This window comes from Paenibacillus sp. 01T431, assembly GCF_056398625.1.
This window is the reverse complement of the sequence record NZ_JBFTPT010000030.1, coordinates 1-57,671: the sequence shown is the minus strand read 5'-3', so window position 1 is coordinate 57,671 and position 57,671 is coordinate 1. Positions and strand designations below refer to the sequence as shown.

Here is a 57,671-nt window from a genome sequence, read left to right as displayed (position 1 = left end):
CCATACTTTCGATCACGCTGGAGGTAAATATCTTTAATCCACTTCTTGATTTCGCAGTTAGGATCATCCATTTTACGCTTAAGGTAGCGATAGTAAGCACTTCGCCATACATCAAGTAATTCACAAAGAAGAGTCACCGAATACATTCCGGACATCTCTTCGATAATGGCATACTTGCCCTTTACACCTCCCGTTTCCAGATTTCTAAGCACTTTTTTAACACCGCATTCTCCCGTTTAAGCTGCTGGATGTATAGGTCCTGATCGACATATTCTCCCCTTCGACCTCTATTATCCAATAATCCATATTCACCTTGTTTTCTAAACTTATAGACCCATTTACGAACTCTATCTTTATCTTGTATCCCATATTTCTCAGTAATTTGCCTATACGTCCACTTCTCATCCACATGTAACCGAACGGCTTCCTGCCTTATTTCCTTTGTATACGATTTATTTGGTTGTTCGTTCTTCCTCATAAAAAATACCCCCTAAAGTATCATCGGTTTCCCATATGGGTTTTTCCAATGTCTACTATAAGGGGTGCACTTCAGTTGGTCGGCGGGCTTTATCCGTTTATCTCATGCTGTAAACAATAAATTTCACCTTGCCTCAATGCTCATGAGAAAGAATGTTGATAAGCTTACCAAATGGGTCGCGTACATAGAAACGCCGAACACCCCAGGGCTCCACAGCGATTCCATATTCGATTGGAAACCCAGCTTTTTTCATACCATCAAAAGCAGCTTGGAGATCATCAACTTCGATTGACATATCAGGCACAGGCGTGTCAGATCCCCCTTGTGTGGCAAAACTAATTTGTATGCTCATCTCTTCGCTCGAACCGTAAGTTCTAATCCAACCATGATCCATCCATAACTCAAGACCGAGTACATCCTCGTAAAAGCGTTTTGCAGCGGTAATATCCTGCGCTTCAATATTCGTGACGATCCGTTTGACCCGCATCATAATCCTCCCATCATTATTCGATAATTACTAATGCTTCTTCCCGTTTATAATTCGGTTAAATGCTAGTGACAACCTTTTCAATGACAGGGATAATAAAGACAGAAAGCAAAATTTCATTTTTCTAGAGGTGAGCTAATGACGGAACGTCTGCCCTGCCAAACAGAAGGCTGCGTAGCAACTATTTTACCAGCTACCGCAGCCAAGACAGGCGGAATATGTATGCCCTGCCAACAAAAAAAGCTTCGATTGGAAAAGGAAGACTATATTGCCCGCAATCGTAGATTTGTCGATCCTTATAAAGATGTTACTGAACCCGTTGAAATACTTAAAATCATGCATACACCTAAAAAACATGATCCGCTAGAGGTCCTTCTCTCCTACCCAAAAAGCGAACAGGAACTTTATCATAACCTCACTCCAAAGGAAGTCGCTCAAATGGAGGCGTATGCTGTTCAACTCATTGAAGATGGGGAGCTTGATCAGGCCGAAGAAATTTTGTTATCGCTCGTTTGCTTTGCTCAGGCAAACATCCATCTTGGCTTAGATGCGTTAGTACAAAAAGAATGTTTTTATCCAGGGATTCTTTTCAAAGATGCTCTGCCTTCCATTAGAAACGTAATCATTGAACGGATTCATCACGATAAGGAGAATCGCAACCATCTACTGTCAGTCCTTGCTTGGATCGGAGATGAAGAGATCGTGCGTCAGTTTGATAGCTGGGCAAAATCAACTCCACACTGGGCTAGCGAACTTTATGTATCCCCTGAAAGCTATACTCATGAAGCCGGTTGGGAGCTGGATGATGAGGGAAACAAGATAACATTATTCCATTCGGTTCGCTATGCATTTAAGGCTGAAGATCAATTTACTGAAAATAAAGCAGTGCTTGCGCTTAAGGACAGTAATCATACCTGCCCATGGTGCGACGGCCCAATAGAAGTACTATTTGATTGCAATCTCCTCGACCCGGTTCTGCAATTTCTGAATCTTGAAGGTGAACGTTTGCGATTGGCTGCATGTATGCGGTGCGCTGCTTATTATGGTGTGCAGTTCATGGAAATTGATTATCAGGGTCATTTGAGCTGGAGTTCCTATAATCAGCTGCCGAAGCATTTTTCTCGAGAGATTTATGAGGATACAGAGCCTGTCCATTTGCTACACATGGTAGACCAGCCTAGAGGCAGTTATGAAGCTTCGTACTGGACCCTTGAAGTACTTGCCACACAAATTGGAGGGCATCCGACTTGGATTCAGGATGCTGAATACCCGTCTTGCCCTAGTTGTGAGCAAACAATGGTATTCATTGCCCAGCTGGACATGGAGCAAGTCGGAAATAGTGAAGGTATTTACTACACCTTCCTTTGCCGTGGTTGCCAGTTGTCAGCCACAAGCTTCCAGCAGACATGATTTAAAATCGGAGAAGAGACCCACTCCGAGTGGGTCTGATTATTTCAAAGAGGAGGTTTGCTCTCCGCGCTTACGATTTGACGAATGTTTTCTTAATCGCCTCTAAATACCCGTACCCGTACAAATCGTCCGGCAACAAATAACTCGTCTCCGTCCACTCATTCCAGCTGTTCACCGTGATGAGCGGAGGTTGCTCTGGATGTGTATCCGCATATTGCTTCGCTTGTTCAAACGCCTTCTGAACGTTGTCTGGCGTATTGTTCTGAACAACAAGCGGAACACGTTCCTTAAACCTCGGATTATTATCCCAGCCAACCGAGATGTGCGAATAATACGGAATGTCGTATGTTGCGTCAATGCGGGACCACTCTTGAACGACATCCACCATGATTTCGTTGTAATCACGGTCTACGTTCACGAAATGAACGTACTGATAGTGGGTCAAGCTGTCGAAGCCAAGCAGCTTCACGATCTCTTTCGCCGTTACCTTTTCCCCGCCGTCAACGCCGCTGAGATTGAAGTTCTGCTCTCCCCACAAAGTGAGCTGCAGGTGTAAGCCAGGCAAGCCTGCTTCGACGCATTTGGCTCTGAACCAAGCGAATGCATCCTTCGTTTCCTCGGCACCGCCCAAACCTCTCATCAGATTGGCAAGATCGTAAATATTGAAAATTGGTTTGCCATCAATCGTGTAGTAAGACGGATGCTTAAAATATTGATTGATCACGCGATCGGCGATGATCTCGAATTCTTTGCGGTCGACCGCGCCATCCCAGATCATGGCGCCTTCCATATCATGCGACAAGCGGATATCCCACGTATTATTCACGCTATGGTTAGCCCACATCAAATAAAATTTTACTCTATCGTTGTTTCTCGCCTTCAGATAGCCGTCGTTGAGGCAATTTTCCAAAAAAGGGCGTTTGTCGTACCAGTACCAATCGTAAATGAATACATTGACGCCGTGGTCCGCCGCCGCGTTGATCTGCATCTCCATCACATAGGGGTCCGCTTCGTTGCAGTAGCCCCACAGCGGCTTGCGCGGCCAATTATGTTCGGAAAACTTCTTGACGGCGTTCTTGACAGATTGCCACTCCCCCATCCCCTCAGGCCAGAACATCCTAGTTCTTGGTTCGTCCCCTGTATAAGCCGGCCATATGTATGCCGCGACGTCATACTGTTTGCTCAAGTGCATTCCTCTTTTCAACATTTTTTTAGAATTGGAAGCCCTTACACAATACTCATTATAACCAATAGCCCACACACGAACAGGGGTAAAAAAGACATTAGATCCGGGTAAATACGACATAAGACTCCCTAACCGCCATCATATTACAACAAATAGAAGTTGCCAATCAGAAATCTCTAGTTAACTAATAGAGTCACAACATCCCTCTTTTTACAAAATATGAAAAGGAATCTCTTTCCCCTTATATCATTGAACATAAAAAAAACGGGAAACACCTAATTTATCTAATAGGTATTTTCAGGCTTCTAATCGATAAAGAGGCTGCGGAATCCGCAGCCTCTTTATGTAATGCTTAAATGAATTTAGCTTTTTGAAGCAGCCTTTGGATAATGGCGGATGTTTCAGCCCTAGTAATATTTTTCTGAGGCTGCAGCTCCCCATTATAACCGCCGATAACACCGAATTGAATCGTTAATGCCGCGGCTTGGCGAGCCCAAGCTGCTATTTTTGTATTATCTTTAAAGCCATGAAGCAGATTTTGCTGCTGTACATTGCCAAGCTCATTATACAAATCTGCCAGCTTCATTGCCCTCGATAAAATAACCATTGCTTCCTGTCTAGTAATCTTTTCATTAGGCTTGAATGAACCATCGCTGTATCCATCAACCAATCCGTACGAATACGCGATTTGAGCTGCTGAGTGATACCAATCCTTTTCTGATATATCTGTAAAGCTTACAGATTTTGCAGCAGAGCTTAAACCTAATGCCCTTATCATTATAGCTGTGAATTCTGCTCGAGTTATTTCGTTATCCGGTAAAAAACGCTGCTCGTCAGAACCATTAATGATAAGTCGTGATGCCAGATCATTGATGCTTGTTTTGGCCCAATGTGTTGCAACATCGCTAAATGATTTTTGATGATAAATGAGACCGTACATGCTGTTAGTCATGCTGCTCAGGACAGCGTAATAACGTCCGTCTTCTTCTATTACCTTAGTTGGAATATGAATGAGCGATCCGTCCGAGATTAGCTTTACTCCCGTCGTAATACGCTTAGGATCTAATCCTTCAGGCAATGCAATGCGTCTCTCTACAAAAGTATCAAATTGATTCAGCTCTATCTCCTTGCCCCCAAAGTATGCTTTCACTGAAAACCTGACTGGCGGAGCGATAAGTGTAATTTGTCCGTTATCTCTATCCTTATAAACAAATTCTGAGTTAGGAGCATGAATGATTTCCATCTTGAGAGTTATATCCTTCAGTGAAACATTAGATCCGAATTGGTTAAGCCATTCATCAATATGAACTTGATCCATCGGAAAGCTATAAGACGCTTTTTCAGACATTAGTTGAATAACAGCGTTACTGCTTTCAAAGGCTGAAAGAAGCCCAGCATTTATTTCCCAATTCACGATATCAGATTGATTATGGACCGTAATCGTAATAACGGGTTTATCGCCTGCTCCCTTCAAAAGCTCTTTAAGCTGCGCTTCCTCAAAGACCACCGTCGTTACTTTTTTACCTTCTATTGTCCTGACAGTTGCCTTAACCATTTGTACTGGCTTGTTTCCTATGCTAACTGTGATATCAGAATTCGTTTCTGCATTACCACTGCCATTGCTGGAACCGCTGCTTGCTTGGTATTCAATAGATGCTGCATGTGCCACACTACTATTACCTGCTGCATCTCGGTATTGAACGTATAACTGCTTAGATCCATAATCTCCATCCAAAATCCAATTTTTGGTGAGCAATACATTCTCCCAAGCTGACCAGGTCAACTTATCGGTAGAAAACCGTATTTCAGTAACACCACTACCATCACCATCTGAAGAAGTTAGAGATAGTTTCACTTCCTTGCTACTCGTTACAGTAGCTCCGCTATTGATGGTAATCATTCCTGTTGGTATCGTCTGGTCAAGTTTTATTTTATCTTGAATAACGGAATGACTTACATTGCCTGCCTTGTCTTTAAACTGTACGAATACTGATTTCTCCCCGTCGCCTGCTCCAAAGCTCCATGCCTTCGTTGCAGCGGATGGCTCCCAGCTACTCCAATCCGTCCCATTGCCCGAGAAGCGCATCTCGACAACGCCACTTCCTTTACTACTGTCATCGCTAGTAAGAGTTAGAGTTGTATCCGCAACATTCGTCCATTCCGAACCAGCTTGATCAATGGTTAATGTACCGGTTGGAGCAGTAGTATCCACTAGGAAAATAATCGTAGTAGCATTACCCGCTCCATCCGTTACGACAAGTGTATAGCTACCGTCTACAGTAATCTCCGTACCACTTGTAAAAGCTGCTCCATTCAATGTTGCCGTTCCTTCATTGAAGCTAACTGTCACTTTATCCTTGTACATGCCACCATCCGCAACGCCTGTTACGATTGGTGCTACTGTATCAATCACAAAGTTCACCGTTGTTGCATTTCCTGCTGCATCCGTTACAATGAGCTTATACGTTCCGTCTTGATTAACTTCCGTACCACTCGTAAAACCAGTTCCATTCAATGTTGCCGTTCCTTCATTGAAGCTAACTGTCACTTTATCCTTGTACATTCCACCTTCGGTTACTCCAGTTACTACTGGTGCTACCTTATCAATCACAAAGTTTACCGTTGTTATATTCCCAGCTGCATCCGTTACGACAAGCTTATACGTTCCATCCTGATTAACTTCAGTCCCACTTATAAAAGTAGTTCCATTCAATGTTGCCGTTCCTTCATTGAAGCTAACTGTTACTTTATCCTTGTAAATTCCACCTTCGGTTACTCCAGTTACGATTGGTGCTACTGTATCAATCACAAAGTTCACCGTTGTTACTTTTCCTGCTGCGTCCGTTACGATGAGCTTATACGTGCCGTCTTGATTAACTTCAGTCCCACTTGTAAAAGCTGCTCCATTCAATGTTGCCGTTCCTTCATTGAAGGTAATTGTCACTTTATCCTTGTACATTCCACCATCCGCAACACCTGTTACGATTGGTGCTACTCTATCAATCACAAAATTCACCGTTGTTGCATTTCCAGCTGCGTCCGTTACGACGAGCTTATACGTTCCATCCTGAGTAACTTCAGTCCCACTTGTAAAAGCAGTTCCATTCAATGTTGCCGTTCCTTCATTGAAGGTAACTGTCACTTTATCCTTGTACATTCCACCATCCGCAACTCCTGTTACAATTGGTGCTACTCTATCAATCACAAAGTTCACCGTTGTTGCATTTCCTGCTGCATCCGTTACGATGAGCTTATACGTGCCGTCTTGATTAACTTCAGTCCCACTTGTAAAAGCAGTTCCATTCAATGTTGCTGTTCCTTCATTAAAGCTAACTGTCACTTTATCCTTGTACATACCACCATCCGCAACTCCTGTTACGATTGGTGCTACTCTATCAATCACAAAGTTTACCGTTGTTGCATTTCCTGCTGCATCCGTTACGATGAGCTTATACGTGCCGTCCTGAATGACTTCCGTCCCACTCGTAAAAGCAGTTCCATTCAATGTTGCCGTTCCTTCATTGAAGGTAACTGTCACTTTATCCTTGTAGATTTCACCATCCGCAACTCCTGTTACAATTGGTGCTACCTTATCAATCACAAAGTTCACCGTTGTTACATTTCCTGCTGCATCCGTTACGATGAGCTTATACGTGCCGTCTTGATTAACTTCCGTACCACTCGTAAAACCAGTTCCATTCAATGTTGCCGTTCCTTCATTGAAGCTAACTGTCACTTTATCCTTGTACATTCCACCTTCGGTTACTCCAGTTACTACTGGTGCTACTTTATCAATCACAAAGTTCACCGTTGTTACATTTCCAGCTGCATCCGTTACGATGAGCTTATACGTACCGTCCTGAATGACTTCCGTACCACTTGTAAAAGCAGTTCCATTCAATGTTGCCGTTCCTTCGTTAAAACTAACTGTCACTTTATCCTTGTAGATCCCATCTTCGGTTACTCCAGTTACTACTGGTGCTACAGTATCAATCAAAAAGTTCACCGTTGTTGCATTTCCTGCTGCATCCGTTACGACAAGTGTATAGCTACCGTCTGCAGTAACCTCCGTACCACTTGTAAAAGCAGTTCCATTCAATGTTGCCGTTCCTTCATTGAAGGTAACTGTCACTTTATCCTTGTACATTCCACCATCCGCAACACCTGTTACGATTGGTGCTACTCTATCAATAATAAAGTTGACCGTTGTTACATTTCCTGCTGCATCCGTTACGACAAGTGTATAGCTACCGTCTACAGTAATCTCCGTACCACTTGTAAAAGCAGTTCCATTCAATGTTGCTGTTCCTTCATTGAAGGTAACTGTCACTTTATCCTTGTACATTTCACCATCCGCAACACCCGTTACGATTGGTGCTACCTTATCAATCACAAAGTTCACCGTTCTTACATTTCCTGCTGCATCCGTTACGACAAGTGTATAACTACCATCCGCGTCAATCCGCATTCCACTAGCAAATGCCGCTCCATTCAACGTCGCCGTTCCTTCGTTAAAAAACACCGTAACCGGGGCTTTATAACTCCCACCATGTGTTACTCCACTTACAGATGGTGCAGTCTTATCTATCTCAAAGCCCACTGTCGTTACATTCCCTGCTTGATCAGTTACAACAAGCATATAAGTACCGTCTATTGTAACCATTGTTCCACTAGTAAATGCTGCTCCATTTAATGTCGCCGTTCCTTTATTAAAGGTGACTGTCACATTCCCCTTATAGATTCCACCATTAGTTACACCTGTTACAACTGGTGCAGCCGTGTCTATTTTAAAGTTAACCGTTGTTGAATTCCCTGCCGAATCTGTTACGATCAGCGTATAAGTACCATCCATAACAATCTCTGTCCCGCTATTAAAGGGGTTACCATTCAATAGCCCACTACCTTCATTAAATGTGGGGGCCATCGCCTTGTTATATGTTTTATTATTCTCTACATTTGATATAACTGGTGATATGGTATCTACAGTAATCGTGCTGCTTATAGTTCCCATACTCAAACTTCCGACCCTATCTTTATATTGAACATATATCGTTTTAGCGCCTTCTCCTGCTGAGAGTACCCACGACCTCCCATTCAAATCAGAAATATTAAACCAACTCGTTTGCCAACTACCGCTAACATTCGAGAGCCGAGCTTGCTCAACTCCCGAGCCACTCCCGTCGGAATAACTTCCGCTCAAAGTCACGGTGTGGTTTTTAGTAAATGCAGCATTATTATTAATGATAAGAGATCCTGTTGGAGATGTCTGATCTAATAGTATACTCTGTGAAGATGTATTCGAAATTCCATTTTTAAAATCCTTTAATTGCATATAGATCGTCTTAGCCCCGTCACCGCCAGCTAGACTAAATGTTGCTGAATTGCTAAAAGGCAACCAAGATGCTGCCGGCAAACCCGCAGAACTATTCGAAAATCTCATATGCGTAACACTATCGCCTGCGTCAGCGTCAGATCCCGTTACAGATAGATTAGCAATTGACGAGCTTGTAGCTGCGCCTTCATTTATCGTAAAAGAACCTGTCGGAATCGTATTTGCAGGTCCGGTCTCATAAGTAACCACTAGTTTAGGATGATACGCAGCATTTGCAGCTTCCATGGAATAAAATAGAAATCTACCGCTATCAGCATCTGACTCATTACCATTCAGAATTAAGGTTAGTTTACGATCAGAGCTGTCCGTAAATGCATCTACAGCTGATTTTACGTTAAGAGTAATCGTTTGATTCTGAAGATATGTACCCATAGGCACTTCACTAGTACTCTTTGCTGTAAATTTATCCGCATTAAGGGTGTTCGTATCCATTGGAGGAAAGCTTACAAGGTTCAAATCATTCGTTGTAGAACCCCTAACTTCCATATACAAATTATGACCAGGGATTCTAAGGACAGTAGCGACAGTCAAGACCAGCTCTGCTGAAACAATAGTTCCTTCAGGTACACCTAGATTAAACATAGTTGCCATTCTATTTCGGACATTTACGAATCCGTAATTATTACTCATACCAACATAAAGAAAACCATCCCCATCATTATCATATATGCCGTCAAATTCCTGCTGACCTCTCAATTCCATCGTATCCGCAGAGGCAGCGTAAGTTTTTGTAACTGTACCCCCAGCCGCATCCGCTCTATTAGGTACTAGTCCAGGTGAAATAACTGATAATAAAATAGCGATGACCAACAAAAAAGATTGTTTCCTCATCCTTCATTCCTCCACTTTCTTGTATGGAACCATAGTTTATCATTGATAATTCATGAGGTCTTTAGCTGCCTTTTTACCATGGCTTCAACATGATCCTTTTAAAAAAATTCTCATCATTAACTACTATAATTAAAAGGGAGGTTGTCTTATAGTGACCGCTGTCATCAATTCTGTCATATGACAATTTTTTTATGTGGTACAAAGAATGAGGATATTTCTCGGGTCGATACGCTGTATTCATATAAATTGAAGGCGTCAGGCCAAACTTTCCGCGCGTCTTGGTCGGGGTTAATCGCAAGTAATAGTAGTACCGATTTGTCTTAAAGTTTGACGTGTGAGAAGGGAAACAACGGGGATATACTGGAATTTGGGATTAGGAAAGAGCCGAGAAAAGAAGATGAGAATAGCTTTTGAGCCGGATAAAAGAGAAGGTGAAAACCTGAGAAGTGCTTGTGTGATGCGGGATTATAGTGGTTATGTTTGCCGGAGAAAAAGATTAGAAGGGCATGTCAGTCTTCTGGTGGAAGCCTTGGAAAAAGAAAATCCGAGCTATATCAGGGATGAAGGCCTGAATATTGGTCAGCTTGCGTCAAACTTTAAGTGGCGCGTGGTGAATTATGTGAGATAGATGCCGTCTTATTTGTCGGAGACATTCACTTAATGCACCTTGTGAAACTCCAATTTAATTTTAAAAAACTTGGTTATTCATGTATCTACTCGTTTATCTTTCTTATCGGTTTAATTTCCCCATGCAAATATGTCTGCCAATCCCGCTCCCGCCTACTCCCACAAGGCTTCTTGTTAACAACTAACAAACCTTGACTGCGCCACCCATCTCACCAAATCCCGCTCCGCCTTACTCCCACAGGACTTCCCTCACTCACGACACCCTAAAAAAAAATCCGTTTTTAATAAGTTTGACTGAAAACGAGGGGAAATCATCGAGAAAGCCCAACAGCTTTGGTTCCAATGATAAAAAGCCTCCAAATCCACTGGCGGGACTGACCCCTATTTTTGAGACAGGGATCAAAACACCTTTTAAGTTTGAACAGCCAGTTGTCGGAATTTTACCGGCGACTGGTTATTTAGTTTCGTTTGAATACGAATTACGTTATAGTAAGTGATCTAGTCTTGAACGGTCTGCTCAACGATTGCAGTCGTTGTATAAATCAAACCTTCGAAGTAGAACGTATCAGACTTTTGTGTGGAATGAAACGGTTCGATAGGGGCATTATCAGCGGGCGTACCCTTGCGGGACATGCTCATGATGATGCCTTTCTCTTTTATTGCATCCTGATAAGCCTGGGAGGTATAGATGCTGCCTTGATCACTATGGAGCATCGCTCCGGGTAGTGATGGTAGTTGACTCAGCGTATCTAACACACACGCAGTGTCTTGCTTCTCTGATATGGTGCTGGCTACAATCTCTCCATTAAACAAATCCATGATACTCGAAAGATACAACATTTTCCCACCATATGGAAAATAGTTGATGTCCGTCACAAGCTTTTGCATCGGGGCATCCGCATGAAACTGACGCTTTAACAATTGCTCTTCTAGATAAACTGGCTGTCCCGTTGGTTTTCGTTTTTTGACTCTGACCCTGCATTGCAGGCCTTCACATTGGATGATCCGTTGTACCCGCTTGTGATTGATCGTATGCTTCATTCGAAGTAGTGCGGTCACCTTCCGATACCCATAGCGAAATTTATGCAAGATACAGAGCTCTCGAATCGTCTCAACCATGTTGTCCGGCATCTCAGTCTCATATGCTTTCTTCCAAAGATAATAAGTAGCACGAGAAACACCTAGCCATAAACAGGCATGTTTAATACTAACGTGACCTCGAAGGGACTCGATTATTTCTACTACGATTTTAGGCGAAACCTCCTTTCCATCTCCTTGTACTTTTTTAGTACGTTTATTTGTTGTTTTAAAAAACGATTCTCGACTTTTAACTGTTCTAACTCCGAGGAGTATTCAGGACCTTTGCCGTAGGTCTATTGTTTTCCAACAGGTTGCTCCTGTCGTTGCATTTTACCATTACGGTACCAACGCATCCATGTCTTCACTTGTGTCTTATTTTGAATGTGGAGTTGCTCCATCACTTCTTTCACTGAAATACCTGCCATTCTCATTTCAATGGCTTTCATTTTCGTTTCTACTGGGTAACTGACTCTGGTTGCCAACGCAAAAACACCTCCAAGGTTATCTCCATATCTTACGACATGGTTACATTTTCTTGAAGGTGTTTTGATTTGTCTCACGCTAGGGGATCAGTCCCGTCTTGACCATTCTCAGTGAGGGTTCTTTGGTGCATCTATTTTTAGTATACTGCGATCGCCAACTTAATTTAAGAGAAAAATGTTGACAAGATATTAGCTAATTTTAGATAATTACAAAAATATTATTACACTGGAGTAAATAAATCTAATTTCCTTTGTAATAAATATTTTTTATTTCCAACTATTGAGATCGTAAAATATTATGTGTAATAGATAAATAGCAAAAAGGAAGACCTTTTCTTTTAGAATGAAGTCACCACAACACCATTCGCAGAAAAGAGGTCTTCCCTATGAATCATTTTACATCAGATTTAGTCCAAGCTCTAGTCACAAAACAAGATGTGACTGAAGTTTTTCACTCTCACCTGGAAACTGCTATGAATCAATTGCTAGAAACAGAACTAACGGCGTTTCTAGACTATGAAAAATATGATCGTATCGGTGTGAACTCAGGAAATTCTCGTAACGGTGGCTATACACGTATGCTTCACACGGAATATGGAGACTTGTAGCTTAACATCCCACGAGATCGTAACGGTGAGTTCAAACAGCAGACCGTTGCGCCTTATAAGCGTTCCAATGATACGCTAGAATATTTTGTCATCCACATATTTCAGAAGGGTGTGACCATGACAGAGATCGCTGACCTTATTGAAAAAATGTATGGTCATCACTATACGCCTCAAACCGTTTCAAATATGACAAAAGTGATGATTGAACATGTCGATGCGTTCATGAAGCGTAAGCTAGCTGAGCGCTATATCTGCGTGTACATCGATGCAACATACATTGCCGTTAAGCGTGAAACGGTATCGAAAGAAGCTGTGTATGTTGCTGTTGGTATCCGTGAAGACGGTACAAAAGAAGTGCTAGCCTATGCGATAGCGCCGACAGTATCTGCTTACGTGTGGAAAGAGCTGTTACAGGACGTGGAACAGAGGAAGTCCTTCTCTTTATTTCTGATGGTCTCACAGGCATTATAGGTGCCATACAGGAAGTCTATCCGCGTTCGAAATACCAAACGTGTTTGGCGCATTTATCTCGAAATATATCCCATAAAGTACGTGTGTCTGATCGGGTAGAGATTTGTGCAGATTTCAAATCGGTCTACCGAGCTGACCATGAGGAAGCTGGTAAGGCAGCTCTTGAAAACTTCTGTAGTAAATGGCAGAGTTCTTATCCTAAGGTTGTTAAATCGCTACGTGAGAATCCTTATATCTTCACGTTCTACGGCTTTCCCAAGGCGATCTGGAGAAGCATCTATTCGACTAATTTAATTGAATCGTTTAACAAACAGATTAAGAAGTATACCAAACGTAAAGAGCAGTTCCCACATGAAGAAGCACTGGAGAAGTTTCTCGTTTCTCAGTTCGAAAGGTATAACCAACGCTTCGCTACTCGTTGTCATATTGGATTTGATCAAGCACGTGCTGAACTCAAGGCGATGTTCTCTACCAAAGACTAATTCATTCCACTACAAGAGAAGGATATTTTCATTTACACATAATTCTTGACGCTGCCCGACTAATTCTTCTTTAACAAAAAGGGAATAGCCATTGCAATCATATTTATTACTAATGAACAAATTATAAATTTATATCCGTATTTAAAATAAGGTAATACTTCTGCAAGTGTGTAAAAAACATTATCATCTAATTGAGCATCTTCTATTCCAGATGCAACACCAACAGGAATAACAATTTCAACAACGACTAGAATAAAAAAGATGAGTAATAAACGTATAGCGTTCAAATTCTTAGTGAAATATACGACTAAAAAGGCGGGAACGAACGAAATGATAAAGCCTTGAATATAAGATATCAAAATGTTTTTAGCATCCAAAGAACCGAAAATAAAACTAAGAATAGTACTTGAAATTAAATATAATATTCCACAAAACGATAATACAACCATAAAATAAAAAACAAAACTAAATCTATCATTCATACTTTTTTCCTTCATTTTTTCACCTTCAATAGAAAATAGAGTGTGATGATCACACTCTATTTTAACTTTATTTACTAAAATTTTCAAGTTTCCATGAAAGGCCATTTGCAATAGATTTATCAACATTAGGTTCTATCGAGTAAACATTTGAATTTTCAAGTAATTTCTTCAAGGTTTTCACTTCAGCTTTTCCGTGAATTTCTGTAAATCCTTCAAATGAATTTGAGCTTTCTACAATAATTCGTTCTATTGTATTTTCATTTGTCTGGTTCGATCCAATTGTGACAACTTCATTATTCACATTATATCCTCTAGCATACCACTGATCTACATCGATTTTTGAATCTTGTAGTACAGAATTAAATATACTTGATGAGATTGGTTGGGCAAATGTAAGAACAAATTCAATACTTTCATTTTGATCTAGTTCATTTATTTTTTTATGTGCTGCCTCTCTATAACTATCAAGCTCTTGAATTGAATTAATCTGTTTATATTGCTCATTGTTGTTTAAAACCTTAGATTCAGTAATGTTGTTTAAAGCCTTAGATTCAGCAATTTTGCTTATGGTTGTATCAGGAATACTACGAGTATCGGTGTTCCATTTATATCCAGCAAGAACCTCAGATGTGCCTGGTTGAGTGTTATAATCTCCCCCTGGAAAGAATGGAAGAGTGCTTAAACTAGCATAACTAACTAATTGCGGAGATCCATTAGAGCTTTTAATTTCCCATCCTGTATCAACAGTATACGTTTTATTAGGTTCTACACCCCAGTTATCCTTAACAACTACTTCTAATTCATCAGTTCTTCCATCACCATTATCATCTTCGTAATCATATTTCGGATCAGGTAGCGTTGTTGAGATGAAGTAACCATGAAAATTAGTTTTAAAATTATCTCGTACATCATACGTTATTAAAAAGCTTTGGTGCTGTTTTATTTTATTTGTTTGTGCTGTAGTAAATTTAAAGGAGAGGTTAGATGAAACGGTAGGATACCCTGCTGGATTTTTAGTAGAAGTCATAGTTCCTGAACTAGGTTTATAATACCTATCTACTTCATTTGTTCCAGTATTAGTCCACGACGTTGATGCTGCCATTACAGATCCAGAAAATAATACACTACAAGCAGCAGTTAAAAGAATAACTTTTTTACTTTTATTCACCAATTGATATTCACTCCAATGTTAAAAAATTCACATATAATTTGTGTATGTAAAATATAGCAAGTTATACACAAAAATGGAATGAGCGAAAAGCACTAAAAAGAGTGCACAAATCGACAAAATCCGTTTTATTATGTCGGTGTATGTATAAATATTTTATCGTAATGTCTTATTCCATTTATGTGATTTCATAGAAACTGCAAGATAGTTATAAGCTTAAATAAATAGGCCTATTTACTTCAAATAACTAATCCGTATTCTGCACTTTCATAATATCTAAGAAATGAACTTTTTTATCTCGCTGTTAAGCTCTACATGAACTCATTTAGTTCGGGAATTCATTTTCGTAATTCTTCTTACTCCCACAAGGCATCTTGATAACAGCTTACAAACCGTGATGGCGCCACCACCTCACCAAATCCCGCTCCGCCTTACTCCCACAAGGTTTTTCTTCTTCACGACACCCTCAAAAAAATCCGATTTTTTATAAGTTTGACTGAAATGCAGGGAAAATCAAGGGCGTGCGGGCTTAGGAAAAACACAAATCGAACCGTAAAAGTGTGACGGAAGAGCAGGAGAAAACCATGGGGACAGGATGACAAGGGAAGATCCAATGGGCTGTAGACAATTGAGAAGATCGAGATAAAACCAGTGCTGGCAAGGTATTAGCGGGATATTGATCGAGAAAAGACCGAGGAAGGGATCGGAATGGAAAAGAAAAAGCCGAGTGAATTCAGGGGGGAAATGCCTGAAATCAACTCGGCTTGTAGTTAGACTTTATAAGCTTTGTGCATGGTTTTAATGGTGGGCGTTAGTGTTTGTTGGTTGTAGACAACAACTTTTCCATCAATACACAACTTTAATGCGATCTGGAACACAAATTTAATACCAAACACCATTGAATTGATTGTCAGGTGATAACAAAGTCGGGAACTAATTTTGTTGATTTTATTGGGCTTTCTGCTTTATGTGATAAACGCTAAATAAAGAAAGTCTAGAACCACTAGAAATTACCGTGAAAAGAAAGTTGGAAACTACCCACCTAAAATCAAATAATCTACTTTATATAGCAGCTGTAATATTTAATAATCAATAAGGATCTTTATTCACCAACATTATGGCCTATATTAGGATTGCTAATTATGACTTTGTTGACAATATCATTAAATACATCAATAGCTTGCTCTTTTGATTCTTTATCAAAATGGAATATACGATTTATCTCTTCAAAAGCTAACTTGATATTAGCCTTTACTCCTTCTCCATATTTTAATATATTTCTTATACTCTCCATCCTATCTTCTTTTAATGAATCTACTAATCGTTCTACATATAGCTCAGCAAATCTATCTAAATAGTCATTTTTAAGAACGAGTTTTCTAAAGTTAAGTACAGAGTTTAAATACTTTACTTGTTCACTGGTATTTTCTAATTCAACTTCTGACGGAGTAAACGGATTGTATTTTTCACCTTCATATATACTAATTAATCTTTTCTTAAATGAATCCCCTGCACTAATGTGTATAGAATTTAGTTTATAGATATCTTCATTTTTACCTAAAAAGTTATCTCTCATAGAAATTAAGACTGACTCCACTTTTTCTTGATGACTTGGGAATTTATTTACCAAGCCTCGCGTGTACCTTTCATTTGAAAAAATCTCATTATAACAATCTTGAAAAATCATATCCCATCTATGTCTGTAAGTACCTGAATAACCCAGAACATTCTGGTATTTTTTAATACCTTTTATTCTATACGCATTTGCTCTTATTGTATTCCAATGTAAGTCTTTCCAATTTGTTATCGAAGACTTATCAAAAAACATACGTAACAAGGTTTTTACTTCAATCTTTATACTCTCACGGTAATCTTTATCATTTATCTGTTCAATAATACGTTCTGGGATAATATCTATGCTGTTTTTTTCTTTCATTAGTACTGAAATCAATATTTTTTTCAGACTCGATTTATTGGATTCATAATAATTATCATTACCAATACTACAAAAAGCACCTATGTTTGATTTTAAAGTGTGGTATACAATTTCTTTCCTTCCACTACTAAATCTCAACTTTCTTTCAATTGTTTGTTGAAACTCTTGAGAAAATAAATATTGTACTGCTTTGGGAGTACTTACGTTATTACTTTTCCATAGAGTGTAATTCTCTTTACTCGCTAAATTAAATATATCAACTCCAGTAAAGATACAATATAGAGTAACTTGAGGTTCAACCTCATAAATCATTGGTATGATGTGATCTAACTCAGTAGGGCGCCCTGAATCCAGCTTCTTTAAATAAAAGACTGCATCAATACCCTGTTTAGCTCTAGTTAATTTTCTTTCTCTATTTTCTTTCTGATTGCTGAAAAAGTCTTTTAGTAGTCTTTTTTTACTAACACCCTTTTCTATATGATCAAGCCCATAAGTATCAACAAATGTTAAAGATTTTACACCTAAATCATCGAACATTATTGCAAAGTTATTTGAGAATGAATCTGTTATAGATACTTTCTTAATAATTGAAGTTAGAGAATGAACTCTACTATGAGATGAATCAACAACATCTTTATCAGAAACCGTTACTGTTTTTAAACATTTTGACAGTAAATCTTGCTTATCAGGGCTGAGATCATTGAGAGAAAAATTCAATTTATTGCTTTTGATTCCAATTGTCTGAAATTGATTTTCAATTATTTCATAAAAAGAAGAAAAAATAATATCTAACATATTACTCAAATCATCTTTTTTATTTCTTATTAATTCTCTATCCAATATCCTACTACAGATACTATCTACAATATCATCTACACAAACTTCTCCATTTTTAGATAATTGCATTAATAAAGAGTTTTCATTTTCATTTTCAGTTGAACTGAACCTAATTGGTGTTTTCTTTAGTATTTTTCTTAAATTATTATCACTCGAAAATAAAAAATCAAATTCATCAACTGAAAAAAAACCCTTTTTTTCGTATAAGATTTTCTCAAGTTGAGTTTTTAAAATACTTTTATCATTATTTGAGTAATTTTTATTAGAACATTGATAATCATACACTTCTCTAACAATTCTATTTTGTAAATTATTATTATCATAGTTTGAATTAAAAGAGTTATTTATAAACAAATCACTATCAACTAGTAGACTTTGTAAGCGATTTGTTATAATTTGATTTAATTCATCTTCTTTATTATTATCTATATCAAATTCAATTCTTTTTATTAATTCGAACTCTAAATCTTGTAAAAAATCATGATCAAATATCTTCATACACTTAATATCATTTTCAAGACTAGAGACTTCACTTAGAATACTCAGATAAGTATCTACAATTTTATTAACTTCAATTTCGTCTCTACTAATTAACAATGGATATGCAATTTTTATGATTTTTTTACCAATACTTTTTAATTCTTTCGTTTTTCTCTCTTCATTTATTAAATTTAACTTAGTAATCAACTCTTTCATATAACAGAGGTGATCTTCGAATATATCTAATTCTTTAAATTCAAAATAATTAACAAAAACAAATGAGATAATATCTAGCCATATATCTTTCTTTCTAATTTCACAAAAATCGTCTTTATTATAAAAGAACACTTCAACCTTGGGATTTTTTTCATATCTAGAATACTTATATTCAACTTCAGTCCTTGTAGTCTGCCCATCACCAGATGAATTAATTTTATCACCGTTAAGAGCAAATGACTTTATAAAAGATGATTTTCCTGCTCCACTTCCACCAATTACAAGTACTGAAAGTTCTTCGCCTACAGATTTTTTTTGATTATTTATCCATCTTAGCGTTAACTTTCCACTATTATGTTCGTAAAGTAAACAACCAGACTCTCTTAAATAGTTCATAATATGCTTTAATGTGATGAAGTATATGTGTTTGAATGGGTTTCCTTTGTTATCCATGTAAGGAATTGATTGATTCATCCCTATTAATGTTTTATTGTTTGAATATACTGGAGCTCCAGATAAACCTTCTAGTATTTGATAGTCTTTTAAATCTGAATAGTGGTGATAGTCATCTAAAATTCTATAAGACAAAATCTTATTTTTGAAATTAGAAAATAATTCTATTTCACCCTTTAACGCAATTCTATCGTTCTCCTCATTCTTGATTACTCCTGGAAAACCATAGGTCTCAACTTTTTCTAGTGGACGTAACTCGTTAAATGAAACAGATTGTTTTAATAACAATTCATTTTTTTTAATTCCAACTAAAACTGCAAATACATCATCTTCTTTTAATAAAGACTCTCCAATAAATACATCTTCTATTAGATAGTGATAATTATGATGATTAGAATCAAAAATCTCTATTTTAAGATAATTATTTATATTACTCTTAATCTTATGCTTATCAATTCCACTATTCCATAACAAATGAAGTGGTGCAATAACCATATAATATTGAAATTCACTCTCAGTCATATATTCGCAATCTAGAATAATTCCACTTGTAATACTATCGAAAGTTGATAACCTTACAATACTAGGTAGCATTATGTTTTCCTCTCCTTTTCTACTTCAATTAAATTTCCATGTTTTACTTGAAGTTGATACTCATTAATTTCTAAATTAAGCTCCACTGGACAAAATAATTGAATGTTTTCTCTATTACCTAAAATATTTTTTATTAATTCTAAATCCGGATGTTTTTTGGTTATTTTAGATAATGGTAGCATTATCTTCTTGCATTGGTATTGATTTATTAAATCAATGATATTCACGTTATTATCTTTAGCTCCATGATGTGCCAGCATTATTAAATCAAACGATGATTCATACTTTATTTTTTTTAATTCTTCCAATATAGTTGGAAAGTAATTATCACTCGCTAATAATACTGACATATCATTATATTTAACTATACATACCAAAGAGGATTCATTAACTAACCTTGAGTTTTTTTTGTCAACCAACCAGTTCTTCATCAACTTTTTAACCGTATCTTTAAATGGAAGTAATAAATCAATAAGTATTAAATCATCATCTTTTCCAGTCGGAGGAGGCTCCAGTCTATTTTTACCTCGCATACAGATTTTAAATCCATTAACTTCAAATTGTCTATTTTCTTCGTATGTTCGTATTAATGAAAGATTCGAAAATTTCTCTATTGTATTTTTAAGTCTATTTCCTTGTTTATAACTAATAGTAGCTGGGTCAACAAGGTCATTAAAAAGGATAAAACATTCTTGAGAAAAATCAATGTAATTTTCCACTTCTGGTTCATTCAGAAGTTTCAATATTCCTCCAATATGATCATCATCAATATGGGTTACAATTAATCCATTAATCTTTCCTATTTCATTTCTATCGTTCCTTGTCTCCATACTATTAATTGCCTTTATTATATTACTAAGATTATTTTTTTCAGATCCTCCATCGACCAATATTCTTACTATTCGATTTTCTTTATTAAAATTCATAATATAGGAATCTCCTATACCAACATCTATCATTTCAATAAAAAAGTTCAATTTATCTTTCCCCCTCACTTTATAATATGTATATGAAATAACTCAATACTCTTCATCTAAGTATTTAGCTAACCAAAATTCAAATTATTCATAGTTAGTATAAATAGCCTTATTTGTAGACACCAATCAAATTAATGAAATATGTGTCTGTCCTTTTCTAAATTCACTCTCCATATCTTTAATCACATTTAGATTAGTAATAGTTAATCAGAAAACTTTTATAATAATAGTAGCCTTGTCCTGACTAGGTCATCTATATTATTGTGCCATCAATGTGATGTTTGATAAATCAATTATCATACTCATGTAATTCAAGTCCGTGATATATAAAATTGAAAGTTTATTAAGTTTGCGAACTCTGTTTTTTCATTTCGTAGATTACTTAGCTTACATCGTTATCATAGGGACAATCTATCATACTAAGAAAATAGTAAACACCAATAATCTCCCAAAAATAATTGTCGTCTCATTTATAATTCACTATACAAAAAACTAAAAATCAGTCATATAAACTTTAATAGATCCGAGTTGTTTCTAGGTAGCCCCTAACGAAGTTGGACACTAAGAGTGAATATCCATTACACTACTAGTGACAAGAGGAGGCTAACTATTCTCTTTTATTCTAGTCGAAACGATTTCTCTCTTGTAATAATTTCTTAAGCTGTAACTCGTCCACTCTCTTAAGTTACTAATTGATATAGATATGCTTCTATTAAAATCAAATACAGTAATTGCATTTTTATTAATTGCGCCTGTTCCAGTTGTGGGGTCCAATAATGGTAATATTCTTTCATGCGTGTAAGTAATTGGAGACTCACCAGCATGCAAATACTTAGAACGCATGCTGTAAATTTTCTTGAATATCCCTCCAAATTCCTTATCGAAATAGTTATCAACAAATTCCTTTATACGATAACTTATACTATATTTTAATTGCCCACATGCTTCACATGTATTTTGTTGAGCCTGACTAGAGGTTGCTATTTCAATAGAGGATAAGTAGCCAGTAACAGAATTATCCACGATATTATCTACTTGAATTACTTTCTTTTTCTTTGAGAGTACTGATTGGCCAGTTACATACAATAACTCACCATCATTTCCTAATTCGTACTTAAGACTGGTCTTGAAGAAGTAACAACTTTTCAAAAATGTATTAAGCATTTTATCTTTTTTGTAATCGGCTCTTAAAATCATTTCTATAATAACTATTCCAAGTTTTGATAGTATTATTTTTTTATTGTAAGTAGGGTAAAAATCAATGAAAAGATTCTCATCAAATTGATTTTTCCATTTTTTATCCTCTTGGAATATACTTCTATAGTTCTCTTCCCCTGTAAATCCTTCAATGAAATCTACATCGCTATTTTCAAATAATAAGTTAGTTTCTATGCTCAGAAAACTAGTGATACTATTTAGCATTTCTACTGATAAGTTTAAAGCATCTATTCGATTTTGTGCTTCAATTTTTATTATCATCTTTGTTTTTTCCTTTTCTGTAAATATCATAAAATTTTCGCCCTTATAACTTTCTAATAATCTGGCATTTTTATCCACGGTTGTAACTTGTTTTAGTTCACATATTAAATAGAAAGTATTTTTAACTTTAGCATTTACTTTAGCGGATTTAATTAATTCTTGAATTAGCTTTACCTGTTTTTTTGCTTGCATGTCAGTATCCTGGCTAAAAAAATGAATTTTTTCTATTGAACCCTTCTTTTTATAAGAAACTAAGACATGTAGATATCCAATTTTTGTCCTTATTGATCCGAGATAAGTTAGCGTTTTTTTACCATTCTTCATTTTAAAAGGAAAAAACGCCCATGGACACTTCCCATTTAATCCTATTGGACTTAAAGATCTGTCAAATAGTTCCCATAAGGCCAACAAAAATGCATTTGCTGAATTTACTTCTTCAAGATCTACATCATGTTCACTGAACATTTCAACTTGAAGATCAATATATTTATTTACATTTCTTGCATCAACTACAGAAAACTCAGATGGCACCTAAAATCCCCCCAATTTAATTACAATGCCGATATCATTTATTACCTTCAACCCCTGAATCAGAATGAGAGTATTAGGGGCTATCTGTAAGTAGCCTATAACCCCTTAACTGTACTTTTCAAGCTCATCTTTATATTCAGACAATAAGAATTGGTTTAACTTTGTGAAAGCCTCAAGTTTCTTAATCCTCGAAATAATAGTCTTTAGTTTTATTTCATTTTCTTCTTGGTCTTCTCCCCAAATATCACCAATATCACTATTCAGTTCTCTAAATATTACTGAGAATTTGTCTTCATCCTGAAGTGCTATCGAATTCTCTAACCATTCAATTGTAGAATCATCAGTTGCAGCCAATGCAGCTTGTTCAAAAACATATTTTAACCACACCCGCGATGCTTCATCTATTCCATTGGCTATATCTAACCACTTTTGAACTTCTTCTGGAACACTATCCGTTGTTTCTTCTCTATATTCAAAGAAAAAATGACGTTCATTTTCTGGATCAAGCCGTTTCAGTGTTCGAAGTATAGGCTCAAAATTTTCAAATGGTCTTGAGCCACTTGGAAACGTTGATCTGTGATTCCATAACTTTAATATCGTTTTAAAACAACGTAGTTCCGCCTCTTTTTTTTCAGCTCCAGTGCTATTTTCGGCTCTTTCAATTTGCTCAGCAATATAATGCGCCATCCATCGAGCAGTGGTGTCTACACCCGGGTCCAAATTAAACTCTTTGACTAGCGCTTTGCCTAAGTTCATAGTACGTTTCTGTATCTCTGAGTCTTCCATCGACTGAGAAGATAAATATTTTGCTAAGCGGTGGCTTATACTCATCCGACCCACTCCCTCTCATGTATGATTTCTGTCTAAATCTTCTTCTAATTTGAACTTCAATAATTAATTCACTTTGGAATTCAGAACAAAGTTTTTTTAGAAATGAAAGCGATGCTGTTAGTCTATTGCCCCGGCACATTTCCTCATCTTCATGACTATCATGAATAGGCGCCCAGATTTCACAAATTATTGATGCTCTCCTCTCATCCGCCAAAGTCCATTCCCTCTTCTCATAATCAGAGGATATCTTCATTTTCTCAGCGATTGAGTTCCCTATTTTATAAGGTGGGTAATCTACTTTAGCAGAATGTGGATCGAACTCATCCAGACGCTTAGATGCTTCTTCTTGATGTACCCAACCTTTAAGTTTAAAAGTATCCACGTTTATTTCCATTTCCTCTTCTTCGTAATCAGGTAACTTAAAATCATGAGGATTTGAACATGTGCTCAATGCATGCAAAAGAGATTGCGCAGTGGCCGATGATACGAGAGAGCTTGCAATATAGAAACTTTCCGATCTTTCACTCTCTCCATCCTCCCAAGATCCGAACACGTTTAGCCATAGTTCTCCGTTTCTTTCAGACAATATGCCATCAAGAAAATCATCATTTGATATCTCATCACGCCAATCTGGATTTCTCATTTCATTAATCCAATCCCTTCTATACAAAGGAATAGGATCTCTACGGTCATATAGCCAATAACCATCACTTCGAGTCAATAAGTGTCGTTGTAACCAATCATGCCACTCATTCTCATACCAATCTGAGCTGTGAACAACAGGCATTTTCTCCAGCAACTTCGATGCCACAACAAGCATGGCATGATATGAAAGATAAAAATTATAATCGTCTATTCTTGGGTAACTCCCATGGCTATGATAAGTTCCTTGTTGTTCTCTCGACGATCTCCACAAAGAGTGGCGCGGATCATTTTTATATCCACCATCAAGCTGCATTTTCCATTCACTAACAACAACATCGGTAGCAAGATCCTCCACTTGCTCACTGGAAATTCCGAATACTCTCCCTAATGGTTCAAACCAGTCGCTATCAAAATCGTATCCATGATAAAAATTCAAACTAGTATCAATCGTCTCCTTAACATGCCAATAACTATCTCTTGTTTCCCAACGGCCCTCTAATTCAACCTTATCAAATTGACTTTTCCCCACTTTTTGAAATGCGTCAACTACTTCTTTCGAGTAAGTCCCTGGATATGTCCTCTCGATATTAAGTGCTATATCAGTTGCATATTTTTGAATAAGTATATGAAGTGAAGATTGCAAGGCATGCTTATAGAAAACATTCTTATGACGTAGTAAAATGTGCGGATTATCAATTGATACTCGAGCAAGTGAAATCAATAAATATATTCGTGCATGTAAGTTGTAGAACGGAAATTTATTAGCCCCAAATGCATCAAGAGTATCCCTTTCCATCCAATCAATTAAAGCATCAATCTCATCCCTGCATTGAGCTTCTGCGAGTCTACGAACACAGTGAACGGCACACCAGCGTGTTGAAGATCTCGGAGAACCTAAAGCAGACCAAACAAAACCTGTAAAAGCACTATCCATGTGAACCGACGGTAACAACAATTGAGACCATGGCCCATCAGCGTACTCAGAATCAATATGTAGTTCGAATCTCGATAATGCGAAATCAAGTAACTCAGTTGCTTCCTGTGTTGAGATATGTTTCGAAGCAACAGTTACAAAGCCAAAAAATGTAGTTGCATGAACCAAATCTCCATGGGTTGCTAATCCTTCGATTATTCCTTTTTGAATAAAAGGTATATTTTCCGCCCCTAATTGAAGTCTCCTAGTGAAAAAAGAAATTGATCCCCTTTCCAGCAGAAACGTAGCAAATCGTTTCCCTACGAATTGCATGATTTGGGGCCACTCAATTTTAATGCTCATTTTGCGATGCCATTCTTCCGGCACTAACAAAAGCGCATTCTGTATATCATAAAAATCAGCTTCATCTACTTTAATAAGCTCATACAAAAATTTCTTCGCCTCACTATCGGAAATTCGATTGTAGACTTCACGCCATAAGGACTCGCTGTTTCGCACAGTCTGAGGAAGTCCATCATAGCGTTGAATAGCTTGTCTTAATCCATTAGATGAAACCAAGTCCAAATCATGCAACAGATCATTCCAATCAATCGAACTCTCTTCCGACTGTATACGAAGCGAGGAAGTACTTTCTTGGTTAATAATATTCCCTTCTTCATCAATAATGTCGCGATTATAAGCAATAACTTCATCCAATAGATTACTTTGTAAAGAGTACTTTTTAGCCGTTTCAGCAACCCTTTCCCAAACTTCCTCTCCAACTCCATTTATCCTAAGTTCTCTAATGACTGATTGAAAAATATACTTCCGATTATCATGCGATGTTTCCTTCTCTATACATAGTCTTGAGAAATCCCCTATTTCAAACTCCGTCATAAACGCAGATAGAGACCATGCTACCGTTGGTACAACGTAACCGCTTCTTACAATTTCCTCGGACAAAGCAATTAATTGACGATTAAATCGACCAATTTCCCGGTCCCGCCATCTGCTTAGTGCAGCGATTCCAGTTACCGGGGACAATCGAATACAAATCCTAACAGCCTCGTCCCTGTCCCAATACTTTTCGCGAGCTACATTTTCTCCTATAAGCTCTGCACAACGTATAAATCTGTAAGCTAAATCGCAAGGTGCAAATTCATCTACTTTTCTTTGGTTAGCTAGGGAAACAACTGCTTCCCATCTTTCGACGATTTCATCGCCAAATTTCGAAACGGCATCGATGGCAAAATTGAAGTAAACCGCGGCATCATCACGATTTACATTAATCAATGCTCGTGCAAGATCAATGTAACAGTTTGCCCTTTCCTCTGGGCCAATGTCTGTAGCAGAACGGATTACGTCATAAGCATATTGTTCAAAATCGCGTTTCTGTTCAGCTAAGTGGCTTAATCGGAAAGCAGAACGAACTAATTTTAGATGATCAGGAAGAAACATCCTGTTACTCTTTATATGATTTTCATAAAAAGTCTTAGCTGACATTTGTCCGGAAAATTCATGAAACATCAAAACGTCACAACATATTCTAGCTATTTCCGTTGGTAAACTATCATAGTTTCTATATCGACTCGCTGTTGCTGATCCTGACTTCTTTTTCACTTCCGCTACTTCATTATCAAAATCAAGAATATCCCCTGCTAAACAGCGTATCCGTAGCATATACCAAGGTAACAAACCGCCAATTACCTCTTTTATTTCTCTTACCTCTTGTTCATCCTTATATTTTCTATTCTGTTGTAGATCCTTTGGAAGCAATTCATTAATATCGAATTCGAGATCTGACAGTAATACTTTTTTTAATGCCAGTGCACGCATAAAAATTGCACGATCTTTATTATCGTAATCGCTTGTAATAGAGCGTGTAGCACTTTGAGGGAAATAATGATTTAGAACCCTGATGATTTTCTCCTTTGGTAACTTGTTTGCTGCGCAAGATTCAAGAAAACAGATAAGAGATTGAAGTGTTGTGTCTTGTATTTTTGAAATTCTAGCTCGCTTTGCAGTTAGTAAATCAAGGCAAGTACTGAGAACATCCGAATTAGGAATATACCCGATATCTAAGGATTCATGTGCGAAAGCAATTATTAAATATTGATTACATTTACCTAGTTTTGCAAACTGCGTTGCAGCAGATAATTCCCCTAGGTCCATAAACCTTTTAAACAGCTGCCTAGAAATATGATAGATTACTTTCTCCGGGTGCCAACTAATAAGGAATTCGAAGGCCTTCTCTATCCCATATAAATTGAGATGTGTGTATACAAGTTCCATAATTTCTTCATTTTTTAGTTGTTCATGATGAAATGGAATATCTTCTTCTTTTTTCTTATCTCTATCATGGAAGTATAGACTTAACCAGTTCTCAGCAGCCCTAAGAAAGCTTCTGGCTTCCCCTCTAAAATTCTTGACTGTTGATAACAACGCTGCTGAGTAAACATTCTCTGATCCTCTCCAAGAACCGCTAAACAAACGACGAAAAGCAAACTCCTGTACACGTTGTTCATCTTGTAAAGGCGCAATCAGATCAATATTGCTTGCAAGAAGTTCGAACTGTCGTTTATCACCAGCTACTTCTTCACCAGCTCGTAAAGCTAATTTTATTGCCTCAACAAAGTTTTTTTGCTTCAACGAAGCCTTAAATGCAAATTGAAGACGAAATACTCGAACATTTCGCTCATCAATGGGATTATCGGGAAGATAATTATCGGATAAAGCTAATTCAACAAGATCGGTGTTCTTCCCTGCTTGTAGTAACAGAGCAGGCATAGCAGAAGCGACATATGAATACTCGTTAGCTAATGGTTTGATTTGTTCAATAAAAAACTCTATTTGATCCTTCGATGCTGCAAAAGTTTCCCTAAACCAAGTTTCCGTAGGCTCATCTCTAAACTGAACTGAGGAGTCAGAAAGCCATAAAGGACGTCCTATATCTGCAACAAAACTTCTTATAGCAGACTCCTCAACACCAGCTGCCCTAGATAGTATCTTCAGTGGAATAAAGGGAGGTAATGTAGCAAGACCTACACAGATAGAGTCGATTTGTTTTCTGTAATCATCATGAAGTTTATCTCTTATCGAATCAATTGCTGACATTAATTGTCCTTCTATTTGTTCATCGACAGTGGTTCCAATACTTCCAAATTTGGAGAATACTTCAGCAATCGTACTACCATTTAAACTTAAAGCATTTGACTGTACACGTGGATTGCCACTAGTAAGCCTATGAAATTCTATTCCATCCTCTTTAGACGCTTGCAGATGATGGGACCTTAAATAATCAAAAGACTCTTTCTCCGAAAATGGCTTCAACTCAAGTTGTTTGATGTTACTAGGTGTCTGGAGTAAATGTATACGCTCGGTTCTACACAGGGCAACTATTTTAACTCCTTCGATTATACGTTCACGGAGAAGTTCATGAACAAATCAATTATCATTGAACTCCGCCGCGGCCATTTCAGCATTATCGGCTGCATCTATTAGGATCACTAGGACTGCATTGCTATTTGATTTCTTCATAGCAATAACTGAAGTTTCAATTCTGTCGAGGAACTTTCTTAATATATCTGTTTCAGATGCGCCGGAACTCACTAGCAGTGGATCGCAAAGACCTTGTACAGCCAATTCATTAATAATCTGAACAATTGCTTGGCGATGGTGATGCCTAACTTCGCTCCGATTACGATAACGCCCACCACCAAAGCAATCATATACAATCCCGAAAGATCCAGCAGGTAATGATTTCGCTATTTGGCGAGCAAAAACCGTTTTCCCTATTCCTCCAGGGGCATGTATGATCAACGGAGCTGCTGATTCTAAAATGGTTTTCAACAATTCATTATGCTGCTCTCTATGCACAAGGGTGTCAAGTTTTTCAAACTCAGGTGGAGCAGGAAAGAGATCGCGTTCAGACGTAACTTTAAATTTCTCAAGTATTTCTTCACGAACAATTACACCATTGGAATCTGGTAAAGCCTTGTCACGAACTAGTCCAGTAATGCTTTCTATTTCAGGGTTATCGATGCTTCCGGCAACCAACTGAGATATTTCTAAATGAAGCCTGTACTTCTGTGCATTGTAGTCTCCTTCGCCGTCCGCGAATTTTATACAAGCACAAAACTTTTTTAGATCTTCATCAGATAACTGTGTATATTTTGATAATGTGTTTTTATATTTTATATTGGCTTGTTTATCAGTAGATAATTTCTCTATATTGTCTTTAAGATTTTGATTAATTGGTCTATTTGTGACAATAGCAAAGTTGACACTATCTACTTTGGTTGTGGTACTTGTAATTTTTTGAAACCGTGATGAAAAGCCCTCGAATGTTTCCCTAAGATCACTAAGATCAAATGGGTTATTTTTATGAACAGTAGTATGCTTCAACTGATAATAAGCTACATCTTGAAATCCTTGCCTAGTTAACGAATCAGAGTACTCGGCAACATCGATAACATATTCTCCAGCAAGTTTATTTTCCTTAGAACCCTCAACCACAATTTGATTAATTCGAGACTTAGGTGAGATTAAACGCAAACATCGGCGGGCAGCCCATCGGTAATGAAAAACGTCACCGGCTCTTGAATATCTAACAAGTTCGTTCTCCATTAATTATCCCCCAAACTATATCAGAATCATTTTTTATCATCTAGGTGTCCGAAACTTATGTGGAATTCCCTTCTGTTGTTTAACCTTCCAAAGAAAGTCGCCGTCTACAAAAACACTTGCTTTATTCATTGTTGCAGAATATCGCCTTTCTCGTGCATCCACTAACAAAAGCTCAAAATAAAACTGCGCAGCACTTATTCCGAATTCATCAATATTTAATCTAAAAGGATCTGATGATTGAAAACCAACCATTAACTGTCCAACCACTTCTGATTTTGGTGGTAACGCTAATTTGAAATCTGCACCTATAAATTCATCTAGTCCATACACACGATGCCTTGACAATTCTTTTCTTAGACCATCGCAGACATACAAGGTGCCAGCAATTATCGTAATAGGCAATTCTGTTGTATTTGCTAGTACAACTGCTATAGAAGCACAACCTTCTTTATCGTGTACGGCGTGTAGTGCCTGTTCTAGGAATCTTATCTCGAACTGTCCTTTGTTTAAGTACATATAGTCAAAGTCGCTGCGTTTAGCTACTGTATTCGTACTTCCTTTACGGATTAAGCAATATCCCTCTTTCAGTCCACCAAACTGTTTCCTCATCATATATGGCTTATTGTCTGTTTTATAAATTCTAAAAACGCCTAACATTAGACCTTTATATTCGTATTTGAAATAATCAAACTCTATTTCCGGTTCGATATTGTTCAGAACCAACTGCACATAATTAGATGAGTCTACAAATTCTTTCGGATCTATTCCCTTTAACTCCTTACCCTCTGGTCGATCCTTGACTCCAATAATAATGAATTTGTCTCCATTATGCCGTGAATTGGCCATCGCCATTATATCCATTAGAAAATCCATACTCTTGTCTTTATGATATTGTCTCTCTTTGAAGTCCAGATATTCGCACTCATAGCCAAATTCGATTAATTCAACAACCTTATCCATAGACACCTCGCTATAACCTTATGTACAACGAACTATATGTTCACTGTAAAAATTCGACATCTAACAAGAAAATCCTACTTTTTTCACAAGAATTCCCCAAAAAGGTGGACCACAGTAACATAATAAAAAGGACGAGTAGCGATCGTGTTAATACACACGTGCTACACCTCCTTTTTTCTATAAGTAATCATTAAACTGTATGGTTAGATTCTCATCTAACTCTGTTGAACTTCTTCTGTACATTGGAATAAACATTTTTATATTTCCAATGACGATATTTTTTTATTGATTTCTTCTTTTGACTAATGATTACGGTAAGATGCCGGAGCAAGTAATGTTCGTCTGATTCAACTCTGCTTTTTAAAAGTCCAATAGCCTTTGGAAATTTTTCTGGTACATATTCTAAATGTTCTGTAACTGTCTGCTACCTACCGATCGCTGTACCGAGTCTAATACTTTTTTTGCTCAATCTACAACTCTATTTTCTTCTGACAATAAACTATAATGCCACTGAACACAAACTCCATATTCGAGATTTGAAAAATTCTTAATAACAAAAATAGGGTAGCCCGAATTAAACTCATCAGGCTACCCTTTAGATGTATTAATAAATCAATTCATTTGTGGTTCCAAACATTATTTACTGGTTCCACCCTTTTATATCACCGAACACTTGATCCGCTCCAATATTGACTCCCTACTCCACCGTTACACTCTTAGCCAAATTCCGCGGTTTATCCACGTCATGCTCAAGAGCTAGCGAAGCATAATAAGAAATCAGTTGCAGCGGAATAACTGAAAGTGCTGGTGACAGGATCGGAAGTGTCTTCGGAATCGCGAATAGCTCGTCGACAGATTTCGCAACTTCTTCCTCTGCACCTTGGTTCGCGATGCCTATAACATGAGCGCCACGTGCTTTTACTTCTTTAATGTTGCTAAGTGTTTTCTCGTACAGCTCTTCTTGTGTAACAAGAGCAATAACCGGAATACCTTCCTCTATAAGAGCCAAGGTACCGTGCTTGAGCTCACCAGCTGCATAAGCCTCGGAGTGAATATACGAGATCTCCTTCAGCTTCAGCGAGCCTTCTTGCGCTACGGCATAGTCAACGCCGCGGCCGATGAAGAACAAGTGTTTGTGATGCGAGAACGACTCTGCAACTTGTTTAAGCACATACGCTTGCTCAAGGATGCGCTCAACCTGAGTTGGAAGCTGATGCATAGCCTCAAGAACTTCTGCGATGTAAGAAGCTTCTTTGGTCTCAAGCGTACCTGCCATGTGTAGACCAAGCAGATAAAAAGCAATCAATTGCGAGCTGTATGCTTTTGTCGAAGCAACCGCAATTTCAAGACCTGCCCATGTAATAAGCACATGATCCGCTTCGCGGGCAACCGAGCTGCCTACTACGTTAGTAATCGCAAGCACACGAGCGCCGTTGCGCTGTGCTTCACGCAAAGCTGCAAGTGTATCAGCTGTTTCGCCAGATTGACTAACAACGATAACGAGCGTATCCGGAGTAATGATCGGCGAGCGGTAACGGTACTCGGATGCCACATCCGTCTCAACCGGAATGCGAGCAAGCGACTCAATGACCGTTTTGCCGACAAGACCTGCGTGATATGCCGTTCCACATGCTACGATGTGTACTTTGCGGATCGATTTAATATATTCAGCTGTCATACCCAGCTCTTTTAAGTCGACAGATTTACCGTCTTCTGAAATGCGGCTCATCATAGTATCACGGTAAGCTTTTGGCTGTTCGTGAATTTCTTTCAGCATGAAGTGATCAAATCCAGCTTTCTCTGCCGTTACTAGATCCCAATCGACATGAAATATTTCCTTGGAAATACTTTCGCCTTCAGTCGTCATTACTTCGACAGCATCGCGTGTCAGGATTGCCATTTCGCCGTCGTTCAAAATATAAACGTTGCGCGTATGCTCCAAAATAGCCGGAATATCCGAGCCAATGAAGTTTTCGCCTTCGCCTACACCGATAACAAGCGGGCTTGCATAACGAACCGCAACCAGGCGATCCGGTTCAAACTCAGTCAAAACACCAAGCGCGAACGCTCCACGCATACGTTTAACCGCACGCTGCACAGCTTCCACGATGTTGCCGTTATATTCATCAGCAATCAAATGGGAAATGACTTCGGTATCTGTCTCCGATACAAAAACATGCCCTTTTGTCACTAATTCTTCCTTAAGATTCAAGTAGTTCTCAATAATCCCGTTATGAACAACCGAAAATTTAGCCGTGTTGTCCGTATGAGGATGCGAGTTCACATCAGATGGTTTACCATGAGTAGCCCAGCGTGTATGACCAATGCCAATAGAACCTTCGAGCGGTACTTCACGCAGCAAGCCTTCAAGATTCGCGAGACGTCCTTTGGACTTTGTAATTTCGAGCCCGTTTTTCGTGAAGACAGCGATACCAGCGGAATCATAACCCCGGTACTCCAGCTTCTTCAATCCTTCGAGCAAAATGTCCTGCGAGTCACGTTTACCAATATATCCTACAATTCCACACATAATTTAATAGGCCTCCGATAGGTTATTTTCCCGTCCTTATCGGATGCCGCCAATGCGTGGCACAGGCACTATGAAGTTGTCACAAAATAATCCGAATGATTGCGGAAAATGTAACCCCTCTGCCCATGCCCACCCTGCTGGTGGCATCTTGGACATACGGGAGTAATATTATAATCGAAGCCTGCCGCACGATTGTATGACCGGTCGCCCGGCCGTTTTACGTAACGGCTTTCGGTTGGCTTGTAATACCGGAAGGTCCCCGCCGAATGTTTCGAACACCTTCACCTCGTCAGCTTCCCGTATGAACACCCGCTTCAAGCTGATCTATCTTAGCTCTACCACCGATCATTCATCACGCAAGCTCTGGCGCTTATGTTGCTTATTTAACCTCTATCCTCGCTTTCCTTCTTGAATCACACTACCTATCATATTCATTTTCCAGCTGCTGTGCAACCTTTCATGGAAAATATACTCGTCCATTTTCCAAAATAATGCTAAAAAAGCCCGCCGGCTACAAGAACCGACAGGCCTTCGACACCATTATTCTCTATGATTAACCTAGTTCACTTTTAACGACATTTGCAATTTGATCAACGTAAGCCTCGACCTGTTCCTTCTCTGGCCCTTCAGCCATAACGCGAATCAAAGATTCCGTACCCGATGGACGAACAAGCACACGGCCGTTGTCGCCAAGCTCTAGCTCTACACGTTTCACCGCTTCTTCTATCGCTGCATTGCCTTGGTACAAGCTCTTGTCCGCTACGCGTACGTTAACAAGCTTTTGCGGGTATTTACGCATAAGGCCTTTAAGTTCGCTTAGCTTCTTGCCGGAGGCTGCAATCGTATCAACCAGCTGAAGCGCAGTAAGAATACCGTCGCCAGTCGTAATATGGTCAAGGAAAATAACATGGCCGGATTGTTCGCCGCCTAGATTGAAGCCGCCGCGACGCATTTCTTCCATGACGTAACGATCGCCAACTGCCGTTTGCGCTGTCTTCAAACCAATGCGCTCTGCTCCTTTGAAAAAGCCGATATTGGCCATAACCGTCGTTACAATGGTATCCTCTTTCAGCTTGCCTTCACGCTTCATCGCATCGCCAATAATACAAAGAATAAAGTCGCCGTCTACCTCTTCGCCATTTTCATCAATAGCAATTAAACGGTCAGCGTCCCCGTCAAAAGAAAGCCCAAGGTCTGCGCCATGCGCCAGTACCTGCTCACGCAAATATTCTGGATGCGTCGAACCAACGCCAGCATTAATATTCAAACCATCCGGCTCAGCGCCTACTGTTATAATGTCCGCTCCAAGCTCGCGGAATACCGAAGGAGCCAGCTCATAAGCGGAACCGTTCGCGCAGTCCAGTACGATTTTCAAGCCTTTGAATTCGCCTTTAATCGTTGTTTTCAAATAATCCAAATAGCGCTGCTTAGCGCCTTTATCGCTTGATACCGCTCCGATATCTCCGCCCTCAGGCCGCGGTAATTCATCTGTAAGAGCATCAATTAATTGTTCGATTTCGAGTTCGGTATCATCCGACAATTTAAAGCCGTCGCCAGCAAAAAATTTAATGCCGTTATCCTCTACAGGATTGTGTGATGCGGAAATCATAACACCTGCGTCAGCATTCAGCTCACGCGTAATATAGGCAACTGCCGGTGTGGATACGACGCCAAGACGCACGACGCTTGCACCAATCGACAAAAGACCCGCAATCAGTGCAGATTCCAGCATTGGGCCGGAAATCCGTGTATCAAGGCCAATAACCACCTTCGGCTTTTGTGCCTTATGTGTTAGAACATAGCCGCCGCAGCGACCGATTTTGTATGCTAGCTCAGGTGTAAGCTCACGATTGGCTACGCCGCGAACACCGTCTGTACCGAAATATTTCCCCATGTTTAAAAAGCTCCTTTGTAATATATTGCTTTCGCTGTTATATACTTATTCCGCTCTGATGATTATGGATTCGTAGTTGAACCGCCTGCTGCGTTTCCGCCACCATTGCCAGTCTCCTCACTGGTGTCTGGAGGCGGTGTCGTAGCAGGGGGAGGAGACTCCTCTGTCGGAGTGCCTCCGACCTCCTCGGAGTTGTCTCCGCCTGATCCTGATCCTGGTACGGAGTTGTCCGTTATTTCTATCGTTACCGTTAAAGTTTGCCCATCAGCCAGTACGGTCTGAATATACGCAGGCACATCGACCTGAAGCGTTACGACATGCGTGCCTACACCTAGACCTTCTACATTGGCAATGATGCTAATATCCGATGCCTTAAGCGTAGACAACACCGGATCTGCTCCGCTGACGGTTAAATCAAACTTACCGTTTGCCGGCGTCCGTATAACCGCTGACAGCCCGTTTGCGATACCTTCTATGGCTACATCTAGTCCTGTAAGTGTTCTATTCTTTACGGGAGCTACAACGACATTGAGCTCCACCTCTGCTGGATCAATTGCCTTTATTCCATCAATCAATTCCGTCTTCACGCGAATGGTTCCTGTTTGCTTCACCTTCGAGAGATCAAGCACGACCCCATCGTAAACCTGCAGCTCGTCTAACTGCTTCTGCTCGCCGTATACGGTCACCTTGTCAATTGCCGGCTTCACCGATACTAAGCTCAGTCCCTCAGGCAGAGTGCCCGTATAGCGCACCTGTAGAGGCAGTACCTTCAGCGGAGGCGTTACCTTGACCTCGACATGCAGCGTTTCTGGTGAAACAATCGCATTTGTCATTTCGATACCGTCTACATCGTATACGATTACTTTTGCTTTTTTGTTAACAACCGTTTTATCTGCACCCTCAATATTGATCTCCGTTGTAACAGCACCGATTCTGCTCATATCATCCTTAGGCAGCGTAACCTGTACACCTGTTGTCGGTGCTACAATCGTCGATGCTCCAACGATATAACCGTCTGCAGGCTTGCCTTCCACAATGACTTGCGGCTCAAAAGGCTTTGTTACAATTTCTTCGATCTGAACCGTAACGGTGCGCGGCGACATCTCCACAAGCGTAATCCCTTTAGGCAGTTTTACCGTCAAAGGCAACTCCTGTATGCCGGGTTTAACGCCTTTCAAGTCCACTTGAACCTTATAATCATCTTTCGAAGAAGCATTGAACAAAACAGTTAACCTGCCCTGCACATCAAGCCGCACGACGGTAGGTTCCATCGCCGTAAGCACGTACTTATCGGTATCTAGGCCATCTGCCGTAATAACCGATGCTTCTATCGTTTTGGTATCAATATTTGATGTCGCCGTCTGCGGTGAGGTGTCCGGATCAATATGTACAATAGCCCAGAGCAGCAATCCGACTATGACGGATATTACTTTGAGAGAGGTGGGGTGAGTTAGCCATTTATCCATCACTGCCTCCTTTCCGCTTCCAAAGAGACGATATGGTTACACGTTCCTTCGTACGACCTGTCGTCTTCGGAGTCAGCTCATCAAAGAGCTTCGAAATTAGCGATTCCTCGTTAATATCTCGTACGATCATGCCTCCTAGAGACAATGACACTTGCCCCGTTTCTTCCGAGACGGTTACGGACACTGCATCCGTTACTTCACTTACTCCAATAGCGGCACGGTGGCGAGTTCCAAGCTCCTTGCTTATAAAAGGGTTTTCCGATAGAGGCAAATAGCAGCCCGCCGCCATAATCTGATTAGCTCGTATAATGACAGCTCCATCATGCAGCGGTGTATTCGGTGTAAAGATGTTAATCAGCAGCTCCGATGTAATTTTTGATTCCATACGGATGCCCGATTCAATCAATTCACTGAGGCCTGTACTCCGCTCAAATACGATTAACGCCCCTATTTTTCGTTCTGCCATAAAACGGACAGCTTTAATTACGCCGTCAATTTGTTCATTGACGACATCCCGATCAAGCGAAAATGACCGCGCAAACAGCTTTCCACGACCAAGCTGCTCAAGCACGCGTCTCAGCTCAGGCTGAAAAATAATCAGCACGCTCACAATTCCGAAGGTGAACATCTGGTTCATTAACCATTTCAACGTATACAAATTGAACCATGTACTCAGCCCCCATACAGCGACGAGCACGACGATCCCTTTTAAAAGTTGAACTGCCCTTGTTCCGCGCACAAGCAAAATCATTTTATAAATAATATAACTAACTATACCAACGTCTATAATATCCTTTAAATAGTCATGCCATGTTAAATCTGAGAAATAACTCATATGCCAACCCCCAACAGCCGATCCCCTTATTATTGTCTAATTATCGGTTTTCAACTTTATTATTTTCTATATATGGGATTGGAAATCCTTTATTTCAAAAAAAAATTAAAAAACGCCTCCCTGCAACAGGGAGGCAGCTTGCTTTAGCGAGCGTTACCGCCAAAAGTTTGCGTTACTTTGTACCAGAACCAATCGAGCGCTTGATCTATCGTTCTGCTCTGACCCGCGATATGGCCGGTTGAAGCCAGGTTCAAGGTTCCATCAATGACGGTTACGTTGCCGTCCACCTCGCCCTTTACATCGGCTATTCCATTTTCTACGGTCAAATTACCCGTTAAATGGGCACCCTCTGGCACAATAACTGTATTTCCTTCTATGATGACCTGCTGAAGATCCTCGCCTGCAACAATCAGCTTGGTATCCTCTTCCCACATCGTGAAGAAGCTGCCCAACATAACGAGTACAAATACAGCAGCTGCTGTTACTCCGGGGTACCGATAAATAAAACGTACGATGCGGTTTCTCTGCTTGCTCTGTTTCTTCGGCAGTTGCTGCATAATTCGTTCATTTAAAAGCTCGGATGCCTTCTTGTCATAATCCGCGGCAGGCTTAATCGCTTCTAAAGTCTGGAACACCGCGGCGTCCGTCTTCTGGAGCTGTTCAAACCGGCTGCGACAAGCGGGACAGGAAAGCAAATGAGATTTTAACGTAACGATATCTTCACGCGGCAGCTCGCCGTCCAAATAATCATGCATCCATACGATAGCGACGTTGCAATTCATAGCAGCCAGTCCTTTCTTTCAGTTGCTCGCGCATTAAGTTCTTATCTCGCTATTAGGATACGTTACTAGCAAGAAGGATGTTTCACTTTTTTTCGTAATCGCGTAAGTAATCCTTTGCAAGTAAGGAATTAGCTTGAATTTCTCCCAAAAAGAAGCCTATGTCTGCGCTAGACATGGCTTTCCTTTGGAGGATTGTATCATTATTTGTAATTATAACTTATGCTCAAGCTTCTTCCGAAGAAATTCCCTGCCGCGGTGAACCCGCGTTTTGATCGTCGTGACAGGCATGTCCAGCACATCGCCAATTTCCTGCAACGACAGGTCCTGCATATATCTAAGCGTCATCACGCTCTTATATTTCGGTGGCAGTGAAGCAATAGCCGCATGTATAATGCGCTGTGTGTCCGAGAGAAGCAGCTCTGATTCTGGCGTCCGATTATCGCTCGGTATCATGGAGTAGCCATCCAGCCCCTCATGATCCGATGACTCCGCATCCAGCGAATAGGTCGGCTTGCGTTTGCGCAGTCGATCAATACATAAGTTCGTAGCAATTCTATATATCCAAGTTGAAAATTTTAACGTTTCATCATATCTATCCAGGTTTTTGTAAACGCGAAGGAACGTATCCTGTACTACATCCTCCGCTTCCTGGCGGCTGTTTAACATTCGATAAGCCATATGAAAGAGCTTGTCTTGATAGAGGTCTACAAGCTCAGCAAAAGCCTGCTGATCGCCTTTAAGCGATAACTTCGCCAGGCGTGCTTCCAATACAATCACCTAAACTCCTCCAAACCTTCCATTCGATCGACTGATCGCCTTGCTCTATTTTATAAATATATAATGTCCGCATCCATACACCCTAGAAAAATCGTAATGCACATGGGCTGAAAAAGCAAGACAATTGAGAAAGATACTTCCAATATGAGCATCGACCCTAATTAGTCGTAATGTTCATAGTCATGAGCAGCAATGTACGTACATCAGGTTCATGTTTCATTGCCGTTTGCTCCAAAAAATACTAACCGTTCTAATAATTATATAGGTTTGACGTTCAGTCAGCAATCGACCTGAGGCTAGTTGTTTTTTCGACTTTCGGCTAGGAACGCTAAAATAAAGCAAAAAAGGTCTAGGAAACGTAATGTTCCCAGACCTTCAATGTTCATGCGCTTTATATTTATTAAAGTGTATTTGTTTTCAATTGCTCGAGCACCTTTGTAATCGTCGTCGTAGGAATCGCAAAGCCAATGCCTTGTGCCTCAGCGTTCACAGCCGTGTTTATACCGATAACCTCTCCCTTCTCGTTGAGAAGCGGTCCTCCAGAGTTCCCTGGATTAATAGAGGCATCCGTTTGCAGCAGATGCTCGTAATTATGGTTCCCTTGCTCATCTGCAATCGTAATTGGGCGCTCTTTCGCGCTTAACACGCCCATAGTCAACGTTTGATCGAAGCCATATGGATTGCCGATCGCCATCACCCAGTCACCGATTCGCGTTTGGTCAGAGCTTCCCAGTTTAAGAGATGGGAATGCTTTGCCGTTAGGCTCTTCCACCTTAAGCACAGCCAAGTCTAGATCATAACTCGAACCAAGCACCGTTGCTGTTAGAGGCTCGTCATAACCTTGAACCGTTACTTTAACCTCCTTCGCATCAGCAATTACATGCTCGTTCGTCAGAATATAACCATCCGATTCGAAGAAAAAGCCTGTACCAGAGCCTACCAGTTCAAGATTTGAACTGCTTGGCTGTTTTTCTTGAGATTCTTGCTGCTGCCCGTTGCTACCCGACCCACCATTTCCAAAAAACTGTTGAAAGCGTGGATCGTCGAACATGGAGTTCGAACGTGCTGGCTCCCCATAATTTTCGATCTTCACAACCGCGGGGCTCGCAGCTTTATAGACGGAAGCGATATCTTCACTTGAGCTTAGCGATGCTGTAGACAAGCCAGCATCCTGCTGTCCTGAATTGCTTACAACGCTGGAACCCGAGTTTTGAACGGTTTGTTCCCCTCCGCTGAACAGATTGTTTTTATCTGCCATGTAGGAGAAACCGCCAATGACGAGAGCGCCAATCAAGAACGATGCAAGCAGTGTTTTTGCCGAGTTGCCGCCCGAACGCTTTGAACGTTTTTTACCGCCAGGTGCTGACCCTGACCCGCTTCCGTTCTCATCCTGTCCCAGCCCAAGCTCCCTCTCGTATGAAGCTCTAAGCTCATTTGTTGATTTGTTGGATTCATAAATATAAGTAGTGACAGGAGTCCGGTTCGTTTCATTCGATGTATGGTTCGACGTGTAAGTATCACCGCTCGTTTCTGAGCGTTTGTTTTCCTCGTTCATCTCTATCATCCTCTCAATAGTAGGTGTCTGTTTCCTATGTACCTATCATGCAGGATGTACCTTAAACAAAACTTAAGTGGACTATAAAAGAACATAAGAAAAATAGAGTTCTGTTGCAGTTTGTTTTTCTAGCTCCTCACAACAATGTCTCCCAGCTGCTTTCAACGAAAAAAAAGCCAACCACAGTAAATACCATGGTTGGCTTTGTAGCTATTCTATATTCGCCTAAGCGATTAGTTTGAACAGTTAGCCCGTATTCCGAAGTCCTGCGGCAATGCCGTTGATCGTCAGAAGCACTTCGCGAAGTAGCTCTGGATCATCTTCTTCGTTATCACGCAGTGCACGAAGCTCGGTTAGCAGCTGTACTTGCATGTAGCTAAGCGGATCGACGTACGGATTGCGCAGACGAATCGACTCTTGGATAACAGGAACATTATCCAAAATTTCCGTTTGGCCTGTGATGCTAAGAATAAGCTCAGATGTAAGCTTATATTCTTCTTCGATTTGCTCAAAAATACGATCGCGGATCGTTTTGTCCTTAATCATATCTGCATATTCCTTCGCAATAAGCAAATCTGCTTTGGCAAGAGCCATTTGAAGATTGTCAATTAGCGAGCGGAAGAACGGGAACTTCTCGTACATCGTACGAAGCGTGTTCAGCTTTTCCTCGTCGTCGCCAGTATATTGCTTCATTGCAGTACCAGCGGCATACCATGCCGGCAGCAAGTAGCGGCTTTGCGTCCATGCGAACACCCAAGGGATGGCGCGCAAATCCTCGAAACGATCACTGTTTTTCCGTTTGGATGGACGTGAGCCGATGTTCAGCTCGCCAACCTCAGGAAGCGGTGTCGACTCCTTGAAGTACGTCAAGAAATCTGGATCGCGGAAAATAAGATCCTGATACTTCTCGAGTGCCGTCTCGGAAATCGAACGTGCAATTTCTTCCCACTCCGCTTCTGCTTGCGGTGCTTGCTCTGGGTATTTCGCCAGACGAGCAGCCGTAATCAGCGCCCAAGTTGCTTGCTCCAAGCTGCGGTATGCAATACCTTGCATCGAATAACGCGAGGATAGAACCTCACCTTGCTCGGTAATTTTGATGCCGCCGCCAACCGTATGCGGCGGTTGTGCAAGGATACTGCGGTTAAGCGGCATTCCGCCGCGGCCAAGCGCTCCGCCACGGCCGTGGAAGAACTTCAGCTTAACGTCGTACTCTTTGCCGGCTGCTGTAATGTCATTAAGCGCTACGCGCAGCTCCCAGTTCGCTGTAACAACTCCGCCGTCTTTGTTGCTATCGGAATAACCAAGCATAATTTCATGCAGGTTGCCGCGAGCTTCCACCGCTTGACGGTAGATCGGCATTTCGAATAGCTGCTTCATAATAGCTGGTGCTGCATGCAGGTCATCAATCGTTTCAAATAGCGGTACCGATTGCAGTGTACAACGAATCGTGCCGTCCGCTTCCTTGCGGAACAGGCCAACTTCCTTCGCAAACACCATAACCTCAAGCATGTCGCTTGCCGCTTCCGTCATACTAATCAGATAACTTGAAATACAATTGACGCCAAACTCTTGCTGCGCCCGATAAATCGTATGGTATACATTCAAGCATTCACGCGTGGACTCCGTGTAATCTAGATGCCCCGAAGTAAGCGGACGCGGATCATTTAGGAGACGGTGAAGCAGGTCTGTTTTTTCTTCTTCAGGAAGTGCCGCATAATCTGCTGCTACATTCATTTTCGCCAAAATTTCTGCCATCGCATTTTCATGCTCTTGGCTATGCTGACGAACATCAAGCGCCATAAGGTGGAAACCAAACAGCTCCACTTGACGTACTAACTTAGCAAGTGCTGTATCTGCTACATAATCAGCGTAGTGATGACGCAAGCTGCGATCGATAACGAGCAAGTCCTCGCGAAGCTCTTCAGGATGGTTGTAACGCATTTGCGAACCCTTAAGCGATTCATCGCGTGTATTAGCCAGCTTTTCTAGCATAAAGCCAAGCTTAATACGGTATGGCTCCTTCGTATTTCTCCAAAGATCGACGCACTTAAGCTCAACATGCTCGCGATCCGATCGAATCGAATCGATAAGCTCAGCCGATACCTCGACAAGGTTTGTGCTGAAGCTGAGAAGGTCCATAAGCTCGCCTAGTTTTTCTTCGTACTTGCGAATAGCCAGCTGACGGTGCAGCGTTAGCGTTTCCCAAGTTACCTGAGCTTTCACCGATGGGTTGCCATCGCGATCGCCACCGATCCAAGAGCCGAAGCGCAAGTAATCCGGCACATGCCATTTCTCATCTGGATAATACTTGCTTAGGCAGCGTTCAAGCTCTTCATAAACATTAGGAAGCACTTCGAACAATGTCTCATCAAAATAGTACAAGCCGTTACGAACTTCATCGATAACGGTTGGTTTGCGGTCACGAAGCTCGTCTGTTTGCCACAAAATAAGAACCTCATTCATGAGCTTCTCACGCAGCTTCTCGCGCTCGCGATAGGTTAGTGTTGGATTATCCAGCTCCATCACATCTACAGCAATCCGTTTATGAATATCAAGCACCGCGCGGCGAGTTGCCTCGGTCGGGTGTGCAGTCATTACTAGCTCCAGCGAAATATTGCTCAAAATATCTCTAACTTCCTCGATTGCAATGTCGCGTTCCTTCAGATCTTGAACCGCGCTCTCAATGGAGCCGCGTTGGACCGCTTCGCCAGCAGAAACCTCGTAATCACGTTTCCGTCTAATCCGATGATTTTGCTCTGCAATGTTGACAAGCTGAAAATAAATGGCAAACGCTCTAATCACTTGATGACGTATTTCCGGGTTAAGCGATGATACATTTTCTTTAAATTGATCAAATAATTCCGGTACAAATTCAGCGCGAAGAGATTTACTTTGTTCACGAATCCGTTCTACGATTTCAAGCAGCTCGCGGCCGCCTTGATGAACAAGAACTTCACCGAGAATGTTGCCTAGAAACCGGACATCGCGTCGCAGCAAATTGTTAGCCTGCTGCCGATTTGTGGTCAAAGTAGATGCAGATTGATCCGACATACTGTTCCTCCTAAATTTTTGCGAAGCAACGATCGCTCCGTAAGCATTTACTTGTTTTCCGAAGCAGCAATCGCTTCGAAAGCTTGCTTGTACAACATGAACGTTTTTTTGACTTCTACCATCATACTACAAAAACCTACAGGGTTGAAGCCCTGAAGCCAATCCTAACAAAAACAGATTCACGCAAACAAAGTATATAACCCGCTCCTTTTTGCTTCTTATGTTTCCGGTAAATAATAACTGCGAAAGACAACCCGCTTCAGTTAAGTTAACGATGCTTATTAACTTAGCAAAAAGGCTGGTTCAATCCCATTAATAAGACCTCTTATGAAAAAGACCGCAGCACCTCTCTCTGAAGGGCGCTGCGGTCTTGCTCAAGTCGAATTATGCCATTAATTGAATTAATTTCGCCAGCATTTTTGCCGCTTCCTCACGGGTAGCCAAATCCTTCGGTGCAAAATAGCTGCCTGCCTTATTTGCATAGATCTTGCCGTTAATGATTCCCGCCTGCTGCACTGCAGCTGCTGCTTCCTTCGCAAATGCACCAATAGATGATGCATCTTCAAACGCTATAGCATTTGTCTGCACGGGCAAATCAAAGTTCATGACTTCAACGAACCTTGCAATCATAGCAACCATTTGCTCACGGCTAATATTGGCTTTAGGATTGAAGCTGCCATCTCCAGCGCCTCCGACAATTCCTTTTTCAGCCGCCCATGCTACCGCCCCTGCAAAATAATCGGATGACTTCACGTCCGTAAAGCTTGATGACGTGTAACCGTCCAGTTGAGCGCCGGCAATTCTTGCAAGGATGAGTGTGAAATCAGCCCTTGACATGTTAGCCTTTGGAGCAAACTTTTGATTGCCCAAGCCGCCGATTATATCTCTGGAAGATAAGTAAAGGATAGAATCCTTCGCAAAGCTTGATGCCGTGTCCAAAAATGCCACATGATTGTAGCCAACTCCGTAAGTAGAGAAATGGCTTACCGTAAACTGTAATTGACCTGTCGACTTATCGTACACGCTGTTAGGTACAATGCTAAGTTTGCCGTCATTTGCAATATAGTATATGACTACTGCTTGGCTGTCTTCGTTTGCTTGAAGCGAATAAGGAATGCTAACCCGTGCTGTACCGCCCTTCAGATCGGTAATCGCTGTTTTTCCGCCGATCACATCAAACTCATACACAGGATGGCTGCCGATCGTTTCCTTAATCGCACTAGACAGCTTAGATGCATCCGCTTTGTTGACCGCTACGGTAAGCTCGCCACTTCCTGAGGCTGCCGCCAATGTTCCAATAGCCTTAGCATCAAAGGATACGATTCCGAGTCCTGCATGAACATCCAGCGACTTCAATCCCTTAGCTGCAAGCTTAGCGATAGCTTTTTCCTCAAACTTGATAGCCGTTGACTTGGTGTCTGTGTTAGCCGCCATTTTAAACTCAATGGATGCCGGCTTGCCGTTTGATGCTTTATCTAATGCAGCTATTGCTGCATCCATTTGATTTACCGTTACCGTTGCCGTTGTCTTACCGCTGTTATCCGTTTCAGCTTTAATCGTGCTTACTGCTTTTACGGTCTCGCCATTTACGATCGTCACTCCAGCATCTTCAGGCTTTGTAGAAGGTGCAGGCGTTGGCGTTGGCGATGGAGTTACGATGTCACCTGAAGTAACCGTGACACTCGTCTCAGCGAGACCATATCCGTCAGCACTCGCTGCTGAAATGACCGCTGTTCCCGCTTTTAACGCTGTGACATTTCCATTTGAATCTACAGTTGCTACAGCTGTATTAGAAGAAGTCCACATTGCAGCAGCAGAGCTTCCGCCTACAGGCTCGACGGTTGCAACCAGCTTAGATGCATCTCCAACTTTTAAGGAAAGGGAAGCTTTATCCATCGTTACTTTTGTTACATTCAGCTGATATACGCCTACCTTGCCGCCTACCTCGTAAGCAACCAAAAGCAAAGGCATTCCAGTTGGACTAATGTTAGCCGGAATAAACTCCAAGCCTTCAGGGCCGGTATCTGTATCTAAGTTGTCCTTGCCTTGGCTGTCTTTGAACACGCGAGTATTTGTATAATTAGCGAATGTCGCATGCGCAGGATCTGTTACATCATAGGTCATGAAACCACCGATGCGCTCAAGACCAACGAATGCCAAAACCTTATTGCCAACCTTCCCCGTTTTAATATCTTCCGGTTCTGGTCCCTTCTTGCCGCTTCGATCGTCAATGGCTGTCTTACTGTTGCTTGTGTTAAAGAATGCTGGCAAGCGACTGCCCGTTATCGTTTCAAAATCGTTGCCGCTGTCATAGACCTGCTCCATCGAGATCGCATTCCAGATAGAGAAAGAACGTCCGCCGTACATGTAAATGCCTTCATTGCCCATATCGCTTGCGACTTCAATACCATCATAGGCAGTCTTGCCATTTAGGAAAATCGCTGCCGCTGAAGCCGGATCAAGCTTTGCTTTTAATGCACCTATCGTGCTGCCGTTTGTACGGTTCGGCCATTCCGTTACATCGCCTTCATTAGCTGTAAAAAGGTACGTTTGACCGTTAATCGTATGAGATGCGATGCCGTCAGGCATGTACATCCCTTTAAACGGTACATTTTCCAGCTTAATCGCGCCGTCTTTTAGAACGTCGAGAGAATTGCGCGGATCATTATAATCCTTTAATCCAAGTGCCTTTACAGCCGTCACTTTGTTCGTTTCGATATCAATAATCGCAATTGCATTATTCTCTTGCAATGACACATAGGCTGTCTTGTTGTCATCCGAAAGAGTGATATACTCAGGCTCCAGATCATACACAGCGTCTACTTTGGTTCCGCTCGATTTAATTTTCCCATCTGCCGGATCCACTTTGCCGCGAATATGAACGCCATCCTCGATAACGGACGGATCATCGAAGAGTACATGGGTAACTTTGTTGTTTACTGTATTGACGATCGTTACGCTTCCTTTAGGATCATCTGTACCATTTCGCGGCTCCGCCTCATCCGCAGTAAGGATATACTTTCCATCAGCTGTTGACTTAATCATATCCGGTTGTACACCAGCAGCGTAGGCTGAGATTAAATTACCTTCATAATCGAGTACGATGATTTTACCTGGCTTGAGTGGATCCGCCTCTTGTACCGCTACAGAAACACGCTTAATTGTCGTATTAATATCTACACTAGTTAAATCACCGTATACAAAACCTTCAACCTCGGCCATCGGCTTAACAAGTATCGTTTTTTCTTTACTTAGCGTTCCGTTCCCGCTTCCCAAGCTGACAATATCTAAGCTTGGCGGATTACCGGAGCCGTTAACTAAATAAAATTTGCCATTGTCTTTGTTGAATTTCACGATCTCGGCAACGCCGCCATCTTTATTGAATTGGCCTACTGAATATTGTCCGATTTTTGAAATATTGAGCGTATCTTTAAATTCAGTGGACGCTGGCTTTATGATCATATCTGCAGCTGCGCTCGCTACAGCCAATCTAACTTCGCTGCCGAAAACTCCAATGGTTCCCGTAGCTTGTGCGTTGTCCCCAACTTCAACCTTCGGAAACGCTCCATTCACATAAAGCAGTATATCGTTATCAAGCTTAATCGTATTAGCCGTTTTGTCCACGGCAGTTACATTGCCTGTAGTTGTCACTCTCCTGCCGTACATCTCAGATGTTACTGAACTAAGCTTATCTACGTTAAGCATAGACTTATCGAACGTATCTTCCGCCACTAAGCTAAAAATTTTATTGTTCAGCCTTGTTACCTGTAAGTTGCCTTTTACCCGCACTTCGCCGTCATGAAGACCAGCCGTCCCAGAAACGCGTACCTCTGCGCCTACCGGGATGGATGGGTCCATGCCTTCAACAGCAATTGCGCCCGTAAACGATTGTACATAACGCACTGCGTTTGCTTGGCTGTTATCCGATTTAACGGACGGAGTTGTAACCAAACCTTCGACCGTTACCGCTTTGTCTGCTGTATTCTTCTGGAGTGAGCCGATAAGCTTCACAAAATCAGGAATGACATCAACGATTCCCTCTGTTTTCCCACCTCGCGTAGGCGATGGATCCACTACTGCAAAATCAGCAGCATTGTTGTTGGAATCTTGGAAGTTAATGCGGCGCACGCCTTTAACAGCCGCTGGCAGTGAAGCCCCATTCCCTACGGATGTTCCTTCATGCAGTGTAGTTTGAACCGCACCGAAGCCTACCGCATCAACAACTGCCGAAGTGGCGTACACTCCTTGGAACAATTCCACCGTGCCATCCACATCAGACATGCCGATGGATTGCTCTTTCGTGCTTGCATATGCATCAGCCAGGTAAGGATCTCCGTAATTTTTGTCGCTCGTATTGCCCCATGTTGCTTCAAGGCGAACGAGGTAATAATCATGAGGAGCAATGACCGCACCTTCTTCAAAATCATAGCCTTGTACCGTTGTAGCACCTTTATTGCTGTATCTTAAATGATATCCTGCAAGTGATATTGGCGAAGCAGTAGGATTGTAGAGCTCTACAAAATCATACAGGTATGGAGATGCTGCTGGCGGAGTATCTTTATTAATTTTCCCGCCGCCGCCATATACTTCATTAATGAGAACATGAGTTGCTGGAGCTATACTGGATTGAATGGTAAACGCAAACGACTTAACTATGCTAACTGGCGTACCTGCCGTGCTGTCAGTCGCTGTAATCGTCACATTAGTATTTGCTACCGCCTTAGTCGGTGTCCCCGTTAAAGCACCATTTGGCGCAAGACTAAGCCCTTCTGGTAAACCAGTTGCTGTAAAAGTATATGGCGTGTTTCCACCAGTAGCCTGAATAACTGCGGAATATGGAGATCCAACAAAGCCATCAGCAAGAGATGCTGTAGTAATGACTAGCGGCTGGACAATACCCGGCCCCCATGCGCCGTCAGCACCGCTGCGGGGTATTGCTGCTAGTAATGCATCGCCGGTAGCTACCTCATAATCGACTTGTTTGAAATCCGCTTTATTATTGTCTGTATCTACGAAGTTGCTGCGGCGAATGGACTTTTTCTTCGATGTGCCTTCTGCTGAGCCCGTAGGGAATGCAGTCTCATAACCGTCGATATTACTATCCTTATCGTTGCTTCCTGTACCGACCATATCTACATAGCCGTCTGGCTTAGTGTCAAAAGGATTAGGATCAGTCAGTAAAGTTTGATTGCTCATAAGAGCAACCTTCATCCCTTTATTGTTAATGAAACGCTCCCAAGTAAGATCACATTTGGCAGAGAGATTTACTTTAGGATTTGCAGCACCTGTAGAAGCTCCTGTTATAAGAAAAGAAGAATGCGCTTTAATCGTTCCGGTCAAATTTAGCATTTCCCAAGCCTTAGTAGCACCTGTCGTTACAACTGGGAGCGGTTCCGCATATTGCAGCGACCAACCAGCAAGATTGACATCACTATCCGTCGGATTATAAAGCTCAATAAAACCGTGAGACAACAGCGTGGTCGTATCTGTGCTCAAGCCGCCGCCATATACTTGATTAATAACAACATGCGGGATCGCTACATTATAGGCACTGTCTACTGCGTAAGGCGTCCCAGACAATGGCAAACCAGCAGCCATGACAGGTCCGCCTGCCAGCACCATGCTGGCCGTAATTTCCGTAGCTAATAATAATGATATTAACCTTTTACTATAGATCTTCAAGTTTCACTCACTCCCATATCTATTATGTTAACTAGAATTGTAGAGAGCTTTTATTTCATAATGATTAATGTTCCATGAAGCTTTTGTAAAGCGCTTGGGGTTTGGTGGGGGTTGGTTATTGGTGGAGTGTTTGGTTATTGGCAACGTGTATGGTTCTAGATAAAGCGTTTGGGGCAAACAAAATAACCCGCTGGGAGCTTCCAGACGGGTTATTTGATTGATATGTTTATTTATGTTTACACATATAATATTTTCGGCTCAACATTGGAATCTGCTGTTATGTAGTTCATGTTTAACCTTTAACCCTAACGGACATGTAATTCGCTATTTTGAGGATTTAAGCTCGTTACGTAAATCTAACGGACATAGGATACGTTAATAGCTCGAAAAGTAGCTAAATTAAGCATCCTGAAACTAAATAAGAGATCCTATGTCCGTTAGTTCTATAAAAGGACGGAATTTCGGCAAATAAGGTATCTCATGTCCGTTAATTCTACATAAGGTTGGAATCGCCGCTTATTAGGCATCTGGTTTCTGTATTGATGCATTTATTTATGTTTGCACAAATAATATTTTCCGCTCAACATAGGAGTCTGCTCTTGTGATGTTCATGTTCAGTACTAACGGACATGAAATCCGCTATTTCGAGAATTCAAGCTCATTACGTGGATCTAACGGACATAGGATGCGTTAATAGCTCGAAAAGTAGCCTAATCAAGCATTCTGAAGCTAAATAAGAGATCCTATGTCCGTTAGTTCTCTAAAAGGATGGAATTTCGGCAAATAAGGTATCTCATGTCCGTTACAGCTCTTACTTGGAAGTTTTAATTGTAGAGAACCCTCACAATTAGCTAAGAATACGTGCGCCTGTACCAATTCATCAAAACCCCACTTTATACCTTCAACTTCCGCTTTAGGTAAATGCCGCTAATATATGATAGTTCACTTTCTTAAGCATTTTAAATAAATTACTTTGCTGCATAAATAACGCTTCTAAGCCGTGCCATTCGAAATTTTTAATCATAACTTGATATTTCAAGAATAGATTTAAATGTTTTTATGTTCACTGTCTTTGAAACTTAGACTAATGCTTTGCGTAGAAATATTTGTAAATAAAGAAAGAATGAGGTCATTACGAATAAAAAAACAATCCCTATATGCCCCAACCATTCTTGTGGCTCTGTTTTTTCTTAGCATGTATGAAGCAGGGGACGAGCTACATTGGAAAACATTATAGAGAAGATTTTAGTTTTGGGCTCTGCAATTGGGGTCATATATTTAATTAATTGGCTTACCAAAAAATAAGCTTTAAGTTTATTAGAATTCAAACGTGGTCACTATCGAATCGATATATCGAAGTGTAACTATATTTCTCCAATTCACCTAATGCCAATAAAGGAGAATGATTTAATGAGGCGCAGAACTCGTAATAATAAGGTAGATACTTTTTTTTACAGATTGGAAGTATTTTTTGAAGTATGGATATACCTCCCTCGGCTAATTTTCCGACTATACAAATGGATATTTGATTAGCTTACATACACTTGTTTAGTACAGGGAGTCTCTAAGACGCTTCCGACTAGAATGAAATAAATGTTATGTAAGACCTGGTAAGGCGGTACTAAGCGATATGTCTTTCATGGTGAGAAGGTGTGAATTACTATCCTCCCCTCTATGGGCTAGAGCAGGTTTCTAAGCAAGCGAGAGCTCCCTAATACCCGTTTGTATGATCTATGGCATAAAACGGCGAAGCTACTGCGAGAGAGCGGTTCAGAACTCAAACAAATAGAAGAATGGTTGCTTCATTCATGCGAAGATCGGAACTACAGCAGATATTTATATGCATGATTCTGAAATAACCAGCAGAGAGGCTTCTGATCGGTTTGTGTATCTTAACCCTCAAACAGTTAATTAAAATTTCGCACCATCTTCTGCACCATATTAGGTGCAAGAGGCACTTTTATTGCAATATATAAAAACAAAAAAAGCCTTGCTGCGCAAGGCTTTCGGGTTTAAATAGTTGGAGCGGGTGATGGGAATCGAACCCACGCTATTAGCTTGGAAGGCTAAAGTTCTACCATTGAACTACACCCGCAAAGAAAAAAATTATGGTCGGGACGACACGATTTGAACATGCGACCCCCTGGTCCCAAACCAGGTGCTCTACCAAGCTGAGCTACGTCCCGAAGTGTAAATGAATTGCGTCTAATGTTGGGAAAATGGCGCGGCCTAAGAGATTCGAACTCCTGGCCTTTTGATTCGTAGTCAAACGCTCTATCCAGCTGAGCTAAGGCCGCACAATTTATGGAGCGGAAGACGGGAATCGAACCCGCGACCCTCGCCTTGGCAAGGCGATGCTCTACCGCTGAGCCACTTCCGCATGTATTTCTGTCGGCCGTTTGTTTCGTTTATCATCGCGGCGACAAGTAATAATATATCACCCCTGAAAACAAAAAGCAACTGTTTTTTAAAAAAAGTTTTAAATTATTTTAAATCCTTTAAAATACAATGTTCTAATTTGGCTGCAAAACCTTATATGGCGCGGAAATATGTGCTTTTAGATTTCATAAATCCAATCATAAAAATCAGCTTAAATGACGTTATATCTTATTACCCGGTTTAATCCTTCCGATTGTTTAGCTCTAATGGATTACATTTTATAAATAACAAATATAAACGGTTCACTTCCCACCCACTCGCTTCTAAGCTCAATATACTACACAGGGCTTATCTAAAAGAACAAAAAACCGCATTTCCAAAGGAAACGCGGTTTACGGCATTCATATTAGTTACTATGCTCCAGCAGCAGCCAATGGTCTCTCTGACTGTGCACGGTTAATCAATGCCACTTTATCAGCAGCAGGCTGGCCGGCTAGTGCATATGGCAAGCAAAGAGGAACGCCTGTACGCGGATCAGGCACGATATCTGCCTCAATGTTAAACACTTCGCGCATAATATCCGGTGTCATAACTTCTGCAGGCGTACCTTCGCCTACAACGACACCCGTTTTAATTGCGATCATATGATGAGCGTAACGTGTTGCGTGATTCAAATCATGAACGACCATGACTACTGTGCGATTATTAGCTGCGTTGAGCTTTTGAAGCAAGTGAAGTACCTCAAGCTGATGTGCCATATCCAGGAAAGTTGTAGGCTCGTCAAGGAATAAAATATCAGTTTCCTGTGCAAGAGACATTGCAATCCATGCACGTTGACGTTGTCCGCCCGATAGATGATCAACCGGACGATCGGCAAAATCAGTCATACCTGTCGCTTCAATTGCCCACTGCACGATACTGCGGTCATCCTTAGTCATCGATCCGAAGCCCTTCTGGTATGGAAAACGACCATAAGAGACAAGCTCAGCTACTGTGAGTCCGTCCGGAGCGGTTGGATTTTGCGGCAAAATTGCCAATTGCTTCGCTACTTCCTTCGTCGATTGCTTATGGATGGACTTCCCGTCCAGAAGTACACTGCCCTTCGAGGGATTCATAATACGGGCCATTGTTTTCAAAATCGTTGATTTACCAGAGCCGTTAGCTCCTACTAGCGCCGTGATTTTCCCTTGAGGTATAGCAATGTTTAAATTCTCAACGATTAGACGGTCATCATAAGCAATATCAAGACTAGAGGTCGTTAAACGAATCATTGAACATGCACGCTCCTTCCGCTGCCTGAGGCAGACACCTTATCATTTTATATTTATATTTCAATAAGTAACGAATATTGATAACGATTATCATTTATTTTCTAATGATAATGTTTCTCATAAAAAAAGTCAATGATAATATAAATAGCATTTATTCATATCGATAAAAATAGAGCCCCATTTAAATAGAAAAGCCGCCCAACAGGTTGGGACGGCTAGCTTTTATCATTTTACATACGTTACCACTTTAGCTTCGTGCCAAATACGAGACCATTGCTTATTAGCCTTCCAGGCGTGGTTATGAGTTTTCCTTGCGCGTACATACCAGAGGATGCTCCTCCGTCCAAATTCATCGCCTGTTCAGCGCCAAGCTGAATCATGATTTGACTCCACTGTTTTATCGTTGCTTTGGAGACAGTAGCTATGACAACAGTCCCGTCCTTTTTGACAAGAATGCCGCTTCTGCCAGCTGCATCGGTCAATATTTTGGAGCTGCTAAACCCTTCACCAGCTGGATTAACTGCCGGTTTCCCATCCTTCACTAGTCTTGGTCCTGCACCAATGGCGGTATGAACGCGAGACCATGCAATCGGACTTTTCGAGAGGTTGGTCATTTCGATCTTATAATCAACCTTCGTCCCCACCTTAAAGCGTGAGGCTAGCTTCTCCTCAGAACCTGTATAGACGAGAACATATCCGTCTGCTGGAATGCTGACATTCTCTTTTTTGCTTATTTTGGTCACGACACCCTTACTGACCGTTACTGAGGTGCCTTGTGCAAATCCAAGCTTAGCACCACGCTTTGGCGTGAACATAATGGCTGACGATGCGCCTGCTGCAGGTGTTCGATTAATAAAATACGCATACCAGTTGTTAGGCGACTTAAAAGAACCGTCTGTTCCACCTAAAATTTTGACGCGCAGCGTATCCATAACTACTTTGCCGTCCCATGTAAAACCAATCGCTGTCCCTGTATTTCCTATATGCTCCACATTGCCGTCTACAATTACCGTTCCATATGGCTCCGGAATGCCGCCATAAGCCTCAAAATAGGTTCCGTTAATCGCTGCGTCTGCACGGTAATCTTTAGCAATCGATTGAAGCGACTGAACGACGCCTATCTTACGGCTTGCCAGGCCTGCCGTAACCGGCATTCCCTTTGGAATGGTAACGGTTTGAACCGTAAACGACTGGCCTGCGGCAGCAACCTTCTTGGATTCATGCTTCACCTTTAGGTTCAAGGTAGAGGCTGTAACCTGAATAGGAAGCTTCAGCTGGCCTTTGTAGCCGCTAGCTGTAACATCGACATAAAGGTTAGCTGATCCAGCTGTAACCGGGGTTACCACGCTTTTCTCATTGATGCGAACGATCGCTGGATTGTCGGAGCGATAGCTGACAGCGACTGGATCGGACAGCTTCAGCTTGTCCGTGAGCAGGAGCCGTGTATCCAGCGGCAGCTTAACCGCCGCCGCTGCTGCATAGGTGATCGCAACGGTGCGAACTGGCCCCGCTGCGATTAATGTACTAGCGGACGCATATACGAAGCGTCCGCTGCCCTGCGGCGCCACACCGCTCGCGGGAACCGCGGTGTGACCGCCGTAGGTGTACAAGATCGACCCGGCAGAGCCGTCGATCGCGTACACAGCGCCGGAACGGCCGCCGGCCAGCACCGTGCCGGCGCCAAGATCCGGCGCCAGCGCCGCGGGGCCAAAGCCTCCCGCCCCGCTGGCGCTAATGCGCCATAGTTCCGCCCCGTCTGCGAGGCGGAACGCAGCTATGCCGTTGCCGCTGCGTTCCGCGGCAACGACTGTACCTTTGTCTCCGGGCACAAGCGCCGGAGACGTCCAACCGCCTGCGGGCGCTGCTGCAAGCTCGCGAGTGAAGCGGACTTTGCCGTCCTCTTCATACGCAGCGATAGCGTTGCCCGCAAGCAGCATCACGCCGCCGCTCACATCGCCTGCGATCAGCTTCGCAACAAGCAGCGTCTGCTCAAGCGACGCTTCCCATACAACTGCATTGCCGCGCACGGCATACAACACGCCATTGCTGCCCAGTACATAGACGCCGCGCTTACCTGCCGCCAGTTCCTTAACCGATACACCCTCTGGCAGCAGAGCAGCCTGCTGCTCTCCCACACTGCTCAGCGATAAAACAGCATGCTGATATGCAAAATAAGGAGTACCTTCCCCATCCGTCACCATGCCAGATGGCTCTAATTGTTCCTTTTTCCCTTTAAAATAATAAATACCTTTCTGACCGCCATTGCCGCCTTCATCATATTGATAAAGCCTAGCACCAGTTCCTGCAGTAAATATTTGTCCTTTTCCATTTACGGCTGGGGCGGATAGTTTCGAATATGTGTTTATTCTTTTTAATTCTTTTCCGCCATTATCTAATAAGGATAACCATCCATTATTCGTTACTACCAGCAGCTTTCCGCTCGGCATAACAATCGGAGGATATAGAGTACCTTCTGCTTTGTATCGCCAGTACTCGATTTCTGCTTTGCTGGCAGCAGAACCCTTCGCATTAGAAGCAACCGTTTTTGTCTCATTCGTCGATTCTGCCGCAGAAACGGAGGAACCCCTATAAGCTCCCTTACCACCTAATGATTCACTTCCTGTGTAGCTCACATTCAACACTATAATAAGCAGAATAGCTACTACTCTAACAAGCCATTTTTTCATCTTTTGCTGCATATGACTGATCTCCTTCTCCTTCTTATGTGTAGATTCCAGTTAGTCCCAATGAACTATATCGACAGGTTTATTCTAAAAATGAAGGGATTATATGGATAATAGAGCCCTCAAATTCTATTCAGGAATAGGTTGGCATCCTGTAACTCCCTATGTTACGATCACAAAAACATGTCTACAAATCTAGCAATGGGATTACTATTTCTTTATATAAAACACTAATTCCATTTACTATTTATCCTCAAAACAATTAACCTTGTACATTTTTAACCCCATACGATTGAGCAGGATCACCTTACTGTAGAGGTAGATCGTGTTTTGAACAAGCTATCCTAAGCAAACATAAAAGGAGGATTATAACCAATATGCAAACCACTAGATGCAAGCTGGACACATTACAACAATCAGATTTCAAAAACATGCAAAGGATATATTCGAGTCATGAGGTTAGAAAATACTTAGGCGGAGCTGTACCAGAGGAATATCATCTAAATAAGTTTCTAGATGCTTTAGAGCGCTCATCAACGAAGGAGTCATACATTTGGACGGTTAGACTAAAAGAAAACAATGATTTTATTGGGGTTGTTTCCTTAGATAATCACATAGACGGAAGGCTTAAGGAAATTAGCTATGAATTTCTTCCGCAAAGCTGGGGTAGCGGCTACGCAGCCGAGGTAGTCGGTCAATTATTAATGTACGCACTTCATGAATTAAAGCTTGGCAAAGTAATAGCTGAGACACAAACAGCAAATACTGCTTCCTGCAGGCTCCTTGAGAAGGTAGGCATGCGATTAGAGCATAAGCTGCAAAGATATGGTGCTGAACAAGCGCTATACAGCTTCAATGATCATTCCGGGCTATTCGATTAATAGATGTGGATGATAAGCGTGGTTATAAAATCAAGCATGATGGATGATTACTACATAATTATTAAACACATATATAAACAGCAAAAAACCCTTGTTCGCCAAGGGTTTCTTCATGGTATGGTGCGCGTAGAGGGACTTGAACCCCCACGGTCGCCCGCTAGATCCTAAGTCTAGTGCGTCTGCCAATTCCGCCATACGCGCATATGTGATTCTTTGAAGCTTAACCATGTTTTGCAGGGCTTCCACCTACATTACTCTGTTGACATACAGAGTGCTTCCCTATGAAGGGTGTTAAATATGGTGCGCGTAGAGGGACTTGAACCCCCACGGTCGCCCGCTAGATCCTAAGTCTAGTGCGTCTGCCAATTCCGCCATACGCGCGCATGTGAGATAAAAAAATGGTGAGTCATGTAGGATTCGAACCTACGACACCCTGATTAAAAGTCAGGTGCTCTACCAACTGAGCTAATGACTCATAGTATAAGTGGCTGGGGATTCAGGGATCGAACCTGAGAATGACGGAGTCAAAGTCCGTTGCCTTACCGCTTGGCTAATCCCCAATAGCGATATGGTGGACGCTGACGGGATCGAACCGCCGACCCTCTGCTTGTAAGGCAGATGCTCTCCCAGCTGAGCTAAGCGTCCAAGGATAAAGGCGCCATTTGTAAAAATAATTTGGTGACCCGTAGGGGACTCGAACCCCTGTTACCTCCGTGAAAGGGAGGTGTCTTAACCACTTGACCAACGGGCCATGCTAAAATTGATGCTTGTCCTTACAGTTGAAAGTTTTCTGGAGCTCTCAACCGGATTCGAACCGGTGACCTCATCCTTACCATGGATGCACTCTACCTACTGAGCTATGAGAGCATAATGGCTCCCCGAACAGGACTCGAACCTGTGACAACTCGATTAACAGTCGAGTGCTCTACCAACTGAGCTATCAGGGAACATTGTATTTTGAGTTGAATGTTATTAAAGCATCAACTTCAAAATAGGCACGGTTGAATATCAAGGCGTATTGCGCCTTGAAAACTGGATACGAAAGATTAGGCTTGCTGAAGCCTTTATGCTGTTGTCTACTGGATGTATGGGTCACAGTAAACGTGTTTAGGATAAGCCCTCGACCGATTAGTATTCGTCAGCTACACACATTGCTGTGCTTCCACCCCGAACCTATCAACCTCGTCGTCTTCAAGGGGTCTTACATACTGGGAAATCTCAT

29 protein-coding genes, 12 tRNA genes, 1 rRNA gene and 2 pseudogenes (1 of these 44 running past the window's edge) are annotated in these 57,671 nt (G+C 41.3%); 5 read left to right on the top strand and 39 right to left on the bottom strand.

Annotation, left to right across the window (positions count from 1 at the left end; genetic code table 11):
* From AC1DM9_RS32445 to AC1DM9_RS32435, 3 genes are all read right to left on the bottom strand, one after another.
* On the bottom strand, positions 1–212 hold the start of the coding sequence (locus AC1DM9_RS32445; protein WP_477584097.1) for an IS3 family transposase. It extends 700 nt beyond the left edge of the window; 212 of the gene's 912 nt are visible here — the first part of the coding sequence; it begins with the start codon at positions 210–212; its stop codon lies beyond the left edge, outside the window.
* On the bottom strand, positions 182–478 hold the full coding sequence (locus AC1DM9_RS32440) for a transposase (RefSeq protein WP_477584095.1): 297 nt from the start codon (positions 476–478) through the stop codon (positions 182–184). Before AC1DM9_RS32440 ends, AC1DM9_RS32445 begins: the two co-directional genes overlap by 31 nt.
* A 133-nt stretch (positions 479–611) precedes the next feature.
* Entirely contained in the window at positions 612–965 is a 354-nt protein-coding gene (locus tag AC1DM9_RS32435) for a VOC family protein (RefSeq protein WP_430060533.1), read from the bottom strand.
* 138 nt (positions 966–1,103) lie between these two features.
* Here AC1DM9_RS32435 and AC1DM9_RS32430 point away from each other — a divergent pair, with 138 nt between their 5' ends.
* On the top strand, positions 1,104–2,375 hold the full coding sequence (locus AC1DM9_RS32430; protein WP_477584093.1) for a DUF1963 domain-containing protein: 1,272 nt from the start codon (positions 1,104–1,106) through the stop codon (positions 2,373–2,375).
* Between the two features lie 70 nt (positions 2,376–2,445).
* Here the strand turns inward: AC1DM9_RS32430 and AC1DM9_RS32425 are convergent, their stop codons facing one another.
* Positions 2,446–3,561 (bottom strand): glycosyltransferase WbsX family protein, encoded by a 1,116-nt coding sequence (locus tag AC1DM9_RS32425; RefSeq protein WP_477584091.1) that lies wholly within the window; start codon positions 3,559–3,561, stop codon positions 2,446–2,448.
* Positions 3,562–3,913: 352 nt separating this feature from the next.
* Positions 3,914–9,784, bottom strand: a complete 5,871-nt coding sequence (locus AC1DM9_RS32420) for an S-layer homology domain-containing protein (RefSeq protein ID WP_477584089.1) — start codon at positions 9,782–9,784, stop codon at positions 3,914–3,916.
* 367 nt (positions 9,785–10,151) lie between these two features.
* On the opposite strand from AC1DM9_RS32420, the gene AC1DM9_RS32415 reads away from it, so the two are divergent.
* Together AC1DM9_RS32415 and AC1DM9_RS32410 are read left to right on the top strand one after the other, a co-directional pair.
* Positions 10,152–10,412, top strand: a complete 261-nt coding sequence (locus AC1DM9_RS32415) for a hypothetical protein (RefSeq protein ID WP_477584087.1) — start codon at positions 10,152–10,154, stop codon at positions 10,410–10,412.
* Between the two features lie 289 nt (positions 10,413–10,701).
* Positions 10,702–10,908 (top strand): hypothetical protein, encoded by a 207-nt coding sequence (locus AC1DM9_RS32410; protein WP_477584103.1) that lies wholly within the window; start codon positions 10,702–10,704, stop codon positions 10,906–10,908.
* Here the strand turns inward: AC1DM9_RS32410 and AC1DM9_RS32405 are convergent.
* Positions 10,823–11,973, bottom strand: a pseudogene (locus tag AC1DM9_RS32405) (IS3 family transposase). The gene AC1DM9_RS32410 and the pseudogene AC1DM9_RS32405 sit on opposite strands and share 86 nt — an antisense overlap.
* A gap of 386 nt (positions 11,974–12,359) precedes the next feature.
* On the opposite strand from AC1DM9_RS32405, the pseudogene AC1DM9_RS32400 reads away from it, so the two are divergent.
* A pseudogene (locus AC1DM9_RS32400) lies at positions 12,360–13,534 on the top strand (IS256 family transposase).
* A 59-nt stretch (positions 13,535–13,593) separates the two neighbouring features.
* On the opposite strand, the gene AC1DM9_RS32395 reads toward AC1DM9_RS32400, so the two are convergent.
* The 24 genes from AC1DM9_RS32395 to AC1DM9_RS32280 form a co-directional block, all read right to left on the bottom strand.
* On the bottom strand, positions 13,594–14,103 hold the full coding sequence (locus AC1DM9_RS32395) for a hypothetical protein (RefSeq protein ID WP_477584085.1): 510 nt from the start codon (positions 14,101–14,103) through the stop codon (positions 13,594–13,596).
* Positions 14,084–15,184, bottom strand: a complete 1,101-nt coding sequence (locus AC1DM9_RS32390; RefSeq protein WP_477584083.1) for a hypothetical protein — start codon at positions 15,182–15,184, stop codon at positions 14,084–14,086. The genes AC1DM9_RS32395 and AC1DM9_RS32390 overlap by 20 nt, the downstream gene beginning before the upstream one ends.
* A 1,102-nt stretch (positions 15,185–16,286) precedes the next feature.
* Positions 16,287–19,700, bottom strand: coding sequence for a hypothetical protein (locus tag AC1DM9_RS32385; protein ID WP_477584081.1), 3,414 nt, complete (start codon positions 19,698–19,700; stop codon positions 16,287–16,289).
* The gene (locus tag AC1DM9_RS32380; protein ID WP_477584079.1) at positions 19,700–20,677 is read right to left on the bottom strand and encodes an MBL fold metallo-hydrolase; all 978 of its coding nucleotides are present in this window, start codon (positions 20,675–20,677) and stop codon (positions 19,700–19,702) included. The genes AC1DM9_RS32385 and AC1DM9_RS32380 overlap by 1 nt, the downstream gene beginning before the upstream one ends.
* A 603-nt stretch (positions 20,678–21,280) precedes the next feature.
* Positions 21,281–22,687 carry a hypothetical protein gene (locus tag AC1DM9_RS32375; protein WP_477584077.1) on the bottom strand — a complete coding sequence of 469 codons (1,407 nt, stop codon included), beginning with the start codon at positions 22,685–22,687 and terminating at the stop codon, positions 21,281–21,283.
* 105 nt (positions 22,688–22,792) lie between these two features.
* On the bottom strand, positions 22,793–23,473 hold the full coding sequence (locus AC1DM9_RS32370) for a hypothetical protein (protein WP_477584075.1): 681 nt from the start codon (positions 23,471–23,473) through the stop codon (positions 22,793–22,795).
* Positions 23,409–28,406, bottom strand: coding sequence for an ATP-binding protein (locus AC1DM9_RS32365; protein WP_477584073.1), 4,998 nt, complete (start codon positions 28,404–28,406; stop codon positions 23,409–23,411). Before AC1DM9_RS32365 ends, AC1DM9_RS32370 begins: the two co-directional genes overlap by 65 nt.
* A gap of 114 nt (positions 28,407–28,520) precedes the next feature.
* Positions 28,521–29,702 carry a P-loop domain-containing protein gene (locus tag AC1DM9_RS32360; RefSeq protein ID WP_477584071.1) on the bottom strand — a complete coding sequence of 394 codons (1,182 nt, stop codon included), beginning with the start codon at positions 29,700–29,702 and terminating at the stop codon, positions 28,521–28,523.
* 36 nt (positions 29,703–29,738) lie between these two features.
* Positions 29,739–30,662 carry an AlbA family DNA-binding domain-containing protein gene (locus AC1DM9_RS32355; protein WP_477584069.1) on the bottom strand — a complete coding sequence of 308 codons (924 nt, stop codon included), beginning with the start codon at positions 30,660–30,662 and terminating at the stop codon, positions 29,739–29,741.
* A 697-nt stretch (positions 30,663–31,359) separates the two neighbouring features.
* Entirely contained in the window at positions 31,360–33,192 is a 1,833-nt protein-coding gene (gene glmS, locus AC1DM9_RS32350) for a glutamine--fructose-6-phosphate transaminase (isomerizing) (RefSeq protein WP_441885562.1), read from the bottom strand.
* A 553-nt stretch (positions 33,193–33,745) separates the two neighbouring features.
* A complete protein-coding gene (gene glmM, locus AC1DM9_RS32345; protein ID WP_076271680.1) occupies positions 33,746–35,086 on the bottom strand; it encodes a phosphoglucosamine mutase in 1,341 nt (446 codons plus the stop codon).
* A gap of 62 nt (positions 35,087–35,148) precedes the next feature.
* Entirely contained in the window at positions 35,149–36,552 is a 1,404-nt protein-coding gene (locus AC1DM9_RS32340) for a CdaR family protein (RefSeq protein WP_477584067.1), read from the bottom strand.
* Positions 36,545–37,387, bottom strand: coding sequence for a diadenylate cyclase CdaA (cdaA, locus tag AC1DM9_RS32335; RefSeq protein ID WP_076271682.1), 843 nt, complete (start codon positions 37,385–37,387; stop codon positions 36,545–36,547). Before cdaA ends, AC1DM9_RS32340 begins: the two co-directional genes overlap by 8 nt.
* 143 nt (positions 37,388–37,530) lie before the next feature.
* Complete coding sequence (locus AC1DM9_RS32330; RefSeq protein WP_076271683.1) at positions 37,531–38,169, bottom strand: zf-HC2 domain-containing protein; 639 nt, start codon at positions 38,167–38,169, stop codon at positions 37,531–37,533.
* Between the two features lie 210 nt (positions 38,170–38,379).
* Positions 38,380–38,946 carry an RNA polymerase sigma factor SigW gene (gene sigW / locus AC1DM9_RS32325; RefSeq protein ID WP_054025284.1) on the bottom strand — a complete coding sequence of 189 codons (567 nt, stop codon included), beginning with the start codon at positions 38,944–38,946 and terminating at the stop codon, positions 38,380–38,382.
* A 400-nt stretch (positions 38,947–39,346) separates the two neighbouring features.
* A complete protein-coding gene (locus AC1DM9_RS32320) occupies positions 39,347–40,501 on the bottom strand; it encodes a S1C family serine protease (protein ID WP_477584065.1) in 1,155 nt (384 codons plus the stop codon).
* 246 nt (positions 40,502–40,747) lie between these two features.
* Positions 40,748–43,552, bottom strand: a complete 2,805-nt coding sequence (gene ppc / locus AC1DM9_RS32315) for a phosphoenolpyruvate carboxylase (RefSeq protein WP_477584063.1) — start codon at positions 43,550–43,552, stop codon at positions 40,748–40,750.
* Positions 43,553–43,936: 384 nt separating this feature from the next.
* On the bottom strand, positions 43,937–49,234 hold the full coding sequence (locus AC1DM9_RS32310; RefSeq protein WP_477584061.1) for a choice-of-anchor I family protein: 5,298 nt from the start codon (positions 49,232–49,234) through the stop codon (positions 43,937–43,939).
* A gap of 2,021 nt (positions 49,235–51,255) precedes the next feature.
* A tRNA-Gly gene (locus AC1DM9_RS32305) sits at positions 51,256–51,329 on the bottom strand.
* Between the two features lie 14 nt (positions 51,330–51,343).
* Positions 51,344–51,420 (bottom strand) — tRNA-Pro (locus tag AC1DM9_RS32300).
* A gap of 34 nt (positions 51,421–51,454) precedes the next feature.
* Positions 51,455–51,531: transfer RNA gene (locus AC1DM9_RS32295), tRNA-Arg, on the bottom strand.
* A gap of 8 nt (positions 51,532–51,539) precedes the next feature.
* Positions 51,540–51,614 (bottom strand) — tRNA-Gly (locus AC1DM9_RS32290).
* Between the two features lie 412 nt (positions 51,615–52,026).
* Positions 52,027–52,884 carry an ABC transporter ATP-binding protein gene (locus tag AC1DM9_RS32285; RefSeq protein ID WP_076271911.1) on the bottom strand — a complete coding sequence of 286 codons (858 nt, stop codon included), beginning with the start codon at positions 52,882–52,884 and terminating at the stop codon, positions 52,027–52,029.
* A 239-nt stretch (positions 52,885–53,123) separates the two neighbouring features.
* Positions 53,124–55,583 (bottom strand): phosphodiester glycosidase family protein, encoded by a 2,460-nt coding sequence (locus AC1DM9_RS32280; RefSeq protein ID WP_477584059.1) that lies wholly within the window; start codon positions 55,581–55,583, stop codon positions 53,124–53,126.
* A 362-nt stretch (positions 55,584–55,945) separates the two neighbouring features.
* Here AC1DM9_RS32280 and AC1DM9_RS32275 point away from each other — a divergent pair, with 362 nt between their 5' ends.
* Positions 55,946–56,449 (top strand): GNAT family N-acetyltransferase, encoded by a 504-nt coding sequence (locus AC1DM9_RS32275; protein ID WP_477584057.1) that lies wholly within the window; start codon positions 55,946–55,948, stop codon positions 56,447–56,449.
* A 118-nt stretch (positions 56,450–56,567) separates the two neighbouring features.
* On the opposite strand, the gene AC1DM9_RS32270 is transcribed toward AC1DM9_RS32275, so the two are convergent.
* The 9 genes from AC1DM9_RS32270 to AC1DM9_RS32230 form a co-directional block, all read right to left on the bottom strand.
* A tRNA-Leu gene (locus AC1DM9_RS32270) sits at positions 56,568–56,650 on the bottom strand.
* Between the two features lie 97 nt (positions 56,651–56,747).
* Positions 56,748–56,830 (bottom strand) — tRNA-Leu (locus tag AC1DM9_RS32265).
* Between the two features lie 18 nt (positions 56,831–56,848).
* A tRNA-Lys gene (locus AC1DM9_RS32260) sits at positions 56,849–56,924 on the bottom strand.
* Between the two features lie 10 nt (positions 56,925–56,934).
* A tRNA-Gln gene (locus AC1DM9_RS32255) sits at positions 56,935–57,009 on the bottom strand.
* A 9-nt stretch (positions 57,010–57,018) separates the two neighbouring features.
* Positions 57,019–57,094, bottom strand: a tRNA-Val gene (locus AC1DM9_RS32250).
* Positions 57,095–57,125: 31 nt separating this feature from the next.
* Positions 57,126–57,200, bottom strand: a tRNA-Glu gene (locus AC1DM9_RS32245).
* Positions 57,201–57,240: 40 nt separating this feature from the next.
* Positions 57,241–57,316 (bottom strand) — tRNA-Thr (locus tag AC1DM9_RS32240).
* A gap of 4 nt (positions 57,317–57,320) precedes the next feature.
* Positions 57,321–57,396 (bottom strand) — tRNA-Asn (locus AC1DM9_RS32235).
* A gap of 161 nt (positions 57,397–57,557) precedes the next feature.
* A 23S ribosomal RNA gene (locus AC1DM9_RS32230) occupies positions 57,558–57,671 on the bottom strand; the annotation flags it as partial.

Excerpts from the sequence above, each read along its gene's own strand:
- AC1DM9_RS32440 (WP_477584095.1), bottom strand. The coding sequence starts at position 478 with ATGAGGAAGAACGAACAACCAAATAAATCGTATACAAAGGAAATAAGG.
- AC1DM9_RS32435 (WP_430060533.1), bottom strand. The coding sequence starts at position 965 with ATGCGGGTCAAACGGATCGTCACGAATATTGAAGCGCAGGATATTACC.
- AC1DM9_RS32430 (WP_477584093.1), top strand. The coding sequence starts at position 1,104 with ATGACGGAACGTCTGCCCTGCCAAACAGAAGGCTGCGTAGCAACTATT.
- AC1DM9_RS32420 (WP_477584089.1), bottom strand. The coding sequence starts at position 9,784 with ATGAGGAAACAATCTTTTTTGTTGGTCATCGCTATTTTATTATCAGTT.
- AC1DM9_RS32385 (WP_477584081.1), bottom strand. The coding sequence starts at position 19,700 with ATGCTACCTAGTATTGTAAGGTTATCAACTTTCGATAGTATTACAAGT.
- AC1DM9_RS32370 (WP_477584075.1), bottom strand. The coding sequence starts at position 23,473 with ATGGAAGACTCAGAGATACAGAAACGTACTATGAACTTAGGCAAAGCG.
- AC1DM9_RS32360 (WP_477584071.1), bottom strand. The coding sequence starts at position 29,702 with ATGGAGAACGAACTTGTTAGATATTCAAGAGCCGGTGACGTTTTTCAT.
- AC1DM9_RS32355 (WP_477584069.1), bottom strand. The coding sequence starts at position 30,662 with ATGGATAAGGTTGTTGAATTAATCGAATTTGGCTATGAGTGCGAATAT.
- glmS (WP_441885562.1), bottom strand. The coding sequence starts at position 33,192 with ATGTGTGGAATTGTAGGATATATTGGTAAACGTGACTCGCAGGACATT.
- glmM (WP_076271680.1), bottom strand. The coding sequence starts at position 35,086 with ATGGGGAAATATTTCGGTACAGACGGTGTTCGCGGCGTAGCCAATCGT.
- AC1DM9_RS32340 (WP_477584067.1), bottom strand. The coding sequence starts at position 36,552 with ATGGATAAATGGCTAACTCACCCCACCTCTCTCAAAGTAATATCCGTC.
- cdaA (WP_076271682.1), bottom strand. The coding sequence starts at position 37,387 with ATGAGTTATTTCTCAGATTTAACATGGCATGACTATTTAAAGGATATT.
- AC1DM9_RS32330 (WP_076271683.1), bottom strand. The coding sequence starts at position 38,169 with ATGAATTGCAACGTCGCTATCGTATGGATGCATGATTATTTGGACGGC.
- AC1DM9_RS32320 (WP_477584065.1), bottom strand. The coding sequence starts at position 40,501 with ATGAACGAGGAAAACAAACGCTCAGAAACGAGCGGTGATACTTACACG.
- ppc (WP_477584063.1), bottom strand. The coding sequence starts at position 43,552 with ATGTCGGATCAATCTGCATCTACTTTGACCACAAATCGGCAGCAGGCT.
- AC1DM9_RS32285 (WP_076271911.1), bottom strand. The coding sequence starts at position 52,884 with ATGATTCGTTTAACGACCTCTAGTCTTGATATTGCTTATGATGACCGT.
- AC1DM9_RS32280 (WP_477584059.1), bottom strand. The coding sequence starts at position 55,583 with ATGCAGCAAAAGATGAAAAAATGGCTTGTTAGAGTAGTAGCTATTCTG.
- AC1DM9_RS32275 (WP_477584057.1), top strand. The coding sequence starts at position 55,946 with ATGCAAACCACTAGATGCAAGCTGGACACATTACAACAATCAGATTTC.